The following is a 56,937-nucleotide window of genomic DNA, read 5'->3' as shown; positions in this document are numbered from 1 at the left end:
GTCGATGGTCAACGGCGCGCAGTTCACCCGGTTGTTCCAGATGACCGCGCTCGCCCTGATGTTCGCGACCGGGGGGTACCAGCTGATCATCGGCGGCCTCACGCGGTCGTTCGACGCCGTGCCGCTCGGGCTCGGCATGGACCTCTCCCGTCCGGTCGAGCTGCTGACGACCGGCGTCAGCCAGCTCTTCCTCTCGACCATCCAGATCGCCGGGCCGCTCTGCGTCGTGCTGTTCCTCGCCGACGTCGGCCTCGGGCTGCTCTCCCGCGTCGCGCCGGCCCTCAACGCCTACGCGATGGGCTTCCCGCTCAAGATCCTCATGACGGTCATGCTGGCCGGCGGCGTCTTCCTCGCCCTGCCCGGCGTCGTGGCCTCGTTGACCGGCGACGCCGCCGACATGCTGCTGGGGGTGGGCTGACATGGCGGACGACTCCGGCGAGCGCTCCGAGGCCGCGACCGAGAAGCGGATGAAAGAGGTCCACTCGAAGGGCCAGCTGTCCCGGTCGCAGGACCTCAGCGCCTGGGTGGGCGTCGGCGCCGCCGCCGTGATGATCCCCTCGACCATCGAGCGCGCCTCCTCGGCGGGCGTCGACCAGATGTTCTCGATCCGCCAGGCCATCACGCACCCCGACTCGGCGACCGTGGTCACCGAGCTGATGCAGGGCGCGGGTTCGATGGGGGCCACGATCGGGCCCATGCTGGCCGTCGTCGGCGTGGCCGTCCTCGCGACCGCGATCGTGCAGGGCGGCGTGCACATCAAGCGCATGACCGGCAACTACGAGCAGTTCAACCTGCTCAACGGCCTCAAGAACACCTTCGGCACGCAGGCGCTCTGGAACGGCGCGAAGGCGTTGATCAAGACGACCGTCGTCGGCCTCGTGCTCTGGTTCGCGATCCAGGGCCTGATGCCCGTGCTCATGAGCGGCGGCGGCCTCAGCGTCTCGGCCGTGCTCGAGGAGGCCAAGGCCGGCACCGGCATCCTGATCAAGGCCGCGATCGCGGCCGGCCTGCTGCTCGCCTTCGCCGACGTGTTCGTCGTCATGCGCCGCAACCGCAAGAAGACCCGCATGACCAAGAAAGAGGTCAAGGACGAGAACAAGTCGAGCGACGGCGACCCCCTGGTCAAGTCGCAGCGGCGTTCCCGTCAGCTCGCGATGAGCCGCAACCGCATGATCGGGGCCATCGCCGACGCCGACGTCGTCATGGTGAACCCGACCGACTACGCCGTGGCGGTCAAGTACGAACCCGGCAAGTCGGCTCCGCGCGTCGTCGCGAAGGGCGCCGGCACGGTCGCCGCCCGCATCCGCGAGCAGGCCACCGCCGACGGCGTCCCGCTCGTCGTCGACGTCCCGCTGACCCGAGCCCTCCACGCCGCCTGCGGCCTGGGCGAGGAGATCCCCGTCGACCTCTACACGCCGGTCGCCCGGGTGCTCACCTTCGTCATGGCGCTCAAGGCCCGCGGCACGCTGAAGGGCACGCACACGCCGCCCCGCGTCACCACGGCCGACGAGGTGGCCGGCGTCCTGGCTCCCGAGTCGCTCGAGGCCGACGCCGTGCCCCGCCGCCTCCGCATCGCCCGCGAGGCCGCGACCGGCACGACCGGCGCGACGGGCGCGACCGGCGCGACCTCCGCACCGTCCCGCACCGCGCCTCCTGCGCTCTCCCGCTCCGTCCGCCCCGCCACCCCTGGAGGCACCCGATGAAGTCCACCCTGCCCAAGCTCGCCGTCCCGGTCGGCATCGTCGGCATCGTGCTGCTGCTCGTCGTGCCGGTGCCCGCGCCGATGCTCGACGTGCTGATCATCCTCAACATCCTGTTGGCGCTGGTGATCCTGCTGACGACGCTGTTCGTCAAGAAGCCGCTCGACTTCTCGGTCTTCCCGTCGCTGCTGCTCGTGGCGACGCTCTTCCGCCTCGGGCTCAACGTGGCCTCGACGCGCCTCGTGCTCGGCGACGGCTTCGCCGGCGACGTCATCGCCGCGTTCGGGCACGTCGCCGTGAGCGGCTCGATCATCATCGGCTCGGTGATCTTCCTGATCCTCGTCGTGATCCAGTTCGTGGTCGTGACCAAGGGTGCCGAGCGCGTCGCCGAGGTGGGCGCCCGGTTCACCCTCGACGCCATGCCGGGCAAGCAGATGGCCATCGACGCCGACCTCAACGCGGGCCTCATCACCGACGAGGTCGCCAAGCAGCGTCGCGCCGACGTCAGCGCCGAGGCCGACTTCTACGGCGCCATGGACGGTGCGTCGAAGTTCGTCAAGGGTGACGCGATCGCCGGCATCATCATCATCATCATCAACCTGGTGGGCGGCATCGCGATCGGCGCGCTGCAGAACGGCATGGCCATCGGCGACGCCCTCTCGCACTACGGACTGCTCACCATCGGCGACGGCCTGACCACGCAGATCCCCGCCCTGCTGATGGCCGTCTCGACCGGCATGATCGTCACCCGCTCGGGCGCCGACACCGAGATGGGCGCGCAGGCCGCGTCGCAACTCGGCCAGTCGCGCATCGCGCTCGCCGTGGCCGGGACCGCCGCCATCGGCATGGGCTTCATCCCCGGCATGCCGATCGTCGCGTTCCTGCTGATCGGTGGGGCGCTGCTGCTCGTCGCCTACCGGCTCGGCGTGGCCGCCAAGGCCGAGGAGGCGCGCGCGGCCCTCGCGGAGCAGCAGGCGGCGGTCGTCGCCCCCACCGACACGACCGACGACCTGCTCGAGCAGATGCGGGTGCACGCGCTCGAGATCCTGCTCGCGCCCGACCTCGTCGACATGGTCGGGGGAGCGTCGGACGACCTGCTCGGCCGGGTCAAGGCCCTGCGTCGCAAGATCGCGGTCGACCTCGGCATCGTCGTGCCGCCCGTCCGCACACGGGACAGCGTCGACCTGCCGCCGGCCACCTACTCGATCCGCATCGCGGGCGTCGAGGCCGGTCGCGGACAGGCACCGGCCCGCTCCGTGCTGGCCCTCGGCGACGCGCTCGACGGCCTGCCCGGCACCGCCACGGTCGAGCCGGTCTTCGGCCTCGCCGGCAAGTGGGTGCCCGCCGAGATGCGCCACAGCGCCGAGATGACCGGCGCCACGGTGATCGACCGCGTCTCGGTGCTCGTGACGCACCTGTCGTCGATCATCGCCGACAACGCCGCCCGACTGCTCACCCGCGAGGACGTCCGCGTGCTGACCGAGGGCGTCAAGCAGGTCAACGCCCCGGCCGTCGACGACCTCGTGCCGAACATGCTGTCGCTCGCCGAGCTACAGCGCGTCCTCCAGGGCCTGCTGTCGGAGCGCATCCCGATCAACGACCTCGCGCGCATCTGCGAGGGGCTGACGCTGCGGGCGAAGGTGTCGACCGACCCGGAGGGACTCGTCGAGGCGGCCCGCGCCTCCCTGGGCCCCGCGCTCACGGCGCAGTACCTCGACGGCCGCGTGCTGCGGGTCATCATGATCGACCCGACCCTCGAGCAGTCGATGCTCGAGGGGCTGCGACCGAGCGACCAGGGGACGCAGATCCTGCTCGACGGGCACCGGGTCGAGCAGGTGCTCGGGTCGCTGCGCGAGGCCGTGCAGTCGGTCGAGGCGCAGGGTCTCAGCGCGGTGCTGGTCTGCGCCCCGGCGTTGCGACCGGCCATCCACCGACTCGTGTCGGCGCAGCAGAACGGCCTGCCGGTGCTGTCGTACCAGGAGGCCACCGCCGCCGGCTCGACCATCGAGACCGTCGGCGTCGTCCGCGCGACCGACTCGATCGTGGCCTGAGATGCCGACCACGATCGTCATGACCGGCGAGACGCTCGACGGGCTGCGCCGCGAGGTGCGGGCGACCCACGGTGCCTCGGCGCGCATCGTCGCGGCACAGAAGGTGACCGTCGGGGGAGTCGGCGGCTTCTTCGCCCGCAAGCACTACGAGGTCACCGTCGAGGTGCCCGACCCCGCGATCGACCTGCCCGTCGCCCGGGTGCGCATCACGACGCCGGTGCCGGCCGAGCGTGCGGGCATCGCGGCGTTGCTGGCGTCGGCCGACGAGGCCGAGGACGCCCTGCAGGCGGGGGCTCCGGCAGCCCGGGCCGCGTGGTCGGCATCGCTGGCCGCGGGGGACGCCGCCGCCACGGCGGCGACGCCCGCGCGCGACGGCTTCGACGACGTGCTGACCGGTTCGGCCGTGCCCGTGAGCCCGCGTCGGGCCGCTCGTGCCGCGGCGGCCGCCGCGACGGGTCCCGGCGGGGCCTCGGCCTCGCCGTCGAGCGCAGGAGGCGCGGTGCCGGTCGCGTCCCCGGCCGACGTCTCGACGCGCACCGACGCGTTCGCCTCGATCATGGACGACCTCACCTTCAACGGCATCGCTCCCGCCGCCGGTGCCGCCGCCGGCCTCGGAGCCGGTGTCGTGGCGACGGGCCCGGGCCCCACCGCCGTCGCCGACGGTGACGCCGCCGACCCCGACGCGCCGCACGGGGCCGCTCCCCGTCGGACGGCGGCGTCGCTCGCGGCCGCTGCCGACGCCCTCGCCGCGCAGGCCCGGGCCGTGGCCTCCCCGGGCGTGCCGCCCGCCCCCGACGTGTCGCGCGGGGCAGGCGACCTCGTCGTGGTCGTCGGCCGCCCCGGCGACGCCTTCCGCGTGGCCGCCCAGATGGCGTCGACCTTCGGGCTGCGCTCGGTCGACGTGTCGGATCGCCGGAGCGGCATCCTGGCCCGGGCCACCGGCGTGCACGAGAACTCGGCCGTCGTGACGGCCCTCGCCTGGGACGCGGCCGCACCCGCCGCCCTCGAGGCGATCGCCGCCGACCAGGTCTGGGTCGCGGTCGACGTCGGGCGCAAGCACGACGACACGGCCCGCTGGGTCGAGGCCGTCCGGGCGGTCGCGCCCGTGGTCGCGGCCGCCGTGGTCGGCGAGGACGACACGGCGACCCCGGGCACGGTGCACCTGCTCGGCGTGCCGGTGGGCTGGCGCGAAGGAGGCGCGACCCGCTGAGTCGCGCCTCCTCCGGTGGTCGTCCTCCCGCGGCCGCGCCTCGGGGCCGGTGTCGTCCCGCGATCGCCGACCCGCGCCTCCTGCCTGTCGTCGTGGCCGGTGCGCCCCGCGCTCGGTAAGCTGGTCCGATGCTGGTGCTGACACGCAAGGTCGGAGAACGCATCGTGATCGGCGACGACATCGTCATCACGGTGCTCGACTCCCGTGGCGACGGCGTGCGCATCGGGATCGACGCACCGCGCGGGGTCAAGATCCAGCGCGAAGAGGTCATCAAGGCCGTGACTGAGGCCAACGTCGAGGCGTCGAAGGCCCCCGACGACGCCGAGGCCCGCCTGCGTGCCGCCCTCGGCGCCCCCGCACCTCGCGCCGACCAGTAGTCCCGCCGCCCGGCCCCCTCCGCACCTGGCCCGGGCCGCTCTGGCCTTGTGCCGCGGCGCGCTCGTGCCGCCCCGCCGCCGTGCCCTCACGCCGCCACGAGATGGACACAGCGCCACCTTTTCGCCTGGCGTCGTGTCCACATCGTGGCGGGTTGCCGGAGAGAACCGCAGCCTCTGACGGTTCTGAGTAGTCGCGGCACTGTGGCTCGTGTTCTTCTCACCTGTCGCGCCCCTCGCCTCGGCCGCCGTCGTGGGCGCCACGGGGGCGGCCCACTGGCTCGACCGGGGCGTCGTCAGCGCGCCCCGAACACGCTCCGTGACGGCTCGGGCGAGGGCACGGCCGTCGCGTCGGTGACGACGGGCGCCCCGGCGACGAAGTCGCGCAGCTCACGGCCGTGGACGACCTTGGCCGGCAGCGGGTCCGACGAGTAGAGCCGGGGCATGCGGTCGGTGGGCAGCGGCGACGGCGAACCGATCAGCACGACGTTGCCGAAGCGACGGCCCTTGAGCGTCGCGGGGTCGGCCACGGCGACGACGTGCTCGAACACGGTCGCGAGGGTCGACGCCTGGCCGCGGGCGAAGGCCAGCCCCGCGCCGTCGGCCGAGTTGACGATCAGCATGCCGGTCGGCGACAGGAACTCGGCCGCCGCCGTGTAGAACTCGAGCGACGTGACGTGGGCGGGGATCTGCGAACCGCCGAACACGTCGACGATCAGCAGGTCGACCGTGCCGCGCAGCCCGGCGGGCAGCTTCACCATGACCTCGCGGGCGTCGCCGTAGCGCACCCGGATCGAGGCCCCCCGCGGCAGCGGCAGGGTCTCGCGCACCAGGGCCACGAGGTCGGCCTCGAGCTCGATCACCTGCTGGCGCGAACCCGGTCGGGTGGCCTCGACGTAGCGGGGCAGGGTCAGGGCGCCGGCGCCGAGGTGCAGTGCGGTGACCGGCCCCCCGGGCAGCAGGTCGACGGCGTGCCCGATGCGCCGGACGTACTCGAAGGCCAGGTGCGTCGGGTCGTCGAGGTCGACGTGCGACTGGGGTGTGCCGTCGACGACGAGGGTGTACGAACCGGGGCGGTGCCGGTCCTCGTCCACGCGGGCGAGACCCGCCCCGATCGAGATCTCGACGGGCGGGTCGTCGTGCTGTGCGGCCATGCCCCAAGCCTCCCATCCCGGGGACGAGGAGGCGCGCGCGGCCCTCGATCCCGTGGAATGCCTGTGCATGCGCCCGGGTTATACCGAAGCTCGGGCGAAAGGTCAACGACAGGGCTTGCCAGGCGTGTCCGGGGCGACCTAGTATGGACCTTTGCGCTCCCCGTGCGTCCTGTCGTCATATTGCGGTCGACAACGTCTCGAGACACCCACCCCCGAATATGACGGCGGGGTGGATGGTGTCCGCCGGGTAGGGCCGTTCACTCACTCACCACATACTGTCCGACAGTGATGACCCGACGGGGTCCACGGAGGTTACTTCCTTGGCTGCTGCGAACAACGCATCCACCAACTCACCCAAGAACGGTCGCAACGCATCGCGGCTCTCGTTCGCCAAGATCACCGACACGCTGACGGTCCCCGACCTGCTGGCACTCCAGACCGAGAGCTTCGACTGGCTCGTCGGCAACGACATCTGGAAGGACCGCCTCGCCGAGGCGACCGAGCAGGGTCGCACCGACCTGGCCCTCCACTCGGGCCTGGAAGAGATCTTCGAAGAGATCTCGCCGATCGAAGACCTCGGCGAGACCATGCAGCTCTCGTTCACGGCCCCCGAGCTCGAAGAGCCCAAGTACACGATCGACGAGTGCAAAGAGCGTGGCAAGACCTACGCCGCACCGCTCTACGTGAACGCCGAGTTCATGAACCACCTCACCGGTGAGATCAAGACCCAGACGGTCTTCATGGGCGACTTCCCGCTCATGACCGAGCGTGGCACGTTCATCATCAACGGCACCGAGCGTGTCGTCGTCTCGCAGCTCGTCCGCAGCCCGGGCGTCTACTTCGAGCGCGCCTCCGACAAGACCAGCGACAAGGACATCTACTCGGCTCGCGTCATCCCGAGCCGTGGTGCCTGGCTCGAGTTCGAGATCGACAAGCGCGACCAGGTCGGCGTGCGCATCGACCGCAAGCGCAAGCAGAGCGTGACCGTCTTCCTCAAGGCCCTCGGCCTGACGAGCGAAGAGATCATGGAGGAGTTCAAGGGCTTCGCCTCGATCGAGGCCACCCTCGAGAAGGACGCCATCCTCACCAAGGAAGAGGCGCTCAAGGACATCTACCGCAAGCTCCGTCCGGGCGAGCAGGTCGCTGCCGAGGCCGCGCGTGCGCTCCTCGACAACTTCTACTTCAACCACAAGCGCTACGACCTGGCCAAGGTGGGTCGCTACAAGATCAACCGCAAGCTCGGCATCGACGCGCCCCTGGGCGACTCGGTCCTGACCGTCGACGACATCGTCGCGACGATCAAGTACCTCGTGTCGCTGCACGCCGAAGAGAAGTCGATGAACGGCACGCGCGACGGCGAGCCCGTCCAGCTGCGCCTCGACGTCGACGACATCGACCACTTCGGCAACCGTCGCATCCGCGCGGTCGGCGAGCTGATCCAGAACCAGGTCCGCACCGGTCTGTCGCGCATGGAGCGCGTCGTCCGTGAGCGCATGACCACGCAGGACATCGAGGCGATCACGCCGCAGACCCTGATCAACGTGCGCCCCGTCGTCGCCGCGATCAAGGAGTTCTTCGGCACCTCGCAGCTCTCGCAGTTCATGGACCAGAACAACCCGCTCTCGGGACTGACGCACAAGCGTCGTCTGAGCGCGCTCGGCCCCGGCGGTCTGTCGCGTGAGCGCGCCGGCGTCGAGGTCCGCGACGTCCACCCCTCGCACTACGGCCGCATGTGCCCGATCGAGACCCCTGAAGGCCCGAACATCGGCCTGATCGGCTCGCTCGCGTCCTTCGCGCGCATCAACTCGTTCGGCTTCATCGAGACGCCCTACCGTCGCGTGGAGAAGGGCAACGTCACCACGACGATCGACTACCTCACCGCCTCCGAAGAGGACGACTACGTCGTCGCCCAGGCGAACGCGCCCCTCGACGACAAGTTCGACTTCGTCGACGACAAGGTGCTCGTCCGCAAGAAGGGCGGCGAGGTCGAGCTCGTCGACAAGGCCGAGGTCGACTACATGGACGTCTCGCCGCGCCAGATGGTGTCGGTGGCCACGTCGCTGATCCCGTTCCTCGAGCACGACGACGCGAACCGCGCCCTCATGGGTGCGAACATGCAGCGTCAGGCCGTCCCGCTCGTCCGCAGCGAGAGCCCCCTCGTCGGCACCGGCATGGAGGGCTACACCGCGATCGACGCCGGTGACGTCGTCACCGCCGACGCCGCGGGCGTGGTCTCCGAGGTGTCGGCCGACGTCGTCACCGTCCAGCTCGACGACGGCGGCACGCAGGACTACTACCTGCGCAAGTTCGACCGCTCGAACCAGGGCGCCAGCTACAACCACCGCGTGATCGTCGACGCCGGCCAGCGCGTCGAGGTCGGCGAGGTCATCGCCGACGGTCCCGCGACCGAGAACGGCGAGCTCGCGCTCGGCAAGAACCTGCTCGTCGCGTTCATGCCCTGGGAGGGCTACAACTACGAGGACGCGATGATCCTGTCGCAGAACCTCATCAAGGACGACACGCTCTCGTCGATCCACATCGAAGAGTACGAAGTCGACGCCCGCGACACGAAGCTCGGCAAGGAGGAGATCACCCGTGATCTCCCCAACGTCAGCCCCGACCTGCTGGCCGACCTCGACGAGCGCGGCATCATCCGCATCGGTGCCGAGGTGCGCCCCGGCGACATCCTCGTCGGCAAGGTCACGCCCAAGGGCGAGACCGAGCTCAGCGCCGAAGAGCGCCTGCTGCGCGCGATCTTCAACGAGAAGAGCCGTGAGGTCCGCGACACGTCCCTGAAGGTGCCCCACGGCGAGCAGGGAACGGTCATCGGCGTCAAGGTCTTCGACTCGCAAGACGGCGACGACGAACTCGGCTCGGGCGTCAACCAGCGCGTCGTCGTCTTCATCGCCCAGAAGCGCAAGATCACGGCGGGCGACAAGCTCGCCGGTCGTCACGGCAACAAGGGCGTCATCTCGACGATCCTGCCCGTCGAGGACATGCCGTTCCTCGCGGACGGCACGCCGGTCGACATCATCCTCAACCCGCTCGGCGTCCCCGGTCGGATGAACTTCGGCCAGGTGCTCGAGATCCACCTCGGGTGGATCGCGGCGCAGGGCTGGAACGTCGAGGGCGTCCAGGAGTGGGCGAAGAACCTGCCCGAAGAGGCGCTCAGCGCCGCTCCCGGCACGAAGGTCGCCACCCCGGTGTTCGACGGTGCCGCCGAGCGCGAGATCGAGGGTCTGCTCGACTCGACCCTGCCGACCCGCGACGGTGAGCGTCTGATCGGTTCGTCCGGCAAGGCGCGCCTGTTCGACGGTCGCTCGGGTGAGCCGTTCCCGAACCCGATCTCGGTCGGTTACATGTACATCCTGAAGCTGCACCACCTCGTCGACGACAAGATCCACGCGCGTTCGACGGGCCCGTACTCGATGATCACGCAGCAGCCGCTGGGTGGTAAGGCACAGTTCGGTGGCCAGCGCTTCGGTGAGATGGAGGTCTGGGCCCTCGAGGCCTACGGCGCCGCGTACGCGCTGCAAGAGCTCCTGACCATCAAGTCGGACGACATCCTCGGCCGCGTGAAGGTGTACGAAGCCATCGTCAAGGGCGAGAACATCCAGGAGCCCGGCATCCCCGAGAGCTTCAAGGTCCTCATCAAAGAGATGCAGTCGCTCTGCCTGAACGTCGAGGTCCTCTCGGCCGACGGCCAGACGGTCAGCCTGCGCGACACGGACGACGAGGTCTTCCGTGCCGCCGAAGAGCTCGGCATCAACATCTCCTCCCGCTTCGAATCGTCGAACGTCGACGAGATCTAAGCCCCCTTCCCACAACGACACGTCGATACATCTGACAAGGGATTAAATTTTGATCGAAGCAACAACTTTCGATGAGCTGCGGATCGGCCTCGCCACTGCCGAGAACATCCGCGCCTGGTCGCACGGTGAGGTCAAGAAGCCGGAGACCATCAACTACCGCACGCTGAAGCCCGAGAAGGACGGCCTCTTCGGAGAGCAGATCTTCGGGCCGTCGCGTGACTGGGAGTGCGCGTGCGGCAAGTACAAGCGCGTCCGCTTCAAGGGCATCGTCTGCGAGCGCTGCGGCGTCGAGGTCACGAAGTCGTCCGTGCGTCGTGAGCGCATGGGCCACATCGAGCTCGCCGCTCCCGTCACGCACATCTGGTACTTCAAGGGCGTCCCCTCGCGCTTGGGCTACCTGCTCGACATGGCACCGAAGGACCTCGAGAAGGTCATCTACTTCGCGGCCTACATGGTCATCTCGATCGACGAAGAGGGCCGTCACGCCGACATGCCCGGGCTCGAGAACGAGCTCCGCCTCGAGATCAAGCAGCTCGAGTCGCAGCGCGACACGCGCATCGCCGACCGCCTCCAGAAGCTCGAGGACGACCTGGCCGTCCTCGAGGAAGAAGGCGCGAAGAGCGACCAGAAGCGTCGTGCGAAGGACGGCGCCGAGAAAGAGATGTCGCAGACGCGCAAGTCGTTCGACGAGGACATCAACCGCCTCGAGCGCGTCTGGGAGGACTTCCGCAACCTCAAGGTCGGCGACCTCAAGCCCGAGGACGCCGTCTTCCACGAGCTGCAGGACCGCTTCGGCATCTACTTCGAGGCCCACATGGGCGCCGAGGCGATCAAGAAGCGCCTCGAGGGCTTCGACCTCACCACCGAGGCCGAGAACCTCCACCTGCAGATCTCCGAGGGCAAGGGTCAGAAGAAGATCCGCGCCATCAAGCGCCTGCGCGTCGTGAGCTCGTTCCTGGCCACCGGCAACTCGCCGGCCGCCATGGTCCTCGACGTCGTCCCGGTCATCCCGCCCGAGCTGCGCCCGATGGTGCAATTGGACGGTGGCCGCTTCGCGACCAGCGACCTGAACGACCTCTACCGTCGCGTGATCAACCGCAACAACCGCCTCCGTCGCCTGCTCGACCTCGGTGCTCCCGAGATCATCGTGAACAACGAGAAGCGCATGCTGCAAGAGGCCGTCGACGCCCTGTTCGACAACGGTCGTCGCGGTCGTCCCGTCACGGGTACCGGCAACCGCGCCCTGAAGTCCCTGAGCGACATGCTCAAGGGAAAGCAGGGTCGCTTCCGCCAGAACCTGCTCGGCAAGCGCGTCGACTACTCGGGTCGTTCGGTCATCATCGTCGGCCCGACGCTGAAGCTGCACCAGTGCGGTCTGCCCAAGCAGATGGCCCTCGAGCTGTTCAAGCCGTTCGTCATCAAGCGCCTGATCGACCTGAGCCACGCTCAGAACATCAAGTCGGCCAAGCGCATGGTCGAGCGTTCGCGCCCGCAGGTCTGGGACGTCCTCGAAGAGATCATCCGCGAGCGCCCCGTGCTGCTGAACCGTGCGCCCACGCTGCACCGTCTCGGCATCCAGGCGTTCGAGCCCCAGCTGGTCGAGGGCAAGGCCATCCAGCTGCACCCGCTCGTCTGCGCGGCGTTCAACGCCGACTTCGACGGTGACCAGATGGCCGTGCACCTGCCGCTGTCCGTCGAGGCCCAGGCCGAGGCGCGCATCCTGATGCTCGCGTCGAACAACATCCTGAAGCCGTCCGACGGCCGTCCGGTGACCCTGCCCGCACAGGACATGATCATCGGTCTGCACTACCTCACGACGGTCACCGAGGGTGCCGAGGGTGAAGGCCGAGCCTTCTCGTCGGTCGCCGAGGCGATCCTCGCGAAGGACCAGGGCACGCTCGACCTCAACGCGATGGTCAAGATCCGCATGAACGGCGTGCACTTCGCCGAGGGCGAGGCTCCCGAGGGCTACGAGGTCGGGCAGGACATCCTGCTCGAGACGACCCTCGGTCGCGCGCTCTTCAACGAGAACCTGCCGGCGGACTACCCGTTCGTCCAGCAGGTGACCGACAAGGGCATGCTCTCGACGATCGTCAACGACCTCGCCGAGCGCTACCCGAAGGTCGCCGTCGCGGCGGCACTCGACAACATCAAGGACGCGGGCTTCTACTGGGCCTCGCGTTCGGGTGTCACCGTCGCGCTGTCCGACGTGCTCACGCCTCCGCGCAAGCCCGAGATCGTCGCGGGTTACGAGAAGCAGGCCGCCGCCGTGCAGTCCGAGTTCGACAAGGGCTTGATCTCGGACGCCGAGCGTCGCGCCGACCTGATCAAGATCTGGACGGAGGCCACGAACGAGGTCGCCGCCGAGATGCGCGCGAACTTCCCGATCGACAACACCATCAACCGCATGGTGACGTCGGGTGCTCGTGGTAACTGGCTGCAGGTGCGCAACATCGCCGGCATGCGAGGCCTGGTGAACAACCCGAAGGGTGACATCATCCCCCGCCCGATCATCTCCTCGTACCGTGAGGGTCTGTCGGTGGCCGAGTACTTCATCGCGACGCACGGTGCCCGCAAGGGTCTGGCCGACACGGCCCTCCGTACGGCCGACTCGGGGTACCTGACCCGTCGTCTCGTCGACGTGTCGCAGGACGTCATCATCCGTGAGGACGACTGCGGCACCTCGCGTGGCCTCGAGATGCCGATCGCCGCACCCGACGCCAACGGCGTCATGGTGCGCGACGCGACCGTCGAGAACACCGTGTTCGCACGGTCGCTCGCGGCTGCCGCGGTGGACGCGAAGGGCACGGTGCTGGCCGAGGCCGGCGCCGACGTCGGAGACGTCCTGATCGACGAGCTCGTGGCGGCCGGTGTCGAGACCATCAAGGTCCGCTCCGTCCTCACCTGCGAGGCCGCCGTCGGTGTCTGCGCCCAGTGCTACGGCCGCTCGCTGGCCACCGGCAACCTGGTCGACATCGGTGAGGCCGTCGGCATCATCGCGGCCCAGTCGATCGGTGAGCCCGGCACGCAGCTGACCATGCGTACCTTCCACACCGGTGGTTCGGCCTCGGCCGACGACATCACGCAGGGTCTGCCCCGCGTGACCGAGCTGTTCGAGGCGCGTACCCCCAAGGGTGCGTCCCCGATCGCCGACTCGGCCGGTCGCATCACGATCGAGGACACCGACAAGGCTCGCCGCGTCATCCTGCAGCCCGACAACGGCGACGAAGAAGTGATCTACCCCGTGCTCAAGCGTTCGACCCTCCTCGTCGAGGACGGTCAGCACGTCGAGCTCGGTGAGCAGATCATCGCCGGTGCGGTGGACCCGAAAGAGGTCCTGCGCGTCAAGGGCGTCCGTGCGGTGCAGCAGCACCTCGTGGGTGGCGTCCAGGACGTCTACCGCTCGCAGGGCGTGCCGATCCACGACAAGCACATCGAGGTCATCGTCCGTCAGATGCTCCGCAAGGTCACCGTCGTCGACCACGCCGACACCGACCTGCTGCCCGGTGAGCTCGTCGACCGGTCGAAGTACAACGAGATCAACCGTGCGGCACTGACCGAGGGCAAGCGGACCGCGTCCGCTCGTCAAGAGGTCATGGGCATCACGAAGGCCTCGCTGGCGACCGAGTCGTGGCTGTCCGCCGCGTCCTTCCAGGAGACGACCCGCGTCCTGACGCAGGCCGCCATGGAAGGCAAGAGCGACCCGCTGGTCGGTCTGAAGGAGAACGTCATCATCGGAAAGCTCATCCCCGCGGGCACCGGCCTGTCGCGTTACCGCGACGTGTCGGTCGAGGCGACGGAAGAAGCGAAGGCGGAGCGGTACCCCAACCGCGTCTTCACCGACGACGCGTCGTTCAACGAAGCCGACCTGAGCTTCGTGGACTTCGACTCCTTCTCGTCGGACGACTTCACCCCCGGCACCTACAACTGAGAATCCCGTCAGGAGGCGCGGTGAGGGTCTGACCCCCACCGCGCCTCCTGAGGGCCTCACCTCGAAGGGCCCCGGCTCGCACTCCGTGCGGACCGGGGCCCTTCGTCGTCCCCTCCCGGTCCGAGCGGCGACGCGAGCGGGTGTTCCCCCGTCGGGCTGAGGCGACGGCGGGAGCCGACCCGGCAGGATGGAGGGATGCCTGACGACCAGCCCGACGAGACCGCCACCCTGACGACCGGCGTCGCCGCCACTGCCGCCGCCGTCGGAGCACCGGCCACACCGCCCCCGGTCGTCGTCGCCCGAGGCGAGGCCGCCGAGGGGGTCGGCATCGGCACGGCCGACCGCCCCGTCCGCGAGCGGGTGACGGCACCCGACGTCGTGGCGTCACCGGAGCCCGTCGCCGGTGTCACCTGGCGACCGCTCACCCTCGACGACCTCGTGCCCCTGCACGCGCTCTGTGCCCGCATGGGGTCGGTCGACCACCCCGACCGCGGCCATGCGCTCGAGGTCGTGCGTGACGACCTCACGTCGCCCGGCATCGACCTCGTGCGGGACAGCATCGTCGGGGTGGACGCCGACGGCCGCTTCGTCGCCTGGGGCCTCAGCCACCTCGGCCCGACGCGGGTCAGCCTCGTGCGGGTGGGGGTCCCCGGCGGTGTCGACCCCGGCCGACGCGGCGAGGGTCTCGGTCGCCGCCTCCTGGACTGGCAACGGGTCCGGGGCGAGCAGCACCTGGCCACCTGTGACGAGGTGCTGCCGGCCGGTCTCGTGACCGACGTCGAGGAGGACGCCCTCGCCACGCGGGCGGCGTTCCGTCGGGCGGGGTTCGACGAGTCGCGGTGGTGGACCGAGCTGCGGCGCGACCTGACGGAACCGGTCGAGCGCGTCGCGCTCGACCCGGCCGTCCGCCTGGTCACGATGACCGACGAGTGGGTCGAGGCGACGCGCCAGGCCCGCAACGACGCCTTCCGTGACCACTGGGGCAGCCAGCCGACGAGCGAGGAGCGATGGGGGCGGATGGTCGGTGCCGGCACGTTCCGGCAGGACCTCTCGCTGCTGGCCGTCGCCCGTCCCCTCGACGACCCCGAGGCCGCCGAGCAGGTCGTCGCGTTCGTGCTGAGCGACGTCGACCCCGAGGACTGGGCGGCCCTGGGGCGGCGGTGCGCCTACGTCGAGTACGTCGGCGTCCGGCGCTCCTGGCGGGGACGACACCTCGCGCAGTCCCTGCTCGCGTCGACGCTGGAGGCGCACGTCGCCGAGGGGCTCGAGGTCACCGTGCTCGACGTCGACTCCGTGAGCCCGACGGGCGCCCTGGGGCTCTACGACCGGGCCGGGTTCGTCGCCGCGAGGCGCTCCGCCACGGTGGTCCGCGCCTACTGAGTCCGACCGGGGGGCGACCGGCGCACCCCTTCGAGGGGCACCCGCTCTGGGACGTGCCGCCGACGGCGTCGCCACCGTAGCGTGAGGCAAGCTCGGACCCGACCCCGAGCGTCGAACGGCCTCGTCGTCCTACCCCCGAGGCCCTGTACTTCCGAGGAGGTACGCGTGGCTTCCATGACCGAGATCCTGATCTTGCACGGGCTGTTGCCGATCGAGCAGCTCGACGTGATCCCGCGCGGCCCTGCCGAGGAAGAGGCGTCCATCCGCGACCTCCTCTCGCGGGGCGTCGTCACCGAGATGCAGGTGGCGAGGGCCCGGGCCACCGCCGCCGACCTCGACTTCGTCGAGCTGATCGACTACCCGGTCGACCGCTCGGCCGTGACGATGGTGCCCGCGGCCGTGTGCCGACGGCACAAGGTCCTGCCGATCGGCGTGCGCGACGGTGCGTTGATCCTCGCCATGGAGGACCCGGGCGACGTCTTCGCCATCGACGACGTCCGCGCCGGCCTGCGCATGGGCGTCGACCCCGTCGTCGCCGAGAAGAACGACCTGCGCGCCGCCATCGACCGGTACCTGCGTGCCGACGACGAGCTGAACGACCTGACGTCGACCCTCGAAGAGGAGAGGGCACACGAGACGGCGGCCGACATCACGGACGGCCCCGACGACGACGTGCCGATCGTCCGGTTCGTCAACCTGCTCGTCAGCCAGGCGATCACCGACCACGCCTCCGACATCCACATCGAGCCGTCCGAGACCGACGTGCGCATCCGGTACCGCATCGACGGCGTGCTGCACGAGATGCAGCCGGCGCCCAAGGCGATCCAGAACGGCGTGATCTCGCGCCTCAAGATCATGAGCGAGATCGACATCGCCGAGCGCCGCAAGCCGCAGGACGGCCGCATGTCGGTCCGCCACGGCGGCCGGCAGATCGACCTGCGGGTGGCGACGCTGCCGACCGTCTGGGGCGAGAAGGTCGTGATGCGCATCCTCGACAACTCGAACACCTCGATGAGCCTGCGCGACCTCAACCTGCTCGAGCGCAACTTCGACGTCTACGCCGAGTCGTACTCGAAGCCCTACGGCATGATCCTCGTCACCGGCCCCACGGGTTCCGGCAAGTCGACGACGCTGTACACGACGCTGAACGCCGTCGCCCGTCCCGAGATCAACGTCATCACGGTCGAGGACCCGGTCGAGTACCGGATGAAGGGCATCAACCAGGTGCAGGTCAACCCCAAGGCGGGCCTGACCTTCGCGAGTGCGCTCCGCAGCATCCTGCGGTCCGACCCCGACGTCGTCCTGCTCGGCGAGATCCGCGACCACGAGACGGCGCAGATCGCGATCGAGGCGTCGCTGACCGGCCACCTCGTGTTGAGCACGTTGCACACGAACGACGCCCCGAGCGCGATCACCCGACTCACCGAGATGGGCATCGAGCCCTTCCTCGTCGGGTCGGCCATCGACTGCGTCGTCGCCCAGCGCCTCGCGCGCCGGCTCTGCGACCGGTGCAAGACGCCCACGGCCTACTCCCCGTTGCAGCTGGCGCACCTGAAGTTCCGGGTCGAGCCCGACGAGAACCCCACGGTGTACCAGCCGGTGGGCTGCCAGCAGTGCTCGAACACGGGCTACCGCGGCCGCATCGCGCTGCACGAGGTGATGAGCGTCTCCGAGGACATCGAGCGGCTCGCGGTGAGCCGTGCGTCCAGCGCCGAGATCGGCCGGGTCGCCCGCGAGCAGGGCATGTTGAGCCTGCGTCAGGACGGATGGGAGAAGGCCAAGCTCGGCCTCACCAGCGTCGAAGAGATCCTGCGGGTCGTCGCGTGACGCCCGCCTCCGGCCGAGCCCGGACCGACCACGAGGAGCCCCTCTCATGAGCGCTTCGATCTACGACATCCCCGACGACGCAGCCGCCGAGGACGCCGCCCTCGCGGGGTGGACGCCGGGCCGTCCGGGCAACGAGGTCCGGTCCGCCACCGCGACCGCGACCGGCTCCGCGACCGCGACCGGCTCCGCGACCGCGTCGTCGACGGCTCCGGCCGACGCGTCGCCGTTCCCGTCCGCTCCCGCGTCGCCCGGGGGTGCCGCGACGGGCCCCGTCTACAGCCTCGACGGAGGCCAGGACCCGGTCATGGGCTGGACGCCCACGCGTGCCCCCTCGAGCCGTCGTGCCGCGCGGCTGGCCGAGGCGCTGGTCGACAAGGCCGCGCTGGCCGACCAGGAGGCCCTGCTCGTCCCCGACACCGGCCCCTCGCCCGTCCTGCCCCGATCGGCCGTGGCCCCGTCGTCGGTCTCCGCGCCCTCCTCCGTGGTCACGTCGCCCGCGGCAGCCGCCCCGGCACCGCTCAGCCCGCCCCCCGCCGGCCACGTGCTCCCGTCGACGCCGCGACCCGGCTGGGTCGACCCGCGCTTCGAGGAGCCGATCCGCGCCTCCCGGGCTCAGGCGTCCCCCCTGCAGGAGGCGCGGGCCGGTTCCGCGACGGACCTCGCCGCCCCCGCCCCCGCCGTCGCGAACCCGGCCGCGGTCGGAGCCCCGGCCGGCACGACGGCCACGTCGGCGTCGCTCGCGTCGTCCTCGCCGTTCGCCGCTGAGGGCGTCGTCCTGCCGAGCCCTGCCGGCGCCTCGGCCGGCCCGACCGCGACGGCCCCCTGGGACGCGCCGGCTCCGCAGCACGTCGCCGCCGACGCGCCGACCGCCGTCCTCGCGACGGCCGAGGACGCGGCCGACTTCCACGGCATCGAGTTGCACCGCCACCCGCGCGACCACGCGCACGCCGGGCTCGTCTCGGCGCTGATCCAGGTCGTGCTGCAGAACGCCTCCGACCTGCACGTCACCACCGACGCCATGCCCACGATCCGCGTCGACGGCGACCTCCGACCCGCCCTCTCCGGAGGCACCGTCTGGGACGCGGCCATCGTCCGCACGGCGCTGGAGAGCCTGCTCACGCCCGAGCAGCAGCAGCGCTTCGACGAGGAGCTCGAGCTCGACTTCGCCTACTCGCTCTCGGACGAGTCGCGTTTCCGCGTGAACTTCTACCAGCAGCGCGGCTCGTTGGGGGCGGCTTTCCGGTTGATCCCCACCGAGATCAAGCAGCTCGGCGACCTGGGCGTGCCCGAGTCGGTGTCGACCTTCGCCAAGCTCCCGCGCGGTCTCGTGCTCGTCACGGGCCCCACGGGTTCGGGCAAGTCGACGACCCTCGCGGCGCTGATCGACCTCGTCAACCGCACGCGGGCCGACCACATCGTGACGGTCGAGGACCCGATCGAGTTCATGCACCAGCACAAGAAGTCGCTCGTGAACCAGCGAGAGGTCGGGCACGACACCCACAGCTTCGCGGCGGCGCTCAAGCACGTGCTGCGGCAGGACCCCGACGTCATCCTCATCGGCGAGCTCCGCGACCTCGAGACCATCTCGGTCGCGCTGACCGCCGCCGAGACCGGCCACCTCGTCTTCGCGACGCTGCACACGCAGAGCGCGGCGCAGACCATCGACCGCGTCATCGACGTGTTCCCGCCGTACCAGCAGGACCAGGTGCGCACCCAGCTCGCCTCGACGCTGCAGGGCGTCGTCTGCCAGACGCTGCTGCCCAAGGCCAGCGGCCGCGGCCGGGTCGTGGCGACCGAGATCATGATGATGACCCCGGCCATCGGCAACCTCGTGCGCGAGGGCAAGACGTACCAGATCGCGTCGTCGATGCAGGCGGGCCGCGACCTCGGCATGCACACGATGGACCAGAAGCTCGCCGACCTGGTGAACACCGGCGTCGTGACGCACAAGGCCGCGATGGAGAAGGTGCACGACCGTGAAGGGTTCGACCGCCTCGTGACGCGAGTGATCAACAAGTCCGAGAGCCAGGGGCTCGACAGCGGCATCGACTTCGGCGACTCGTTCTCGGGCGGGGCCGCCTGATGGCCGGGGCAGTCGCCTACGCCTACAAGGGGCGTGACGGGGCCGGCAAGGTCGTCAAGGGCAAGGTCGACGCGTCGAGCGAGGGCGCGGTCATCACCCGCCTCCGCACGATGGGCGTGCAGCCGATCTCGATCAGCGAGGCGGGTGCCGGCACCGGCCTGCAGCGCGAGGTGTCGATCCCCGGGCTCGGCGACCGTGCGGTCAAGATGAAGGACATCGCGGTCATGTCGCGCCAGATGGCGACCATGATCGGTTCGGGGCTGTCGCTGCTGCGCACCCTGACGATCCTCGCCGACCAGGTCGACAACAAGCGGCTGGCCAAGATCATGGCCGAGGTGCGCGACGACGTCGAGACCGGCGTCTCGTTCTCGGACGCGGTCGGCAAGCACGACAAGGACTTCCCTCCGCTGATGATCAACATGATCAAGGCGGGCGAGACCGGCGGGTTCCTCGACAAGGCGCTCGAGTCGACGGCCGAGAACTTCGAGAAGGAGGTGGCGCTGCGGTCGACGATCAAGTCGGCCATGACCTACCCCGTCGTCGTGCTCGTCATGTCGCTCGTCGCGGTCGTCATCATGCTGCTGTTCATCGTCCCGATCTTCCAGGACATGTTCACCAACCTCGGCGGTCAGCTGCCGTTGCCGACGATGATGCTCGTCTACGCGTCGCGGGCGATGCCGTACGTCGTGCCGGCCGGCATCGTCGTGGGGATCGCGTTCTCGATCTGGTGGCGGACGAACAAGAACTCGGTCAAGGTTCGGGCGTTCCTCGACCCGCTGAAGCTGAAGCTGCCCGTCTTCGGTGCACTGTTCCGGAAGATCGCGATCGCGCGGTTCAGCCGCAACTTCTCGAACATGATCGGCGCCGGCGTGCCCATCCTCACGGCCCTGCGCATCGTGGGCGAGGTGTCGGGCAACTACGTGCTCGAGGAGGCGCTGGTCAAGGTCGCCGAGTCGGTGCGGCAGGGCGAGTCCATCGCCGGCCCGCTGACCGAGTCGGGCGTCTTCCCGTCGATGGTCACGCAGATGATCTCGGTCGGCGAGGACTCGGGTTCGCTGCAGACGATGCTCGAGAAGGTCGCGGACTTCTACGACCAAGAGGTCAAGTCGACGACCGAGTCGCTGACGGCCCTGATCGAGCCCCTCCTGATCGCCTTCCTCGGCGTCGTCGTCGGCGGCATGATCGTGGCGCTGTACCTGCCCATCTTCCAGATCACCTCGCTGATCAAGTAACGCACCAGGCACCCCCGCAGGAGGCGCGGGCCGGCTCACGAGGCCGGCTCGCGCCTCCTTCTCGTCCCGGACGTCCGGCGACCGTGCGGTCTACCCCGCAAACGGGTGTTGACCAGCGATTTCCGGCCTTTCGGGGGATACCCGAACTGGGGCCGTGTCGCAGGCCAAAACCCCCCTTCCAAGGGATTCTGGGGCACTTTCCCAGGTGGCACCATCGATCTCGGCGGGAGCTCAGTGACCGCCTCACCCCCTCACCGGGCATCACTCCCGCACCCGATCGAACAGGACCAGCGACATGTACTTCACCCTCATGGGCAAGCTCAGCGCCCGCCGCCAGAACCTCACCGAAGACAAGGACAAGGGCTTCACCCTGATCGAGCTCCTCGTCGTCGTCATCATCATCGGCATCCTCGCCGCGATCGCCATCCCGGTGTACCTCGGCGTGCAGAACAACGCCAAGGACTCGTCGGTCAAGAGCGACCTGACCAATGCCAAGACTGCCGTCATCGCCTACCAGACCAACACGGGCGCGCTGCCGACTGCGGGCACCCTGGACCCGGCAGGAACGGGCCAGAACGCTGACCTGGCTAAGGCTGGCCTGACCAAGGGGTCGAACACGGGCGCCATCACGCTGGTGGTCTCGACCGACAAGACCGCTTTCTGTGTGTCGGCACCGCGGACGGGGACCGGTGGAGACACGTTCGCCGCCAGCGACCGATCTGGCGTGGACAAGGGAACCTGCACCTCTGCCGGTGCCTTCGCCGCTCCGAGCGCCGCTACCACGCCGTAGTACGGACTGGGCGGCGCGGGGGATCTGCCCCCGCGCCGCTCATCTCTGCAACCCACAAGAGTTCCACCCTCGACCCGACCGGGAGGTGACCACCATGTTCCAGAAGCTCAGCCAGCGCCTCCGTCCGTCCGAGGACGTCGACCGCGACGCGGGCCTGACCCTCGTCGAGGTGATGGTCGCCATGATGGTCTTCGCGATCATCTCGGTCGGTGTCGCCTACTCGATCACCAACGCGCTCGTCCTGACCCGCGAGTCGCGGGCGCGGGCGATCGCCACCAACCTCGCCGCGCAGCAGGTCGACCTGGTGCGGGCCACCCAGAACGTCTTCACGGTCGACGCCAAGGAGATCGACAGCAGGGTCTCGGGCATCGACTTCCGTCTGTCGCAGACCGTGCGCTGGGTCGACTCGACCTCGACCGTCACCGACTGCGGCACCGGTACCGGAACCCTGCAGTACAAAGCCGTCACGATCAGCGTCAGCTACACCGGCCAGCGGTCGATCACCGCACCCGTGACGACCGAGACCGTGCTCGCCCCGAGCGACCGCATCAACGACCCGGCCCTCGGCACGATCGTCGTCAAGGTCACCGGCGCCGGCGGCACCGGCAATCCGGGCGTCGCCGTCGCCATCGCGCCGGCGGCCGTGCCGAACGGCGCCTCGGCGCCCACGACCCCGGCCGTCACGAACACCCAGGGCTGCACGTACGCGCTCAAGGTGAAGCCGGGCAACTACTCCGTCGGCGTCGTCGAGTCGGGCAACCTCGACATCAAGCAGGTCGCCGCCCCGAAGACCACGCCCGTCGTCGTCAAGGCCGGCACCTCGTCGTCGGTCAGCTTCACCTACGACACGGCCGCCACGTACACGCTCAAGTACGCCTCGAACTACAGCAGCAGCGTCCTGTTGCCGACCGACCTCGAGACCACGTTCGTCAGCACCCTCGGCGGGGTCCAGACGGTCAAGTCCGCCGCGAACCCCGCGACCCTCTTCCCCGTGGCCTACACCGTCATGGCCGGGGGCTACGTCGCCCCGATCAAGGACGACAAGGGCGTCGTCACGAACACGCCGTGCGTCGACGTCGACCCGTCGGCCTGGGCCGCGACTCCCGGAAACGGTGCCGGCCAGCCGCTCACGGCAGTCGCCGCGCCACCCGGCGGCACCGCCACGGTCGACGTCCCGATGGGTGTCGTGCGCCTGCCGAAGATGAACGGCACGGCCACGGTCGTCGCCACCTCGGTCGGCACCAAGGCCAACGGTGACCCGGGCTGCAACACGAACAAGGCCTACACCTTCACCGTCAGTGGCCAGAAAGACGTGGCGCTGCCGTTCGGCACCTGGAAGTTCTCCGTCGTCGTGCTCGACCTCCTCGGCGTCGTGACGGCGCAGAGCCCGGTCACCCTCGACGCCGACGCGATCCGCACCCGCGGCACGATCGACAAGTCGACCGGTGCGGCCACCCTCGACCCCCGACCGGCCGGCTGATGACCATCGCCCTCGCCCGCCGCCTGCGCCGGCTCGTCGACCAGCCCGAACGGGGCATCTCGCTCGCCGAGATGCTCGTCGCGATGGCGCTCTTCGCCGTCCTCATGGCCCTCACCGGGGGCTTCGTCGTCACGGCGTACCGTGCCTCGGCCTCGAGCCGCACGATCGACGCCGCCACCCGTACGGCCACGGTCGGCATGACAGAGGTCACCCGCACCGTCCGGGCCGCGACGAACAACCCGGTCTCGACCTCGAACATCGCCGACGCCGCGTTCGTCACGGCGACCGACCAGAGCCTCAAGATCTACGCCTACGTCAACCTCGCGTCGTCCGAGGAGAAACCCGTGACCGTCGAGTTCAAGGTCGTCGACGGCAAGCTCGTCGAGACCACCTGGGCGTCGTACGACCTCGGCGGCGGCTACTGGGGGTTCCAGACCACCCCGAGCTCGGTCCGTACGATCGCCTCGCCCGTCGTGGGCACGGCGCAGGGTGCACCCGCGCTGTTCCGCTACGTCGACTCGGGGGGCTCGACGATCCCGCTGACCGCGGGAGCCGTGCCGATCGGCCTGGTCCGGGGCATCTCGGCCGTGCAGGTCTCGCTGCAGGTCGGCTCGTCCGCCGATCTGTCGAAGTCCACCGTCCTGACCAACACGGTCGGCCTGCCCAACCTGACGTCGTAGGAGTCGAGATGATCACGCTGCTGCACGCCCGGCTCGGTCGCCGCTGGGCCCGCGCTCGCCAGGACGGCGAACGGGGCGTCGCCCTCATCACCGTCATCGGATTGGGGGCAGTCCTGCTGCTCCTGAGCGCCACGATGGTCTCGGTCGCGATCAGTGGCGCGACAGCGTCACGCACCGACTCCGACTTCAACGCCGCGATCGCCGCCGCCTACGCCGGCGTCGAGGACTACCAGAGCAAACTCGCCAACGACAACACGTACCCGCAGTACGGCGTCAAGGGAACCGAGTTCAGCAAGACGAGCACCTTCACGGGCGCGGCCGGCAACCCGGCCTTCGGCGTGGGTGCGGCGGGCACCTGGATGCCCGTGGCGGGCAGCCCCACGTCGTCGTACCGGTACGAGGTCGACAACTCGGCCTACTCGAAGTCCGGCATCCTGCGCCTGCGCGCCACGGGCAAGGTGGGCACGACGACGCGTACCGTCGTGGCCGGCCTGAAGCAGAAGGGCTTCATCGACTTCCTGTACTTCACCGACTACGAGCTGTTCGACCCTCAGCTGTCGAACACCTCGTGCACCCCGGCCTACGAGTGGGCGGTCACCGACCGTCCCGCCTGCACGACCCTGCAGTTCGGTTCGGCCGACGTCATCGACGGCCCCCTCCACAGCAACGACACCCTGCTGATCTGCGGCGCCACCTTCAACGGAGCGGTGACGAGCGCCAATCCCGACAGTCCCCGGTACAGCACCCCGTCGGGCTGTGGCACACCCAAGTTCGTCAACCCGAACTACCCTCTCTTCGCCAAGCGCGTCGACATGCCCGCGACCAACCAGAGCCTGCGCCAAGAAGTGCGGTCCGACCTCACGAGCTCGACCGTGCCCCGCCCGGGCTGCCTCTTCACCGGTCCGACGACCATCACGTTCAACTCGGGCGGAACGATGAGCGTCTACTCGCCGTACACCGTGGCGACCAACGTCAGCGGCGAGCCCGCCACGGGTGGTTCCGTCGCGTCCGGCTGCGGCACGCCGGGCTTCAGCAGCTCAGGAGGCACGCTCGGCAGCCCGGGCGGCCAGACCATGCCCGTGATCGCCAACAACCTGATCTTCGTCCAGGACGTCCCCTCGTTGACTTCCGACCCGAACTTCCCGAAGAAGGCGCCCACGAGCTTCTCGTGCACCGGTGCGGATGGGACGACCCCGGGCAACGGCGTCGGATTCCCGGTCGTCGGCGAGACGCCCCCGGTGACCTCGGGCGACACGATCTCGTACGGCTGCACCAAGGGTGACGTCTTCGTCAAGGGTGCGCTCAAGGGCAACGTCACGGTCGCCGCGGCGAACTACGTGTACATCACGGGCAACCTCACCTACGTCGACCAGGCAGCAGACATGCTCGGTCTCGTCGGGCAGAACGCCGTCTTCGTGCACAACCCGGTCAAGACGACGACCACGACCGAGACCTACAACGCCACCTGCCGCAACGGCTTCTTCGTCTACACCTGCACCCAGACCCGCGACGTGACGACCTCCACCCTGCTCGACCGCAGCAAGACCGACCGCACCGTCAGCGCTGCCATCCTGTCGGTCGCGCACACCTTCACCGTGCAGAACTACAACCTCGACAACGGTTACCCCAAGGGCAAGTTGATCATCAACGGGGCCATCGCCCAGAAGTTCCGCGGGCCGGTCGCGACGACGTCGGGCGGCGCCGTCGTCACGGGCTACACGAAGGCCTACAAGTACGACACCCGCATGGAGTTCATGGCCCCGCCGAAGTTCCTGTCACCGGTGTCGACCAGCTACGGCATCAGCCAGCTCGTCGAGAGCAAGACCGCCTTCACCGCCGCGGGGGTCGAGATCAAGTGATCGCCCTCGTCTTCCCCCTGTCGCTCACCGCGGCGCTCGGCCTCGCCATCGGATCGTTCCTCAACGTCGTCGTGTACCGCGTCCCCGCCGGCCTCTCGGTCGCGCGACCCGCGAGCGCCTGCCCGGGCTGCGGGACCCCGATCCGTCGACGCGACAACGTCCCCGTGGTCAGCTGGCTCGCCCTCGGCGGCAAGTGCCGTGACTGCCGCACGTCCATCTCGGCCCGGTACCCGATCGTCGAGCTGGCCACCGGCCTGTTCTTCGTGCTCGTCGCCGCCCGCCTGTGGCCGCTCGTCGGCGTGCCGACCGAGGCGCTGCCGCTCGTGGCGCGCCTCCTGTCCCTCGTCGCCTTCCTCTGGCTGGCCGGTGTGAGCGTCGCGCTCGCCGTCATCGACCTCGAACACCACCGGCTGCCGGACGCGATCGTCCTGCCGTCCTACGCGGTCGGGGGCGTCCTCCTCGCGGCGTCGAGCATCCTCGTGGGGGACTGGCCGGCGCTCGTCCGCGCCGCCATCGGCCTGGCCTCCCTCTTCGCCTTCTACCTGATCGCCGCCCTGTCGTACCCGGGTGGCATGGGCTTCGGCGACGTCAAGCTCGCCGGCGTGCTCGGCCTGTACCTCGCCTGGCTCGGCTGGGGCGAGTTCGCCGTGGGTGCCTTCGCGGCGTTCCTGCTCGGCGGCCTGTTCGCCGTCGTCCTCCTGGTCACCCGACGCGTCGAACGCACCGGTGGCATCCCCTTCGGCCCCTGGATGCTCGCGGGCGCCTGGGTCGGCGTCTTCGCCGGCGGCACCGTCGCCACGGCGTACCTCACCCTCCTCGGCCTGGCATGACCGGGCGAGCTGACAGAGAGCAGAACTGATGGGCAAGAACATCGTGGGCATCGACATCGGCAGCCGCTTCGTGCGGGCGGTCGAGGTCGCCGACGTCGACAAGGCCAAGCCGACCATCGTCCGGTTCAGCGAGGTGTCCCTGCCCGACGGTGCGGCGAGCCGCGGAGAGGTGATCGAGTCGCAGACCATGGCCGGCACGCTCAAGCAGCTGTGGTCGGCCGGGGGCTTCAAGAGCAAGCGCGTCGTGCTGGGCATGGGCAACCAGCGGGTGCTCGCGCGCGACATGACCGTGCCCAAGGCGTCGCACAAGCGCATCCGCGAGATGCTGCCGTTCCAGGTGCAGGACATGCTGCCCGTCCCGGTCGCCGACGCCCTCCTCGACTTCTACCCGTACGCCGAGGGGCTCGGCGAGAACGGTCCCGTCGTCCACGGGCTGCTGATCGCGGCGGTCAAGGACGCCGTCCTCGGCAACGTCCAGGCGAGCAAGCTCGCCGGCCTGACCACGCTGGGGGTCGACCTGATCCCGTTCTCGAACACGCGCCTCCTCGTCACCCGCCCGCGCATCGCGGGCACGGTCGCGCTCGTCGAGATCGGTCACAGCACGACCTCCGTGATCATGATCGCCGACGGGGTCCCGCAGTTCGTCCGCATCATCCCCTCGGGGGGCGACGACGTCACGCAGGCCGTCGCGTCGAAGCTCGAGGTCTCGACCCAGGTCGCCGAGGGCATCAAGTTCGGCCGTGGCCTCGCCACGACCGTCACGACGCCCGACGAGCAGGCCGCGTCGTCCGCCATCTTCGAGTCCGTCAACGAGTTGCTCGGCAGCCTGCGCAACACGATCCAGTACTACGTCAACACCCGCCCGACCGAGACCGTCGCGGGCATCATGATCGCCGGCGGGGGAGCGGCCCTGCCGGGCCTGCCCGAGGCGCTCAGCGAGGTCACCCGCCTGCCGGTGGCCCTCGCCGACCCGTTCGCGACGGTGGGCTTCGCGAAGAACCTCGACGAGGCCGCCCTGCGGTCGCGGTCGACCGACCTGACCGTGGCCCTCGGCCTGGCCCTGGGGAGCGCAGCATGAGAACCCGCGGAAAAGACACCGGCATCACCGTGGGAGGCGCGCCCCGCGTCGACCTGCTGCCTCCCGAGGTCCGCGCGGAGCGTCGCGCCGCCGCCCTGACCCGTCGGGTCTGGGCCGGCGTCGTCGTGGTCGCCGTCGTGGTCGGGATCGGATCGGGTGCGGCCTTCCTCGAGCGGATGAACGCCGAGGACGACCTCATGGTCGCCCAGGGCGAGACGCAGACCCTGCTGATGGAGCAGGGCGCCTTCGCCGACGTCCGCTCGACGCAGGCGCAGGTGAGCCTGGCCGCCGCGGCCCAGACCGTCGGCGGAAGCACGGACATCGATTGGCCGGCCTACCTCGAGAAGGTGCAGGCCACCCTGCCCGTGGGCGTCACCATCGTCGGCGTCTCGCTCGACCAGGCCTCGCCGCTCGTGCAGTACGCCCAGCCGACGGCTCCGCTCCAGGGCTCCCGCGTCGCCACCCTCACCTTCCAGGCGACCAGCCCGACGCTGCCGTCGGTGCCCGACTGGCTCAACGGCCTCGCCACCCTGCCGGGCTTCGCCGACGCCCAACCCGGTTCGGTCACCCTCGAAGAAGGCACCTACAAAGCCGACGTCACCATGCACATCACCGCCGACGCGTTCTCGGGACGCTTCGCCGCTTCGAAGGACGAATGACCATGGACCGCAACCGCTTGAAGATGATCATCGCCGTCCTGACCGGCGTGGTCGTCCTGGCCCTGGGGTTCGTGCTCGGGGTCCAGCCGCAGCTCACCGCCGCCTCCACGGCGTCCCAGCAGACCGCCTCGGTCGACGAGCAGAACGCCACCCTCCGTGCCGGCCTCGCCACCCTGAAGGCCGACAACGAGAAGCTGCCCGCGTTGCAGTCCGAGCTCGCCGCACTGCAGACCTCGGTGCCGTCCCAGGCGACCCTCCCGGCGTTCCTCACCGAGATCAGCCAGCTGGCCTCTGAGACCGGGACGACCGTGACAGCCTTCACGACGTCCGACGCCGTGGCGTACGCTCCGGCGGCACCTGCTGCGGACGCCACCGCCACCGACTCGGCGGCGACGGACTCGACGGCCGCCGACGGTGCCACGGCCGAGGCAACGGCCCCGATCGCCGCGGCGCCCGACCTCGTCACCGATCCGCAGATCACCGCGGCGAACTTCTCGTCGATCCCGATCACGGTGACCGTCAAGGGCAGCTACCAGCAGGCCCGCGACTTCCTCGGCCGACTGCAGCAGGGTTCGCGGCTGTTCCTCGTGACGAACTTCGCCAGCTCGGGTTCGTCCGAGGGTGGTTCGACGAACGCCGTCCCCGACCAGTGGACCGTCGGCGGCCTCGTCTACGTCCTCCAGGACGCCGCCGCCACCCAGGCCGACCAGGCCGCCGAGACCCCCGCCACCACGGCCGAGGGCGCCGACGACGCGAGCTCGGACACGGCCGCGGGCGAGTAGGCGCGCGCCCCCGCACCCCCGCGGGCGCGTAGCCTCGGAGGATGTCCCGAGCCGTCTACGCCGTCATGGGCACCGTCCTCTTCGGTGCGCTCGTCATCATGGTGGCGGGGTTCGAGGCGCTGCTCCTCGACCGCGACCCCATCGACGAACCCGACGCCGGCACCCTGCTCGGCCCGTTGATGGTCGCCGCCGCCGTGCTCGTCGTGCTGCTGTCGCTGCTGCGGTCGGCGGCGCTCTCCGACGCCCGCGACGACAGGGCTCCGGAGGTGCGGGGCACGTTCCCCGCCCAGCCCGTCGTGTTCGCCCGCCCGGCCGGCGCGGGTGGGTCCCGCTCCGTCACCGGTGACGAGGTGGCCGGCCCTCGCGGGCCCGCACCGCACCTCCTCGTCGCCGCGCTCCTCACGGCCGCGCTCGTCTACGTGTCGATGCTCGCCGTCGGGGGAGTCGTCTACGGCCTCGTGCGAGAAGAGCTCGTCTGGGTGCTGCTCTTCGCCGCCCGGTACGCCGTGTCGCCGTTCGTGATCGGTTCGGCTGTCTGCGCCGGACTCGTGGTCGGGGGCACGCTGGCGGTGTCGCGCATCGACCCGGGGCGTTCCGACCCTCGACCATTTGATTAAGGCCCTACCTCAAGATAAGCTCTTTCGGGTGTGCGCCTGACCGCGCGCCCGAATAAAAAGCCCCCTCGACCTCGCGGCCGAGACGGGCAGACCGTCTCGATCACCGAGACGAGGATGCCGGCTGATCAGCCGGACAGAGCAGAGCGATGCGAGAGCAGCGCGACTCGGCGTGTTCGCAAGGGCAGCGTCGAGATCCGATGAGGAGAACCAGTGCCAACTATTCAGCAGCTGGTCCGCAAGGGACGCACGCCGAAGGTCGTCAAGACCAAGGCCCCCGCCCTGAAGGCCAACCCCCAGCAGCGTGGCGTGTGCACCCGTGTGTACACCACCACCCCCAAGAAGCCGAACTCGGCGCTCCGCAAGGTCGCCCGCGTCAAGCTCTCCAACGGCACCGAGGTCACCGCCTACATCCCCGGCGAGGGCCACAACCTGCAGGAGCACTCGATGGTGCTCGTCCGCGGCGGTCGTGTGAAAGACCTCCCCGGCGTGCGCTACAAGATCGTCCGTGGCGCGCTCGACACCCAGGCCGTCAAGAACCGCAAGCAGGCCCGCAGCCGCTACGGAGCGAAAGCAGAGAAGAAGTAATGCCTCGTAAAGGACCCGCTCCCAAGCGCCCTGTCGTCGCCGACCCGGTCTACGGTGCGCCGATCGTCAGCCAGCTCGTCAACAAGATCCTCCTCGACGGCAAGAAGGGCCTGGCCGAGCGCATCGTCTACGGTGCTCTCGCCGGCGTCACCGCCAAGAACGACCAAGATGCAGTGGCCACGCTGAAGAAGGCGCTCGACAACGTGCGCCCCACGCTCGAGGTCCGCTCGCGTCGCGTCGGCGGTTCGACCTACCAGGTCCCCGTCGAGGTCAAGCCCCACCGCGCCAACACCCTGGCCCTCCGCTGGCTCACCAGCTACGCCAAGGCCCGTCGCGAGAAGACGATGACCGAGCGTCTCATGAACGAGATCCTCGACGCGTCGAACGGTCTGGGCGCCGCTGTCAAGCGTCGCGAAGACACTCACAAGATGGCCGAGTCGAACAAGGCCTTCGCGCACTACCGCTGGTAACCGGCACGAGGAGGCGCGGTGTGCGCACGACGCGCACCGCACCTCCTCGTCCCCCCAACTTCCCCACCTACCCCTTCGGAGGAACCTGTGGCACAGGACGTGCTCACCGACCTGAACAAGGTCCGCAACATCGGCATCATGGCGCACATCGATGCTGGCAAGACGACGACCACCGAGCGCATCCTGTACTACACGGGCATCACCCACAAGATCGGTGAGGTGCACGACGGTGCGGCCACCATGGACTGGATGGCGCAAGAGCAAGAGCGTGGCATCACGATCACCTCGGCGGCGACGACCTGCTTCTGGAACAAGAACCAGATCAACATCATCGACACCCCGGGACACGTCGACTTCACGGTCGAGGTCGAGCGTTCGCTCCGCGTGCTCGACGGTGCCGTCGCCGTCTTCGACGGAAAAGAGGGCGTCGAGCCCCAGTCCGAGACCGTGTGGCGTCAGGCCGACAAGTACGACGTGCCGCGCATCTGCTTCGTCAACAAGATGGACAAGCTCGGTGCCGACTTCTACTTCACGGTCGACACGATCATCAACCGCCTCGGCGCCAAGCCGCTGGTGATGCAGCTCCCGATCGGTGCCGAGAGCTCCTTCGAGGGCGTCGTCGACCTGGTCGAGATGCGTGCCCTCACGTGGCGTGGTGACGCCAAGGGTGACGTCGAGCTGGGTGCGAAGTACGAGATCGAAGAGATCCCCGAAGACCTCAAGGAGAAGGCGGCGGAGTACCGCGCCAAGCTCCTCGAGACCGTCGCCGAGTCCGACGACGTGCTGCTCGAGAAGTACTTCGGTGGCGAAGAGCTCACGATCGCCGAGATCAAGGGCGCCGTCCGCAAGATGACGGTCAACTCCGAGCTCTACCCGATCTTCTGTGGTTCGGCCTTCAAGAACCGCGGCGTGCAGCCCATGCTCGACGCGGTCATCGACTACCTGCCCTCGCCGCTCGACGTGCCTCCCATGGAGGGTCACGACGTCCGCGACGCCGAGAAGATCATCATCCGCAAGCCCGAGTCGACCGAGCCCTTCTCGGCTCTCGCCTTCAAGGTCGCGGTGCACCCCTTCTTCGGTCGTCTCACCTACGTCCGCGTCTACTCGGGCTCCATCGAGTCCGGCGCCCAGGTCATCAACTCGACCAAGGACAAGAAAGAGCGCATCGGCAAGATCTTCCAGATGCACTCGAACAAGGAGAACCCCGTCGACAGCGTGACCGCCGGTCACATCTACGCCGTCATCGGGCTCAAGTTCACCACCACGGGTGACACCCTCTGCGACCCGTCCGAGCAGATCGTCCTCGAGTCGATGACGTTCCCCGAGCCCGTCATCGAGGTCGCGATCGAGCCGAAGACCAAGGCCGACCAAGAGAAGCTGTCGCTGGCCATCCAGAAGCTCGCCGAAGAAGACCCGACGTTCCGCGTCGAGCTCAACGCCGAGACGGGCCAGACGGTCATCAAGGGCATGGGCGAGCTCCACCTCGACATCCTGGTCGACCGCATGAAGCGCGAGTTCAACGTCGAGGCCAACGTGGGCAAGCCCCAGGTCGCGTACCGCGAGACCCTCAAGAAGGGCATCGAGCGCTACGACTACACCCACAAGAAGCAGACCGGTGGTTCGGGTCAGTTCGCCAAGGTGCAGATCGCTCTCGAGCCCTTCGAGGTCACGGCCGAGTCGACCTACGAGTTCGTCAACAAGGTCACCGGTGGCCGCATCCCCCGCGAGTACATCCCCTCGGTCGATGCCGGCATCCAGGACGCCATGCAGGTCGGCGTGCTCGCCGGCTACCCGACGGTGGGCGTCCGCGCGCTGCTGCTCGACGGTGCGGCGCACGACGTCGACTCGTCCGAGATGGCGTTCAAGATCGCTGGGTCGATCGCCTACAAAGAGGCGGCTCGCAAGGCCCAGCCCGTTCTCCTCGAGCCGCTCATGGCGGTCGAGGTCCGTACGCCCGAGGAATACATGGGCGACGTCATCGGCGACCTCAGCTCGCGACGCGGGCAGATCTCGTCGATGGAAGACGCCAGTGGTGTGAAGGTCGTTCGGGCCAGCGTGCCGCTGTCGGAGATGTTCGGTTACGTCGGAGACCTGCGGTCGAAGACCTCGGGCCGGGCCGTCTACTCGATGACGTTCGAGTCGTACCAAGAGGTGCCCTCGGCCGTCGCCGAAGAGATCATCCAGAAGAACAAGGGCGAATAGTCCTGAACCGCGTGGTCGTCCGACGACCGCGTAACATGTACACACACCAATCCGCAGGGCGACCGGTAGGCCGGGTCATCGACCCGGCCCCCGGGCCGCACTGCAACCGAGTCCTGAGGAGGACCCACAGTGGCTAAGGCCAAGTTCGAGCGGACCAAGCCGCACGTCAACATCGGAACCATCGGTCACGTCGACCACGGCAAGACCACGCTCACCGCGGCGATCACCAAGGTCCTGCACGACAAGTACCCCACCCTCAACACGGCGTCGGCGTTCGACCAGATCGACAACTCGCCTGAAGAGAAGCAGCGCGGCATCACGATCAACATCTCGCACGTCGAGTACCAGACCGAGAAGCGCCACTACGCTCACGTCGACGCTCCCGGCCACGCCGACTACGTCAAGAACATGATCACCGGTGCGGCTCAGATGGACGGCGCGATCCTCGTCGTCGCCGCCACCGACGGTCCCATGCCCCAGACGCGTGAGCACGTCCTGCTCGCCCGCCAGGTCGGCGTGCCCTACATCGTCGTCGCGCTGAACAAGGCCGACATGGTCGATGACGAAGAGATCATGGAGCTCGTCGAGCTCGAGGTCCGCGAGCTCCTCTCGAGCCAGGAGTTCGACGGCGACAACGCCCCGATCGTCCAGGTCTCCGCTCTCAAGGCCCTCGAGGGTGACGAGAAGTGGGCCGAGACGGTCGCCGAGCTGATGAACGCCGTCGACGAGAACGTGCCCGAGCCCGTTCGCGCCACCGACCAGCCCTTCCTCATGCCCATCGAGGACGTCTTCACGATCACCGGTCGTGGCACCGTCGTCACCGGTCGTGTCGAGCGCGGTCAGCTCAACGTCAACGAAGAGGTCGAGATCGTCGGCATCCGCCCGACCGTCAAGACCACCGTCACCGGCATCGAGATGTTCCGCAAGCTGCTCGACTCGGCTCAGGCCGGCGACAACACCGGTCTCCTCCTCCGCGGCACCAAGCGCGAGGACGTCGAGCGCGGCCAGGTCGTCGTCAAGCCCGGTTCGGTCACGCCGCACACCGAGTTCGAGGCGAACGTCTACATCCTGTCGAAGGACGAGGGTGGGCGTCACAACCCGTTCTACGCGAACTACCGTCCGCAGTTCTACTTCCGCACCACCGACGTCACGGGTGTCATCACGCTGCCCGAGGGCACCGAGATGGTCATGCCCGGCGACACGACCGAGATCAGCGTCCAGCTGATCCAGCCGATCGCCATGGAAGCCGGTCTGCGCTTCGCCATCCGTGAGGGTGGTCGCACGGTCGGTGCCGGTACGGTCACCAAGATCAACAAGTAAGTCCTGTTCACGCAGAACTGCTGATCTGACGAGAGAGGTCAGGCCCTTCGGGGCCTGGCCTCTTTCGCGTCGGCAGGGCACGATGGGGGAGACGTCGGACGGACCGGCGCCGACGGGAGGACGTCATGGCAGGTTTCGACGACATCACCAAGAAGGCCCAGGCCTTCCTCAAGGACGGAAAGGTCCAGGAGGCGCTCAAGAGCGAGAAGGCCGAGGGCGTCAGCGACAACATCCTCGACGCGGTCGCCTCCGCGGCCGACAAGGCCACCGGCGGCAAGCACGCCGACAAGATCCAGCAGGCCAAGGAGCAGGCCGACAAGAAGCTGGGCAACCAGTAGGGCGTGAGCGATGCCCCCGCCGTCGAGCGGGGGCTTCGCTGTACCCCGCCCAGGCCCCTCGACGACGCGCGGTGTTCACTCGACCGATGCCGCGCCTCCGGAGGACCGATTCGAGCCGACCCGGGCTGACGCGGGTCCGGGCAGGACGAGGGTTCTCGTACCGGACGGCCGACGGGACCGCCGTCGCCGACGCCGAGCTGCGGGCCCGCATCGAGCACCTCGCCATCCCACCGGCTTGGACCGACGTCTGGATCTCCCCTTACGAGAACGGCCACATCCAGGCCACGGGAGTGGACGCTGCAGGTCGGCGTCAGTACATCTACCACCCGACGTGGCGTGAGCAGAAGGACCGCATCAAGTTCGACCGGGCACTCGCCCTCGCGGAGTCGCTGCCGACCGCCCGCCGATTCGTGACGCACGACCTGCGCGTCCAGGGGGCCGGCCGTGAGCGGGTCCTGGCCGCCGCCTTCCGCATGCTCGACACGGGCTCCCTCCGGGTGGGCTCCGAGCGCTACGCCCAGGAGCACGGCAGCCACGGCTTGTCGACCCTGCTTTGCGCGCACGCGACCGTCTCCGGCGACACGGTCTCGCTGGCGTTCCCCGGCAAGAGCGGTCAGGACTGGGACTCCGAGATCCACGACGCCGACCTCGCGGCCGTCGTCCGCAGCCTCAAGCGGCGGGGCGGGCGGGCCCGGTTGCTCGCCTGGAAGGCCGACGGCGGGGGAGCGGGGGAGGCGCGCGCGGCCTGGCACCCGCTACGAGCGACCGAGATCAACGACTACGTCAAGGAGAGGGCCGGCGACGAGTTCACCGCCAAGGACTTCCGCACCCTGCACGGCACCGTCGCCGCCGCCGTCAGCCTGGCCCGCTCCGGGCCGCAGGCGGCGGCCTCCCGGCAGTCGAAGTCCCTCGCCCAGGCGATGCGGGACGCCGCCGCCGTGCTCGGCAACACCCCGGCCATCGCGAAGTCGTCGTACGTCGATCCCCGACTGGTCGATGCGTACCGGCACGGGGAGACCATCGATCCGGCCCGCCTGCACGCGGCCGAATCCGAGGTCCGGGCATTGCTGTTCCGCTGAGCCGTCGCACACCCGAGGTGGTCCGCGGTCTGCGAACGGTGCGCGTCGTGACGTAACCTAGAGGGTCGCGTCCCGTTCGGGTCGCCCGAGAGGAACAACTGCAGTGACTGACGAGTGCATCCACGGATTCGAGCGAGAGTTGTGCGACATCTGCGCTCCCCGCAAGCGCGAGGGCGTCGCCGACGGCATGCCCTCGACCGCCGCACGGTCGGTCACCACCCGCCGCCGCCCCTCCAACCGCAAGCCCGAGTCGCTGCGCAGCACGCCCGCACTCGCCCGTGACTCGGCCGCTGTCGCCGTGGCCGCGCAGGCGGCCGCCACCCCCGTCCCCGAGTTCTCGACCCAGCGTGCCTACCACTGGACGCACGTGTCCAACCTGCCCGGCATCCTCGAGGCCGGCGCGCTGCAGGCCGGCGCGACTCCCGTGCTCGACGTCAGCTCCGAGGCGACGCGGGCCCTCCGCGCCTCCGTCACGACCGCGTCGGGTCAGCCCGTCGCCGCGCACGTGCCGTTCTCGTTGTCGCCTCATGCGACCGCCTGGGACGCCGTCCGTACCGGAGCCGAGGGCTACGAGTGGTCGGATGCGGCACGTGAGGCCCGTGCCATCGACTTCGTCATGCTCGTGGTTCCCGTCGCCTCGCTCGGCGACGACTTCGTCGTGACCGAGGGGGACGCGGCCGTCGAGGGCGTGCGTGCGGCCGCAGGGCTCGACGACGCATCGTCGATGGTCCGCCGGTTCAGCCTCAAGGACCCCGACCTGCTCGCTCCAGAAGTGCTCGTGCCCGGTTCCGTGCCCTTCTCCTCGGTGACGCTCGTCGGCGTCCCGAACGACAAGGTCCGCGACGCCGTGAAGGAGACGCTCGCCGAGCTGGGAGCCGAGGCGCCGCGCGTCGCCGTCTACCCGCCGTGGTTCCGGCCCGCACCGGTCGTCGAAGCCGTCTGACATCCGCGACACGCCCGGGTTGCAGCAAATGCAGGCGTGTGGCAAAATCGTCTAGTTCAACATTTCGAGCCTGGCCTCTGCGCCGGGTGTCGGATCACTGCCAGGCAGTGCACAGACGCAAGGCGTCTGGGCCGCGGGTAGCAGGACGCATCTCACAACGAAACCACCGCCGTGACCATTGGTCGCGGTGTGCCGGGGCGAAGCCCCGGGTGCGGGTGGCGGTGGCGAAGATGGCCCTCCCCGGGTCCTTCCTCGCGGGCACCGGCCGGTTTCGGCAGATGGATTGACACAAGAACAGCGGTACGCGAGAGACACGTAGTGCCAACAGATGTTCGCCCAGCGAACAGCGTCAGGCGGCCCCCGAGGTGCGCGACGTCCGAACGAGAGAGAGTCACACATGGCGGGACAGAAGATCCGCATCCGACTTAAGTCGTACGACCACGAGGTCATCGACACTTCCGCGCGCAAGATCGTCGACACGGTCACCCGCGCGGGCGCTACGGTCGTCGGCCCCGTGCCGCTCCCGACCGAGAAGAACGTGGTCGTCGTGATCCGTTCGCCCCACAAGTACAAGGACTCGCGCGAGCACTTCGAGAAGCGCACGCACAAGCGCCTCATCGACATCGTCGACCCGACGCCGAAGGCCGTCGACTCGCTCATGCGTCTCGACCTGCCTGCCGACGTCAACATCGAGATCAAGCTGTAGGGGGGGCGACCATGACCATCAGCACCACCAAGAACGTCAAGGGCCTGCTCGGCAAGAAGCTCGGCATGACCCAGGTCTGGGACGAGAACAACAAGCTCGTCCCCGTCACCGTCGTCGAGATCGCCCCGAACGTCGTGACCCAGGTCCGCTCGCTCGAGAAGGACGGCTACACCGCCGTCCAGATCGCGGCCGGCCAGATCGACCCCCGCAAGTCGAACAAGCCCTCCACGGGTCACTTCGACGCCGCGGGCGTCACCCCCCGTCGCCACCTCACCGAGGTCCGCACCGCCGACGCCGCCGAGTACGCACTCGGCCAGGAGCTCACGGTCGACACCTTCGAAGCCGGCCAGAAGGTCGACGTCGTCGGAACGTCCAAGGGCAAGGGCTTCGCCGGTGTCATGAAGCGTCACAACTTCAAGGGCGTCAGCGCCTCGCACGGTGCGCACCGCAACCACCGCAAGCCCGGTTCGATCGGTGCCTCCTCGACCCCCAGCCGTGTCTTCAAGGGCATGCGCATGGCCGGTCGCATGGGTGGCGAGCGCGTCACCATCCTCAACCTCACGGTGCACGCCGTCGACGCCGAGAAGGGTCTGCTGCTCGTCAAGGGCGCCGTCCCCGGTGCTCGTGGCCGCATCGTTTTCGTCCGCACCGCCGTGAAGGGGAAGTAGCTCATGGCCACCACTACCGCATCGGCCGCTTCGGTCGACGTCGTCGACGCCAAGGGCCAGAAGACCAGCACGGTCGAGCTCCCCGTCGAGCTCTTCGACGTCGTCACGAACGTCCCGCTCATCCACCAGGTCGTCGTCGCCCAGCAGGCCGCCGCACGTCAGGGCACGCACAAGACCAAGCGTCGCGGCGAGGTCTCCGGCGCCGGCCGCAAGCCGTTCAAGCAGAAGGGCACCGGCCGCGCCCGTCAGGGTTCGATCCGCGCTCCTCAGATGACCGGCGGTGGCATCGTCCACGGTCCGCAGCCCCGCGACTACGCCCAGCGCACCCCCAAGAAGATGATCGCCGCAGCCCTGCTCGGTGCTTTGTCCGACCGCGCTCGTGGCGCCCGCGTCCACGTCGTCGAGAGCTTCGTCGCCGACTCGATCTCGACCAAGGTCGCTCTCGAGCTGCTCGCGTCGATCGCCTCGAGCAAGCACGTCCTGATCGTCACCGACCGCGACGACACGCTGACCCTCAAGAGCGTCCGCAACGTGCCCACGGTCCACGTGATCACGTTCGACCAGCTGAATGCCTACGACGTCCTCGTCAGCGACGACATCGTCTTCACGAAGAGCGCCTTCGACGGCTTCGTCGCCTCGAAGACCAAGAAGGAGGCCACCGCATGAGCGGCTACGGAAAAGACCCCCGCGACGTCATCATCGCGCCCGTCGTCTCCGAGAAGAGCTACTCCCTGATCGACCAGGGCAAGTACACCTTCCTCGTGGACCCGCGTTCGAACAAGACCGAGATCAAGCTCGCCATCGAGAAGATCTTCGACGTCAAGGTCGACAGCATCAACACGCTCAACCGAACGGGCAAGACCCGTCGCACCCGCTTCGGCACCGGCAAGCGCAAGGACACCAAGCGCGCCATCGTCACGCTGAAGTCCGGTTCCATCGACATCTTCACGGCTGTCGGCTAGGGAGCAGAGGCATAAATCATGGCAATTCGTAACTACAAGCCCACGACCCCGGGTCGCCGCGGTTCGTCGGTCGCCGACTTCGCGGAGATCACGCGTTCGACGCCCGAGAAGTCGCTGCTGCGCCCGCTCTCGAAGTCCGGTGGCCGTAACAACGCCGGCCGCATCACGACCCGTCACATCGGTGGTGGCCACAAGCGCCAGTACCGCGTCATCGACTTCCGTCGCAACGACAAGGACGGCGTCAACGCCAAGGTCGCTCACATCGAGTACGACCCCAACCGCACGGCTCGCATCGCGCTCCTGCACTTCGTGGACGGCACCAAGCGGTACATCATCGCGCCGAACAAGCTGAAGCAGGGCGACGTCGTCGAGTCGGGTGCCGGCGCCGACATCAAGCCCGGAAACAACCTGCCGCTCAAGAACATCCCGGTCGGTACCGTCATCCACGCCATCGAGCTCAAGCCCGGTGGAGGCGCGAAGATGGCCCGCTCGGCCGGTGCCTCGGTGCGTCTCGTCGCCAAGGACGGCCCCTACGCGCAGCTCCGTCTGCCGTCGGGCGAGGTCCGCAACGTCGACGCCCGCTGCCGCGCCACGATCGGCGAGGTCGGCAACGCCGAGCAGTCGAACATCAACTGGGGCAAGGCCGGCCGCATGCGCTGGAAGGGCGTCCGCCCGACCGTGCGTGGTGTCGCCATGAACCCCGTCGACCACCCGCACGGTGGTGGTGAGGGCAAGACCTCCGGTGGACGCCACCCGGTCAGCCCGTGGGGCCAGAAAGAGGGCCGCACGCGTCACCCCAACAAAGAGAGCGACAAGCTCATCGTCCGTCGTCGTAACGCTGGCAAGAAGCGTAAGTAGGAGTTGTAGAAGATGCCACGCAGTCTTAAGAAGGGCCCCTTCGTTGACGACCACCTGCTTCGCAAGGTCGTCTCGCAGAACGAGGCCAGCACCAAGAACGTCATCAAGACCTGGTCGCGCCGTTCGATGATCGTCCCCAACATGCTTGGGCACACCATCGCCGTGCACGACGGACGCAAGCACATCCCGGTGTTCGTGACCGAGAGCATGATCGGCCACAAGCTCGGTGAGTTCGCGCCCACCCGCACCTTCCGTGGTCACGTGAAGGACGACAAGAAGGGTCGTCGCCGCTAACGCGGCGACGTGAAGGAGGAGAGAAATGGTGGAGTCGATCGCACGCGTGCGTCACATCCGCGTCACCCCCATGAAGGCCCGTCGTGTCGTCAACCTGATCCGCGGCAAGCAGGCCGCCGAGGCTCTGGCGATTCTGAAGTTCGCACCTCAGGGCGCCAGCGAGCCCGTCTACAAGCTCGTCGCGTCGGCCATGGCCAACGCCCGGGTGAAGGCGGACGCCTCGAACAGCTACCTCGACGAGCAGGACCTGTACATCAGTCGTGCATTCGTCGACCAGGGCGCCACCCTCAAGCGGTTCCAGCCGCGTGCACAGGGCCGCGCCTTCAAGATCCTGAAGCGCACCAGCCACATCACGATCGTCCTCTCGACGCCTGATGAGGTCGAGGCTGCCGACGCTACGAAGAAGGCGAGCAAGTAATGGGCCAGAAAGTCAACCCGTACGGCTTCCGTCTGGGCATCACCACCGACCACGTGTCGCGGTGGTTCACCGACAGCACGAAGCCGGGACAGCGTTACAGCGACTACGTCGCCGAGGACGTCAAGATCCGCACCCTGCTGAAGACCTCGCTCGACCGCGCCGGCGTGGCGAAGATCGAGATCGAGCGCACCCGTGACCGCGTCCGCGTCGACATCCACACGGCCCGTCCGGGCATCGTGATCGGTCGTCGTGGCGCCGAGGCCGAGCGCATCCGCGGCGACCTCGAGAAGCTCACGAGCAAGCAGATCCAGCTCAACATCCTCGAGGTGAAGAACCCCGAGGCCGAGGCCCAGCTCGTCGCCCAGGGCATCGCCGAGCAGCTCGCTGCTCGCGTGGCGTTCCGTCGTGCGATGCGCAAGGGGCTCCAGGGCGCCCAGCGTGCCGGTGCCAAGGGTGTCCGCATCCAGGTGTCGGGCCGTCTCGGCGGCGCCGAGATGAGCCGCTCGGAGTTCTACCGCGAGGGCCGCGTGCCCCTGCACACGCTCCGCGCCAACATCGACTACGGCTTCTACGAGGCCAAGACCACCTTCGGTCGCATCGGTGTCAAGGTCTGGATCTACAAGGGCGACATCACCAACAAGGAGCTCGCGCGCGAGCAGGCGAACCAGAAGTCGTCTCGCCCCGAGCGCCGCAACGACCGTGACGGCGCCCGCCGCGGCGGGGGCGACCGCGCTCCCCGCGAGCAGAAGGCACCCGCCACCACAGGAGCTGAGGCGTAACCATGCTTATCCCCCGTCGTGTCAAGCACCGCAAGCAGCACCACCCCGGCCGTAGCGGCCAGGCCACTGGTGGCACCAAGGTCAGCTTCGGTGAGTACGGCATCCAGGCCCTCACGCCCGCTTACGTGACCAACCGTCAGATCGAGTCCGCTCGTATCGCCATGACGCGTCACATCAAGCGTGGCGGAAAGGTGTGGATCAACATCTACCCCGACCGTCCCCTCACGAAGAAGCCCGCCGAGACCCGCATGGGTTCCGGTAAGGGCTCGCCCGAGTGGTGGGTCGCGAACGTCAAGCCGGGTCGCGTGCTCTTCGAGCTCAGCGGCGTGAGCGAGGAGATCGCCAAAGAGGCACTCACTCGCGCAATCCACAAGCTGCCCCTCAAGGCACGCATCATCAAGCGCGAGGAGGGCGACGCATAATGGCGATCGGTTCCAAGGAGCTCCGTCCTGTCGAGCTCGACACATTCGAAGACGAGCGTCTCGTCGATGAGCTGAAGAAGGCGAAGGAAGAACTCTTCAACCTCCGCTTCCAGTCGGCCACCGGCCAGCTCGAGAGCCACGGCCGCCTGCGTGCCGTGAAACGCGACATCGCTCGCATCTACACGGTCCTGCGTGAGCGCGAGCTCGGCATCCGTGCCACCCCCGCCCCGGTCGAGGCGGCCCCCAAGGCCGCCAAGAAGTCGACCAAGAAGGCTGACAAGCCGGCCGAGACGGCTGACGAGACCGCCGAGGAGAGCAAGTAATGGCCACCGAGAACAAGACCGAGGTCGACTCGGCTGCCGTCGAGGTCCGCGGCTACCGCAAGACGCGTCGCGGCTACGTGACCAGCGACAAGATGGAGAAGACCATCGTCGTCGAGGTCGAGGACCGCGTGAAGCACCCCCTGTACGGCAAGGTCATCCGCCGCACGTCCAAGGTCAAGGTCCACGACGAGGCCAACTCGGCCGGCGTCGGCGACCTCGTCGTGATCAGCGAGACCCGTCCGCTCAGCGCCTCCAAGCGCTGGCGCCTGGTCGAGATCCTCGAGAAGGCGAAGTAGGCCTCGCGGCCTGCTTGCGTAGAAGGAGACACAAGTGATTCAGCAAGAATCCCGCCTCAAGATCGCCGACAACACCGGGGCAAAAGAGATCCTCACCATCCGCGTGCTCGGTGGCTCCGGCCGTCGTTACGCCGGCCTGGGTGACGTCATCGTCGCCACGGTGAAGGACGCCATCCCCGGTGGCAACGTGAAGAAGGGTGACGTCGTCAAGGCCGTCATCGTTCGCACCAAGAAAGAGGTCCGTCGTCCGGACGGCTCTTACATCAAGTTCGACGAGAACGCCGCAGTGATCCTGAAGGCCGACGGAGACCCCCGCGGAACCCGCATCTTCGGACCGGTCGGTCGCGAACTCCGTGACAAGAAGTTCATGAAGATCATCTCGCTGGCGCCGGAGGTTATCTAAGTCATGGCAAACATCAAGAAGGGTGACCTCGTGCAGGTCATCACCGGTGCCTCGCAGGCCCGCGGCGGAGACCGCGGCAAGCAGGGCAAGGTCCTCGAGGTGCTCGTCGAGCGCAACCGCGTGGTCGTCGAAGGCGTCAACTTCGTGACCAAGCACGTGCGCGTCGGCCAGACCCAGCGTGGTTCCAAGACCGGTGGCATCGAGACGCACGAGGCTCCGATCCACGTGTCGAACGTCGCCGTCGTCGACCCCAAGACCAAGAAGCCCACCCGCGTCGGCTTCCGCGAAGAGACGGTCACCAAGGACGGCGTGTCCAAGACCGTTCGCGTCCGTTACGCCAAGAAGTCTGGTGAGAACCTCTGATGACCGACACCACCACGCAGGCCGCCACGGCCCTCCCGCGGCTGAAGGCCAAGTACCGCGCCGAGATCATCGAGCAGCTGAAGTCCGACTTCGGCTTCACGAACGTGCACCAGGTGCCCGGGCTCGTGAAGATCGTCGTCAACACCGGTGTCGGTGAGGCCGCTCGCGACAGCAAGATCATCGACGGTGCCATCAAGGACCTGACGGCCATCACGGGCCAGAAGCCCCAGGTCACCAAGGCACGCAAGTCCATCGCGCAGTTCAAGCTGCGCGAGGGCCAGCCGATCGGTGCCCACGTCACGCTCCGCGGTGACCGCGCCTGGGAGTTCCTCGACCGACTGCTGTCGCTGGCGCTGCCCCGCATCCGTGACTTCCGTGGTCTGAGCGACCGCCAGTTCGACGGAAACGGCAACTACACCTTCGGTCTCAACGAGCAGAGCATGTTCCACGAGATCGACCAGGACCGCATCGACCGCGTCCGTGGCTTCGACATCACCGTCGTCACGACCGCCAAGAACGACGACGAGGGTCGCGCGCTGCTCAAGGCGCTCGGGTTCCCGTTCCGTTCGGCCGACTCGGCCAACTAAGATCGTCCGGTCGGCAACTCTCTCGTAGAGTTGCCGGCCGTTCCCCTGAGGTCGACGAGAACCGCTCGTCGACCAATCGATCGCCCAGGTCGGCACCCGGTGTACCGGATGTCGAAACCGGACGAGAAAGTGACAAACCGCATGACGATGACAGATCCGGTCGCAGACCTGCTGACCAGACTGCGCAACGCGAACTCGGCTTTCCACGAGACCGTGTCGCTCCCGAGCAGCAAGCTCAAGTCCCACATCGCCGAGATCCTCAAGCGCGAGGGTTTCATCGAGTCGTGGAAGGTCGAAGACGCCCGCGTCGGCCAGACCCTCACGATCGACCTCAAGTACGGCCCCGCCCGTGAGCGCTCCATCAAGGGCATCAAGCGCGTGTCGAAGCCCGGCCTCCGCGTCTACGCCAAGTCGACCGAGATCCCCCAGGTGCTCGGTGGCCTCGGTGTCGCCATCCTGTCGACTTCCTCCGGTCTGTTGACCGACCGTGAGGCCCAGAAGAAGGGCGTAGGCGGAGAAGTCCTCGCCTACGTGTGGTAACTCGTCATGTCTCGAATCGGAAGACTCCCCATCTCGATCCCTGCCGGGGTCGACGTGAAGATCGACGGCCAGGCCGTCAGCGTCAAGGGCCCCAAGGGTGAGCTGTCGCTCGTCGTCAAGAGCCCCATCGAAGCCAGGATCGAAGAAGGCACGGTCGTCGTGACCCGTCCGGACGACGAGCGCGAGTCGCGTTCGCTCCACGGCCTCACGCGCACCCTGATCGCCAACCAGATCATCGGCGTCACCGAGGGCTACACCAAGGGCCTCGAAGTCGTCGGAACCGGTTACCGCGTCCAGGCCAAGGGCTCGAACGTCGAGTTCGCCCTGGGCTACTCGCACCCCATCACCGTCGAGCCGCCCGCGGGCATCAGCTTCACGGTCGAGGGCAACAACAAGCTCACCGTCGTCGGGATCGACAAGCAGGCCGTCGGCGAGATGGCTGCCAACATCCGCAAGCTGCGCAAGCCCGAGCCCTACAAGGGCAAGGGTGTCCGCTACGCCGGCGAGGTCGTCCGCCGCAAGGCCGGAAAGTCAGGTAAGTAATCATGGGTCTCGGTACACGAGGAAAAAGCAAGTCGGCTGCCACCAAGCGCCGTCACACCCGCCTGCGCAAGAAGGTCGTGGGCACCGAAGAGCGTCCCCGTCTCGTCGTCACCCGTTCGGCCCGGCACGTGTTCGTGCAGGTCGTCGACGACAGCAAGGGCTTCACCGTCGCCAGCGCATCGACCCTCGAGGCCGACCTGCGCACGTTCGACGGTGACAAGACCGCGAAGTCCCGCAAGGTCGGCGAGCTCGTCGCCGAGCGTGCGAAGGCTGCGGGCATCGAGGCCGTCGTGTTCGATCGCGGCGGCAACAAGTACGCCGGACGCGTCGCGGCCATCGCCGAAGGCGCCCGAGAGGCTGGTTTGAACCTGTGAGCGACGCTACGAACACCACTCCCCCCGCAGAGACCGAAGCGACCAAGGCACCGGCTGAGGCCGTCGTCGAGCGTCCCGTCGAGACCGCTGCCGGCTCGGAGTCGAACAACCGCGAGGGTGGTCGCACCGACCGCCGTGGCGGCCAGGGTCGCGGTGACCGCAACCAGGGTGGCCGCGGACGCGGCGACCGTGACGACAAGAGCCAGTTCCTGGAGCGCGTCGTCACGATCAACCGCGTGTCGAAGGTCGTCAAGGGCGGTCGTCGCTTCAGCTTCACCGCACTCGTCGTCGTCGGTGACGGCAACGGACTGGTCGGTGTCGGCTACGGCAAGGCCCGAGAGGTCCCCACGGCCATCAGCAAGGGCGTCGAAGAGGCAAAGAAGAACTTCTTCCGCGTCCCGCGCATCGGCAACACGATCCCGCACCCCGTGCAGGGTGAAGCCGCTGCAGGCGTCGTCATGCTGCGTCCGGCCTCGGCCGGTACCGGTGTCATCGCCGGTGGTCCCGTCCGCGCCGTGCTCGAGTGCGCCGGCGTGCACGACGTCCTGAGCAAGTCGCTCGGTTCGTCGAACACGATCAACATCGTCCACGCCACGGTCGAGGCGTTGCAGCAGCTCGAAGAGCCGCGTGCCGTCGCCGCCCGTCGTGGACTCGACATCGACGCTGTCATGCCGGCCTTCATGGTCCGTGCCGAGCAGGCAGCTCGTACCGCCGCGACCGAGAAGGCAGGTGCCTGATGGCCGCCAACCTCAAGGTGACCCAGATCAAGTCCGTAATCAGCGAGAAGCAGAACCAGCGTGACACGCTGCGGAGCCTGGGCCTCAAGCGCATCGGCCAGTCGGTCGTTCGCGAGGACACCAAGCAGAACCGCGGCTACGTCAACACGGTCGCCCACCTCGTGAAGGTCGAGGAGATTGACTAATGGCTGACGAGAAGAACGAGGCCGCCGCGAAGGCCGCCCCGAAGAAGGCCGCCGCCCCCAAGGCGACGACCACCAAGGCAGCAGCTCCCAAGGCTGCCGCCAAGAAGCCCGCAGCCGACAAGGCCGCTGCTTCGACGGGTTCGACCACCAAGGCCGCTCCCGCCTCGACGACGTCCTCCGACGACGTCGCGCGTCCCCAGGTGCTCAAGGTGCACCACCTTCGTCCGGCTCCCGGTGCCAAGAAGGCGAAGACGCGCGTCGGCCGTGGTGAGGGTTCGAAGGGTAAGACGGCCGGTCGTGGCACCAAGGGTCAGAAGGCCCGGTACCAGGTCAAGGTCGGATTCGAGGGTGGCCAGATGCCGCTCCACATGCGTACTCCGAAGCTGCGCGGGTTCAAGAACCCGTTCCGCGTCGAGTACCAGGTGGTCAACCTCGAGAAGCTGAACGAGCTCTACCCGCAGGGTGGTGACGTCACCGTCGGTGACCTCGTCGCCAAGGGTGCCGTTCGGAAGAACGAGAAGGTCAAGGTCCTCGGACAGGGCGACCTGAGCGTCAAGCTCACCGTCGCGGTCGACAAGGTCTCCGGCTCCGCCGAGGACAAGATCGTCGCCGCCGGCGGGTCCGTCAGCAAGTAAAAATCACCTGAGGGGGTGGTCCGCCAGGGCCACCCCCATCAGTCGTCTATCCTTCATACCGGGAGGCCCCACGTGTTCAGAGCTGTCGCGCGCATCATGCGCACCCCCGACCTGCGTCGCAAGATCGGGTTCACGCTCGGCATCATCGCGCTCTTCCGGTTGGGGAGCTTCATCCCCGCGCCGTTCGTCGACTACCAGAACGTGCAGGCCTGTCTCGCGGGCAACCAGGGCACCTCGGGTCTCTACGAGCTCGTCAACCTGTTCAGCGGCGGCGCTCTGCTGCAGCTGTCCGTGTTCGCGTTGGGCATCATGCCCTACATCACCTCGTCGATCATCGTGCAGTTGCTGCGCGTGGTCATCCCCCACTTCGACACCCTCTACAAAGAGGGCCAGTCCGGGCAGGCGAAGCTCACGCAGTACACGCGGTACCTCACCATCGCTCTCGGCGTCCTCCAGTCGACGACGCTCATCACCGTGGCCCGCTCGGGTGCCCTGTTCGGTTCGTCCGGCATCGCGGAGTGCAGCCAGCTGATCACGAACGACGCCTGGTACGCCGTCATGCTCATGGTCGTCACGATGACCGCCGGTACCGGCCTCATCATGTGGATGGGCGAACTCATCACCGAGCGCGGCATCGGCAACGGCATGTCGCTGCTGATCTTCACCTCGATCGCCGCCCGCTTCCCGACGGCCCTCTGGAGCATCGCGCAGTCGCGCAGCTTCGAGATCTTCCTGCTCGTCATCGCGGTCGGACTGATCATCATGGCGCTTGTGGTCTTCGTCGAGCAGTCCCAACGGCGGATCCCCGTCCAGTACGCCAAACGCATGGTCGGTCGGCGCACGTACGGTGGCAACAACACGTACATCCCGATCAAGGTCAACATGGCCGGCGTCGTGCCGGTCATCTTCGCCTCGTCGCTGCTCTACCTCCCGGCCCTCGTCGCCCAGTTCAACCAACCCTCCGACGGAACGGCTCCGCCCGCCTGGGTCAGCTGGGTGCAGGCCAACCTCACCTCGGGCGACAACCCGCTCTACATGGTGCTGTACTTCGCCCTCATCGTCGGGTTCACCTACTTCTACGTCGCGATCACCTTCAACCCCGAAGAGGTCGCCGACAACATGAAGAAGTACGGCGGGTTCATCCCGGGCATCCGGGCCGGTCGCCCCACGGCCGAGTACCTCGACTACGTGCTGACGCGTGTGACGCTGCCCGGTGCCCTGTACCTCGGCATCATCGCGCTCATCCCGCTGATCGCGTTGGCCACGGTCGGTGCGAACCAGAACTTCCCCTTCGGAGGCGCCAGCATCCTGATCATCGTGGGCGTCGGCCTCGAGACGGTCAAGCAGATCGACTCCCAGCTGCAGCAGCGTCACTACGAGGGCCTGCTCCGATGAGCGCCGCTGAGACCCGACTCAGCCCGCGCCTCCTCATCGTCGGTCCCCCCGGGGCCGGCAAGGGCACCCAGGCGGTCGCGATCGCCGAGTCGTTGGGCATCCCCGCGATCTCGACCGGCGACATCTTCCGCGCCAACGTCAAGAACGAGACCGAGCTCGGTCTCAAGGTCAAGGCGATCCTCGACGCGGGCGACTACGTACCGGACAGCCTCACCAACGAGCTCATCTCCGACCGGCTGTCGCAGGCCGATGCGAGCGAGGGCTTCCTCCTCGACGGGTACCCACGCACGCTGCAGCAGGTCGAATTCCTCGACGAGCACCTCGCCGCGCAAGGGCAGTCCTTGACCACCGTCGTCCAGCTGGTCGCCGAGCGGGACGAGATCGTCGAGCGACTGCGCCGGCGTGCCGTCGACCAGGGGCGTTCCGACGACACCGAGGACGCCATCCGCCACCGCCAGGACGTCTACCTCCGCGAGACCGCACCCCTGATCGACACGTACCGAGATCGAGGCATCCTCGTCGAGGTCGACGGTCTGGGCGGCATCGACGAGGTCGCCGGGCGCATCGAGTCGGCCTTGGCCGCTCGCGGTTTCACGTCCGTCGCCTCGGCTTCCTGACCTCGTGGCGTTCCGCCGCTCCGGCATCTACAAGACGGCCGACGAACTCCGACGTCTGATCGCGCCGGGGATCTTGACGGCCGCGTCGCTCGACGCCGTCCAGTCCGCCGTTCGTCCCGGCGTGTCCACGCTCGAACTCGACGCCGTCGCCGAAGCGGTCATCCGAGACGGTGGGGGAGAACCCAACTTCATGTTGGTGCCCGGCTACCGTCACACGGTGTGTGCGTCGGTCGGTGACGAGGTCGTGCACGGCATCCCCGGTTCGCGCGTGCTGGCGGCGGGGGACCTCGTCTCCGTCGACAGCGGAGCGCAACTCGACGGCTGGAACGGCGACAGCGCACGGAGCTTCGTCCTGGACGATGCCGACCGCCCTGACGTGGTGGCCGAGCGTCGTCGGTTGAACGAGGTCACCGAGCAGTCCCTCTGGCACGGCATCGCCGCGCTGGCGTCGGCCTCGCACCTCAACGAGGTGGGGGGCGCCATCGAGGACTACATCGACGGGCAGGGCGACTTCGGCATCATCGAGGACTACACCGGCCACGGCATCGGTCGTTCGATGCACGAGGACCCGCCGGTGTTCAACTACCGCGTCCGCGGACGTGGCCCCGCCGTCCGGCCCGGCCTCGTGATCGCCATCGAGCCCATGGTCACGTCGGGCGGAATCGACACCGTGACCCACGACGACGGGTGGACCGTCAGCACGCGCGACGGCTCGATGGCCGCGCACTGGGAGCACTCGATCGCGGTGCACGACGGCGGCATCTGGGTGCTCACGGCACAGGACGGCGGCGCCGCGGGTCTGTCTCCGCTGGGAGTGACACCCGTCCCGATCGCCTGACCCGCGCCTCCTCGGCTCACGCCGACGACGCGAGGAGGCGCGGTGCGGCTCAGCGGGACGAGCCGACGCTGCAGGTGGCCTCGGCCGCCGATTGGCCCGTGATGGTCGAGGGCAGAGTGGTCGTCGGCGCCTCCGTCGCAGCCGGGGCGGCTGGCACGGAGGACTCCGACGTCGTGTCGGACGGCGTCGACGTCTCGCTCGGTGCGGCGGGGGGCGTGGTCGCGACCGGGGCCGTTCCGTCCGAGACGGAGCCACGTCCGGCGCTGTCGTCACCGAGGGTGAACTTCTGGTCGGCGTTCAGGGCGGCGTTCAGGGCCGCGGCGTCGGTCGTGGACTGCACCACCCTGTTCGGGTCCCGCGGATCGTCGACGACCGGGTACTGGACGAAGACGATCCCCGCGGGCTGGATGTCCTTGAGCGCGAGGGCCAGGCGCACGAGCGTGTCGGGGGAGTCGAGGGTGGACGACAACGTCATGTTGCTCAGGGCGGCCGAGGCGAGTTTGTAGAGCGTCGTCACGTCGCCGAGGGTGCCGCCCGAGATGATCTTGCGCATCATCGACGACAGGAAGACCTGCTGCGAGCTGATGCGCGCGATGTCGCTCCCGTCGCCGACGCCGTGTCGGGTCCGCAGGAAGGCGAGGGCCTCGGCGCCCTGCAGGGTGTGGGTGCCCGCGGTCAGGTCGATGCCCGAGTCGGTGTCCCGGATCGTCCGCGTGACGCAGACGTCGACCCCACCGATGGCGTTCGACATCTCGATGACGCCGTCGAAGGTGATCTTGCCGGCGTAGGGGATCGCCAGTCCGGTCATGCCCTCGACCGTCTTGACGGTGCACGAGAGGCCACCGCGTCCGAGGGTCGTGTTGAACTGCACGTAGTCCTCGGCCGGGTACACCTGGCCGTCGTCGCCGACGCATTCGGGCACGTCGATCATCAGGTCGCGGGGGAAGCTCACGGCCGTCAGCTGGGTGTGGTCCGCCGAGAGGTGGGCCAGGATCGTCACGTCGTTGCGGATGCCGTCGACCTCGCCGGCGTCGACCTGGCTGCCGTCGTCGCGTTCGTCGCTGCCCACCAGCAGGATGTTGGCGCCGCCCTGGATGGCCGAGATGTCGACCCCGGCGACCTCGTCCTCGTTGCCGAGAGAGACCGTCTGCACGCCCGAGGTCGCGGAGCGGACCGCGATGGCCGCGACGGACACGCCGCTCACGAGCACGACGGCCATCGTCCCGGCGACGAGCCCCAGGAGCATGCGGACGGGGCCGCGGCGGCGGAGTCGGCCGTGACGAGCGACCCCCCGAGGGGAGGAGGGGGTGGTCGAGCGGTCAGGCATGGTGCTCCCGGCAGTCGTGACGCGTACCCGACGAGACGACGGCCGAGGTGGGCGGCAGAGGTCGGCGGGTGCTCCGGCGTGTCGGGTTGACCAGCCGGGTTGCTGAACTATACCGGCATCACCTAGGATCGACCTTTGGTGTTCCGTGTGCGTTTCTGCGCGCCTGGGCATCGCATCCCCGCACGACCAACACCCCTATTCTTAGCGACAGTGAGGCTATGGCCAAAAAAGACGGTGTCATCGAAATCGAAGGCGCAGTGATCGAAGCTCTGCCCAACGCGATGTTCCGCGTTGAGTTGACCAACGGACACAGGGTCCTCGCGCACATCTCCGGCAAGATGCGGCAGCACTACATCCGCATCCTGCCCGAAGACCGTGTGATCGTGGAGCTCAGCCCCTACGACCTGACCCGCGGCCGGATCGTCTACCGCTACAAGTAGGGCGTGCTGGAAAGGAACGGCCCCACGCACCCGTGGGGCACGAAGCCAGCGAGATCAAGGAATCAGCAATGAAGGTCAACCCCAGCGTCAAGCCCATCTGCGAGCACTGCAAGGTCATCCGCCGCAAGGGCAACGTCATGGTCATCTGCAAGAGCAACCCGCGCCACAAGCAGCGTCAGGGCTGACTCGTCCGTCGCTCCGGCGACGTGCCGATGCCGACCCGGCCGAGCCGGGTCACACAGCAACACCCTCCCAGCAGCACCAGAACTCGTCACGGAAGCCCGACAGGGTGGACGGAGGCGGGGGACACCCCGGGTCGGAGGCCCGGGCACCGGTGCTGTGACAGACCTCCACCATCTCTGAAAAGAGGCCATCATGGCACGTCTAGCAGGCGTTGACATCCCGCGCGACAAGCGCGTTGAAGTCGCACTGACCTACATCTACGGAGTCGGCCGCACCAGCGCGCTCAAGACTCTCGCCGAGACCGAGATCGACGGCAACATCCGCGTCAAGGACCTCACGGACGACCAGCTCGTCCTGCTCCGCGACTACATCGAGGGCAACTACAAGGTCGAGGGTGACCTCCGCCGCGAGGTGGCCGCCGACATCCGCCGCAAGGTCGAGATCGGTAGCTACGAGGGCATCCGCCACCGCCGCGGCCTCCCTGTCCGCGGCCAGCGCACCAAGACGAACGCTCGTACCCGCAAGGGCCCGAAGCGCACCGTCGCCGGCAAGAAGAAGGCTCGATAGGCCTCGGCTCCCGCCGTACGCCCCTCAAGGTTGTAGGAGAAAAAATTGGCAGCACCGAAGACGGCCGCGCGTAAGCCCCGCCGCAAAGAGAAGAAGAACGTCGCCGTGGGCCAGGCCCACATCAAGAGCACGTTCAACAACACGATCGTCTCGATCACCGACCCCTCGGGCGCCGTCCTGAGCTGGGCCTCGTCCGGCGCCGTCGGCTTCAAGGGCTCGCGCAAGTCGACCCCGTTCGCCGCGCAGCTCGCCGCCGAGTCCGCCGCCCGCCAGGCGCAGGAGCACGGTGTCAAGAAGGTCGACGTCTTCGTCAAGGGCCCGGGTTCGGGTCGCGAGACGGCGATCCGCTCGCTCCAGGCCGCAGGCCTCGAGGTCGGTTCGATCAACGACGTCACCCCCCAGGCGCACAACGGCTGCCGCCCGCCGAAGCGTCGTCGCGTCTANAAGCGTCGTCGCGTCTAACTGAGTTCCCGCCCGCCGTGCCCGACGGGCCCCGTCACCGGGGTCCGTCGGGTACGGCGGGCTCCCCCGCGTCAGCACCGCCTCCCGCGTGTTCGCCCGAGGTGCCCACAACTCAACAGACCCGACGGGCCAGCCACCTGTCGTACCGCCAAGAGTCATATAGCGGACTCTTCGCCGAAAGGATTAAACAGTGCTCATTGCACAGCGCCCCACCCTCACCGAGGAGAACATCTCGGAGTTCCGCTCCCGCTTCGTGATCGAGCCCCTCGAGCCAGGCTTCGGTTACACCCTCGGCAACTCGCTGCGCCGCACGCTTCTCTCGTCGATCCCCGGCGCTGCTGTCACCAGCATCCGCATCGACGGTGTGCTGCACGAGTTCACGACCGTCCCCGGAGTGAAAGAGGACGTCACCGAGGTCATCCTCAACATCAAGCAGCTGGTCGTCGCCAGCGAGCACGACGAGCCCATCACGGCCTACCTGCGCAAGCAGGGTGCGGGTCAGGTCACGGCCGCCGACATCTCGGCTCCGGCCGGCGTCGAGATCCACAACCCCGAGCTCGTCATCGCCACGCTGAACGACAAGGCGAAGTTCGAGCTCGAGCTCACGATCGAGCGTGGCCGTGGTTACGTGTCGGCCGTGCAGAACCGCAGCGAGTTCAGCGAAGCCGGTCAGATCCCGATCGACTCGATCTACTCGCCCGTGCTCAAGGTCACCTACCGCGTCGAGGCGACGCGTGCCGGTGAGCGCACCGACTTCGACCGCCTGGTCGTCGACGTCGAGTCGAAGCCGTCGATCTCGCCCCGTGACGCCATCGCCTCGGCCGGTCGCACGCTGACCGAGCTGTTCGGCCTCGCCCGCGAGCTGAACACCGCCGCCGAGGGCATCGAGATCGGCCCCGCGCCGGTCGACGCCGTCCTGTCGAGCGAGCTGCAGACCCCGATCGAGGACCTCGACCTGTCGGTCCGCAGCTACAACTGCCTGAAGCGCGAGGGCATCAACACGGTGTCCGAGCTGGTCGCCCTGTCCGAGACCCAGTTGATGAACATCCGCAACTTCGGTCAGAAGTCGGTCGACGAGGTGAAGGACAAGCTCGTCGAGCTCGGCCTCTCGCTCAAGGACACGGTCCCCGGGTTCGACGGAGCCCACTTCTACAGCGGTTACGACGAAGAAGAGACCACCAACTAGGTCTCTCCGCCCGACGCCCTCCACTCTCGACTCACTTAGGAACAGACAATGCCCAAGCCCACCAAGGGACCCCGCCTCGGAGGCGGCCCGGCGCACGAGCGCCTCATGCTGGCCAACCTGGCCGCCTCGCTCTTCGAGCACAAGACGATCAAGACGACCGAGACCAAGGCCAAGCGCCTCCGTCCCGTCGCCGAGCGTCTCGTGACCTTCGCGAAGCGTGGCGACCTGCACTCGCGTCGTCGCGCCATGCAGACCCTGCGCAACAACAAAGAGGCCGCCCACATCCTCTTCACCGAGATCGCCCCGCTGGTCGAGAACCGTGACGGCGGCTACACCCGCATCACGAAGCTCGGCTTCCGCAAGGGTGACAACGCGTCGATGGTGTCGATCGAGCTCGTCCTCGAGCCCGTGAGCCCCAAGGTCAAGAACTCGAAGACCACCGCCGCGGCGGCTCCGGTCGCCGAGCCCGTCGCCGAGGAGCCCACCGAGGCTCCCGTCGACGAGACCGAGACCGTCGAGGAGTCGGCTCCCGTCGAGACCGAGACCGAGACGGCTGCCGCCGACGAGGTCGAGGCCGACGCCGCTGCGAAGTCGGACGACGAAGCAGCCAAGTAGTCCCACCAGCACCACCCGGAGGGCCCGTCACCGCGAGGTGACGGGCCCTTCGTCGTGCAGGGAGCAGGAGGGGTCCGCACAAGTGAGGACTGGCCCCCCGGGCGGGGGTCGTTTACCTTGGCGATTGTTCTGCGACACCTGTGGTGCACCTGTGCCGCCTACGGTGACCGGAGCCCGACCCGATCACGAAGGACGTCATGTCGCCACGCCCCCGCCCACTCAAGGCCCTCGCCCTCACGACGGGCATGGCCCTCGCGCTCGGGCTCGCCCCTCTCGCGACCGCCGCGCCCGCCCTCGCCGCGCCCGACGGTTCGTCGGTGGTCATCAACGAGGCCTACCTCAAGGGAGGCAGCGCCAACGCTCCCTTCAACCGCAAGTTCGTCGAGCTGTACAACCCCACGACGGCGTCGGTGTCGCTGGCCGGCTGGTCCCTGCAGTACCGCTCGGCGACGGGCGCCGGGCAGTTCTCCGCCGCCGAACTCGCCGGCACCATCGCGGCCGGTGGCTACTTCCTCGTGGCGATCCCGGGCAACGGCACCACGGGCGCCGACCTGCCCGCCCCCGACGCGACTGCCTCGCTCAACCCGAGCGGCACCACGGGAACGGTCCTGTTGTCGAACGGCGCCGTTCCGTTGACGCTCGCACCCGGTTCGGTCCCCGCCGGGACGCCGGGCGTGGTCGACCTGCTCGGCTACGGCGCCTCGAACACCTTCGAGACGACCGTCGCTCCCGTGACGGGAACGAACCCGACGCCCAATTCGTTGGCCCGCACCGCTGGTGTCGACACCGACGTCAACGCGGCCGACTTCTCGACGCAGACCACCGTCACCCCGCAGAACTCCGGCGGCACGGGCACCGAGCCCGGTCCGGAGCCCGAGCCGCAGCCCGAGCCGACCCCCGAGGCCGACGTGACGGTCGCCCAGATCCAGGGTGCGACCGGCACGAGCCCTCTCGTCGGTCGCACGGTGACCACGCGGGGCGTCGTCACGGCCACCTACCCCACGGGTGGTCTCGACGGCTACGTCATCCAGACCCCGGGCACCGGAGGCGCACTCGACCTGGCGACGCACGTCGCGTCGGACGCGCTGTTCGTGTACTCCGCGAGCACCGCCTCCTCGGTCGCCGTCGGCGACTACGTCGAGGTCGACGGGACCGTCACCGAGTTCTTCGGCCTGACGCAGATCACCGTCACCGGTGCGGCGTCGCTCCGGGCGCTCGACGCCTCGACCGTCGCGGCACCCCAGGCGGCGACCGTCGGCCTGCCCGCCACCGACGCCCAGCGTGAGACGCTCGAGAGCATGCTCGTGCTGCCCCAGGGCGAGTTCACCATCGCGGACACGTACACGACGAACCAGTACGGCGAGGTCAAGCTCGCCTCGGGCGACCGTCCCCTGATCCAGCCCACCGAGGTCGCGCGCCCGGGCTCCCCGGGCTACGCGGCGGTGGTCGCCGACAACGCGGCCCGAGCCGTGACCCTCGACGACGGCGCCACGACGAACTTCTTCACCGCGGCCAACCAGTCGATCCCCGTCCCCTATCTCTCGAACGAGGACCCGGTCACGGTGGGCGCCTCCGTGGCGTTCACGAAGCCGGTCGTCTTCGACTTCCGCAACTCGGCCTGGAAGTACCAGCCGACCGCCCGCCTCACGGGTGACACGGCCTACGGCGACCTGCCCGTCACGTTCGAGGACATCCGGACCGACGCCCCGCGCGAGGTGGGAGGCGACCTGAAGCTCGCCAGCTTCAACGTGCTCAACTACTTCACGACGACGGGCGACCAGCTGCGCGGCTGCACGTTCTACACGGACCGCGCGGGTGCGCCGGTGACGGTGAACAGCGGCTGCGACGCCCGTGGTGCCGCGAACGCCGAGAACCTCGCCCGCCAGCAGGTGAAGATCGTCACGGCGATCACCGCCCTGGGCGCCGACGTCGTGTCGCTCGAGGAGATCGAGAACTCGGCCCGCTTCGGCGAGGACCGCGACTCCGCACTCGCGACCCTGGTCGGGGCGCTCAACGCCGCGGCCGGCAGCGAGGTCTGGGACTACGCGCGCTCACCGGAGGCGTTGCCCGCCAACGAGGACGTCATCCGTCTGGCCTTCATCTACAAGAAGGCCGTCGCCGAGCCCGTCGGAGGGTCGACGATCCTGACCGGATCGGCCGCGTTCAGCAACGCCCGGCAGCCGCTCGCGCAGGCCTTCCGGCCCGTCGGCGGTGACGCCGGCTCGACCTTCGTCGCGATCGCGAACCACTTCAAGTCGAAGGGCAGCGGTTCGGGCCCGGACGCCGACCAGGGTGACGGTCAGGGCGGTTCGAACGGCTCGCGCGTCAACCAGGCGAACGCCCTGGTCGCCTTCGCCGCCGAGCGTGAGGCCGCTGCGGGGACCGACAAGGTGTTCCTGCTCGGCGACTTCAACGCCTACAGTCAGGAGGACCCGATCGAGGTGCTCCGCCAGGCCGGCTACGTCGACCTCGGCTCGACCGGGACCGACGAGTACAGCTACGTCTTCAGCGGTCTCAGCGGGTCCCTCGACCACGTGCTCGCCTCGCCCGCCGCGGCCGAGGCCGTCACGGGCGTGGACATCTGGAACATCAACTCGGGTGAGGGCATCGGCCTCGAGTACAGCCGCTTCAACTACAACGCCGAGCAGCTGTACCAGCCCGACCAGTTCCGCTCGAGCGACCACGACCCGGTCGTCGTCGGGGTGTCGCTGCTCGCCGCTCCCGTCGACCCCGCGCCGCCGGTGACCG

The 56,937-nt window shown here is 68.5% G+C and carries 58 protein-coding genes and 1 pseudogene (2 of these 59 running past the window's edge); 57 read left to right on the top strand and 2 right to left on the bottom strand.

Going from position 1 to position 56,937, the window contains the following annotated elements; genetic code table 11:
* From ASL10_RS01590 to csrA, 5 genes are all read left to right on the top strand, one after another.
* A protein-coding gene (locus ASL10_RS01590; RefSeq protein ID WP_255350769.1) for a flagellar biosynthetic protein FliR crosses the window boundary here: on the top strand, positions 1–418 show its 3' portion. Its footprint begins 335 nt before the window's first position; 418 of the gene's 753 nt are visible here — the last part of the coding sequence; the start codon falls outside the window, past its left edge; the stop codon is at positions 416–418.
* 1 nt (position 419) lies between these two features.
* A complete protein-coding gene (locus tag ASL10_RS01585; RefSeq protein WP_082460062.1) occupies positions 420–1,703 on the top strand; it encodes an EscU/YscU/HrcU family type III secretion system export apparatus switch protein in 1,284 nt (427 codons plus the stop codon).
* Positions 1,700–3,751 (top strand): flagellar biosynthesis protein FlhA, encoded by a 2,052-nt coding sequence (locus ASL10_RS01580; RefSeq protein WP_056043626.1) that lies wholly within the window; start codon positions 1,700–1,702, stop codon positions 3,749–3,751. Before ASL10_RS01585 ends, ASL10_RS01580 begins: the two co-directional genes overlap by 4 nt.
* 1 nt (position 3,752) lies before the next feature.
* The gene (locus ASL10_RS01575) at positions 3,753–4,961 is read left to right on the top strand and encodes a hypothetical protein (protein ID WP_056043623.1); all 1,209 of its coding nucleotides are present in this window, start codon (positions 3,753–3,755) and stop codon (positions 4,959–4,961) included.
* A gap of 128 nt (positions 4,962–5,089) precedes the next feature.
* The gene (gene csrA / locus ASL10_RS01570; RefSeq protein ID WP_056043620.1) at positions 5,090–5,338 is read left to right on the top strand and encodes a carbon storage regulator CsrA; all 249 of its coding nucleotides are present in this window, start codon (positions 5,090–5,092) and stop codon (positions 5,336–5,338) included.
* Between the two features lie 293 nt (positions 5,339–5,631).
* Here csrA and ASL10_RS01565 read toward each other — a convergent pair whose 3' ends face one another.
* Positions 5,632–6,489 carry a spermidine synthase gene (locus ASL10_RS01565; protein ID WP_056043617.1) on the bottom strand — a complete coding sequence of 286 codons (858 nt, stop codon included), beginning with the start codon at positions 6,487–6,489 and terminating at the stop codon, positions 5,632–5,634.
* Between the two features lie 320 nt (positions 6,490–6,809).
* Here ASL10_RS01565 and rpoB point away from each other — a divergent pair, with 320 nt between their 5' ends.
* From rpoB to map, 45 genes are all read left to right on the top strand, one after another.
* On the top strand, positions 6,810–10,301 hold the full coding sequence (gene rpoB / locus ASL10_RS01560) for a DNA-directed RNA polymerase subunit beta (RefSeq protein ID WP_056043614.1): 3,492 nt from the start codon (positions 6,810–6,812) through the stop codon (positions 10,299–10,301).
* A gap of 49 nt (positions 10,302–10,350) precedes the next feature.
* Positions 10,351–14,232 carry a DNA-directed RNA polymerase subunit beta' gene (locus tag ASL10_RS01555; RefSeq protein WP_056043611.1) on the top strand — a complete coding sequence of 1,294 codons (3,882 nt, stop codon included), beginning with the start codon at positions 10,351–10,353 and terminating at the stop codon, positions 14,230–14,232.
* A gap of 195 nt (positions 14,233–14,427) precedes the next feature.
* Entirely contained in the window at positions 14,428–15,612 is a 1,185-nt protein-coding gene (locus ASL10_RS01550; protein WP_056043608.1) for an N-acetyltransferase, read from the top strand.
* 165 nt (positions 15,613–15,777) lie between these two features.
* Complete coding sequence (locus tag ASL10_RS01545; RefSeq protein ID WP_056043605.1) at positions 15,778–17,439, top strand: GspE/PulE family protein; 1,662 nt, start codon at positions 15,778–15,780, stop codon at positions 17,437–17,439.
* 46 nt (positions 17,440–17,485) lie between these two features.
* The gene (locus ASL10_RS16665; protein ID WP_304437898.1) at positions 17,486–19,522 is read left to right on the top strand and encodes a type IV pilus twitching motility protein PilT; all 2,037 of its coding nucleotides are present in this window, start codon (positions 17,486–17,488) and stop codon (positions 19,520–19,522) included.
* Positions 19,522–20,754, top strand: coding sequence for a type II secretion system F family protein (locus ASL10_RS01535; protein ID WP_056043602.1), 1,233 nt, complete (start codon positions 19,522–19,524; stop codon positions 20,752–20,754). Before ASL10_RS16665 ends, ASL10_RS01535 begins: the two co-directional genes overlap by 1 nt.
* A 295-nt stretch (positions 20,755–21,049) precedes the next feature.
* Entirely contained in the window at positions 21,050–21,544 is a 495-nt protein-coding gene (locus ASL10_RS16685) for a prepilin-type N-terminal cleavage/methylation domain-containing protein (RefSeq protein WP_082460061.1), read from the top strand.
* Between the two features lie 94 nt (positions 21,545–21,638).
* Positions 21,639–23,024 carry a prepilin-type N-terminal cleavage/methylation domain-containing protein gene (locus ASL10_RS01525; RefSeq protein ID WP_157485178.1) on the top strand — a complete coding sequence of 462 codons (1,386 nt, stop codon included), beginning with the start codon at positions 21,639–21,641 and terminating at the stop codon, positions 23,022–23,024.
* Positions 23,024–23,704 (top strand): type II secretion system protein J, encoded by a 681-nt coding sequence (locus ASL10_RS01520; RefSeq protein WP_056043596.1) that lies wholly within the window; start codon positions 23,024–23,026, stop codon positions 23,702–23,704. The genes ASL10_RS01525 and ASL10_RS01520 overlap by 1 nt, the downstream gene beginning before the upstream one ends.
* An 8-nt stretch (positions 23,705–23,712) precedes the next feature.
* Positions 23,713–25,563, top strand: coding sequence for a hypothetical protein (locus ASL10_RS01515; protein WP_056043593.1), 1,851 nt, complete (start codon positions 23,713–23,715; stop codon positions 25,561–25,563).
* Complete coding sequence (locus ASL10_RS01510; RefSeq protein ID WP_056043591.1) at positions 25,560–26,393, top strand: A24 family peptidase; 834 nt, start codon at positions 25,560–25,562, stop codon at positions 26,391–26,393. The genes ASL10_RS01515 and ASL10_RS01510 overlap by 4 nt, the downstream gene beginning before the upstream one ends.
* A 28-nt stretch (positions 26,394–26,421) precedes the next feature.
* Positions 26,422–27,471 (top strand): type IV pilus assembly protein PilM, encoded by a 1,050-nt coding sequence (gene pilM, locus ASL10_RS01505; protein WP_056043589.1) that lies wholly within the window; start codon positions 26,422–26,424, stop codon positions 27,469–27,471.
* Positions 27,468–28,130 (top strand): hypothetical protein, encoded by a 663-nt coding sequence (locus tag ASL10_RS01500; RefSeq protein WP_123571292.1) that lies wholly within the window; start codon positions 27,468–27,470, stop codon positions 28,128–28,130. Before pilM ends, ASL10_RS01500 begins: the two co-directional genes overlap by 4 nt.
* 2 nt (positions 28,131–28,132) lie before the next feature.
* Positions 28,133–28,912, top strand: a complete 780-nt coding sequence (gene pilO, locus ASL10_RS01495) for a type 4a pilus biogenesis protein PilO (RefSeq protein ID WP_056043584.1) — start codon at positions 28,133–28,135, stop codon at positions 28,910–28,912.
* Positions 28,913–28,953: 41 nt separating this feature from the next.
* Entirely contained in the window at positions 28,954–29,529 is a 576-nt protein-coding gene (locus ASL10_RS01490) for a DUF6121 family protein (RefSeq protein WP_056043581.1), read from the top strand.
* Positions 29,530–29,739: 210 nt separating this feature from the next.
* A complete protein-coding gene (gene rpsL, locus ASL10_RS01485) occupies positions 29,740–30,114 on the top strand; it encodes a 30S ribosomal protein S12 (RefSeq protein ID WP_056043579.1) in 375 nt (124 codons plus the stop codon).
* On the top strand, positions 30,114–30,584 hold the full coding sequence (rpsG, locus tag ASL10_RS01480; RefSeq protein ID WP_043593378.1) for a 30S ribosomal protein S7: 471 nt from the start codon (positions 30,114–30,116) through the stop codon (positions 30,582–30,584). The genes rpsL and rpsG overlap by 1 nt, the downstream gene beginning before the upstream one ends.
* Positions 30,585–30,671: 87 nt before the next feature.
* Positions 30,672–32,786: an elongation factor G gene (gene fusA / locus ASL10_RS01475; RefSeq protein ID WP_056043577.1), complete on the top strand. Its 2,115-nt coding sequence runs from the start codon at positions 30,672–30,674 to the stop codon at positions 32,784–32,786.
* A gap of 129 nt (positions 32,787–32,915) precedes the next feature.
* A complete protein-coding gene (gene tuf / locus ASL10_RS01470; RefSeq protein WP_043593375.1) occupies positions 32,916–34,106 on the top strand; it encodes an elongation factor Tu in 1,191 nt (396 codons plus the stop codon).
* 125 nt (positions 34,107–34,231) lie between these two features.
* Complete coding sequence (locus ASL10_RS01465; protein WP_056043574.1) at positions 34,232–34,444, top strand: Rv0909 family putative TA system antitoxin; 213 nt, start codon at positions 34,232–34,234, stop codon at positions 34,442–34,444.
* A gap of 86 nt (positions 34,445–34,530) precedes the next feature.
* Positions 34,531–35,523, top strand: a complete 993-nt coding sequence (locus ASL10_RS01460) for a DNA topoisomerase IB (protein ID WP_056043571.1) — start codon at positions 34,531–34,533, stop codon at positions 35,521–35,523.
* A 103-nt stretch (positions 35,524–35,626) separates the two neighbouring features.
* Entirely contained in the window at positions 35,627–36,466 is an 840-nt protein-coding gene (locus ASL10_RS01455) for a DarT ssDNA thymidine ADP-ribosyltransferase family protein (protein ID WP_056043568.1), read from the top strand.
* A 397-nt stretch (positions 36,467–36,863) separates the two neighbouring features.
* Positions 36,864–37,172: a 30S ribosomal protein S10 gene (rpsJ, locus tag ASL10_RS01450; protein ID WP_043593369.1), complete on the top strand. Its 309-nt coding sequence runs from the start codon at positions 36,864–36,866 to the stop codon at positions 37,170–37,172.
* A gap of 17 nt (positions 37,173–37,189) precedes the next feature.
* On the top strand, positions 37,190–37,840 hold the full coding sequence (gene rplC / locus ASL10_RS01445; RefSeq protein WP_173154863.1) for a 50S ribosomal protein L3: 651 nt from the start codon (positions 37,190–37,192) through the stop codon (positions 37,838–37,840).
* 3 nt (positions 37,841–37,843) lie between these two features.
* Entirely contained in the window at positions 37,844–38,506 is a 663-nt protein-coding gene (gene rplD / locus ASL10_RS01440) for a 50S ribosomal protein L4 (RefSeq protein WP_043593365.1), read from the top strand.
* On the top strand, positions 38,503–38,802 hold the full coding sequence (rplW, locus tag ASL10_RS01435; protein WP_043593363.1) for a 50S ribosomal protein L23: 300 nt from the start codon (positions 38,503–38,505) through the stop codon (positions 38,800–38,802). Before rplD ends, rplW begins: the two co-directional genes overlap by 4 nt.
* An 18-nt stretch (positions 38,803–38,820) precedes the next feature.
* Complete coding sequence (gene rplB / locus ASL10_RS01430) at positions 38,821–39,660, top strand: 50S ribosomal protein L2 (protein ID WP_056043560.1); 840 nt, start codon at positions 38,821–38,823, stop codon at positions 39,658–39,660.
* A 12-nt stretch (positions 39,661–39,672) separates the two neighbouring features.
* Entirely contained in the window at positions 39,673–39,954 is a 282-nt protein-coding gene (rpsS, locus tag ASL10_RS01425) for a 30S ribosomal protein S19 (RefSeq protein ID WP_043593360.1), read from the top strand.
* A 25-nt stretch (positions 39,955–39,979) separates the two neighbouring features.
* Positions 39,980–40,372: a 50S ribosomal protein L22 gene (gene rplV, locus ASL10_RS01420; RefSeq protein WP_043593358.1), complete on the top strand. Its 393-nt coding sequence runs from the start codon at positions 39,980–39,982 to the stop codon at positions 40,370–40,372.
* Entirely contained in the window at positions 40,372–41,151 is a 780-nt protein-coding gene (rpsC, locus tag ASL10_RS01415; protein WP_043593357.1) for a 30S ribosomal protein S3, read from the top strand. Before rplV ends, rpsC begins: the two co-directional genes overlap by 1 nt.
* 2 nt (positions 41,152–41,153) lie before the next feature.
* Entirely contained in the window at positions 41,154–41,573 is a 420-nt protein-coding gene (rplP, locus tag ASL10_RS01410) for a 50S ribosomal protein L16 (protein ID WP_043593355.1), read from the top strand.
* The gene (gene rpmC, locus ASL10_RS01405) at positions 41,573–41,896 is read left to right on the top strand and encodes a 50S ribosomal protein L29 (RefSeq protein WP_054145424.1); all 324 of its coding nucleotides are present in this window, start codon (positions 41,573–41,575) and stop codon (positions 41,894–41,896) included. Before rplP ends, rpmC begins: the two co-directional genes overlap by 1 nt.
* Positions 41,896–42,192 (top strand): 30S ribosomal protein S17, encoded by a 297-nt coding sequence (rpsQ, locus tag ASL10_RS01400; RefSeq protein ID WP_056043557.1) that lies wholly within the window; start codon positions 41,896–41,898, stop codon positions 42,190–42,192. Before rpmC ends, rpsQ begins: the two co-directional genes overlap by 1 nt.
* Positions 42,193–42,226: 34 nt before the next feature.
* Complete coding sequence (rplN, locus tag ASL10_RS01395; protein ID WP_043593350.1) at positions 42,227–42,595, top strand: 50S ribosomal protein L14; 369 nt, start codon at positions 42,227–42,229, stop codon at positions 42,593–42,595.
* Positions 42,596–42,598: 3 nt separating this feature from the next.
* A complete protein-coding gene (gene rplX / locus ASL10_RS01390) occupies positions 42,599–42,958 on the top strand; it encodes a 50S ribosomal protein L24 (protein WP_043593348.1) in 360 nt (119 codons plus the stop codon).
* Positions 42,958–43,545, top strand: coding sequence for a 50S ribosomal protein L5 (gene rplE / locus ASL10_RS01385; RefSeq protein WP_043593346.1), 588 nt, complete (start codon positions 42,958–42,960; stop codon positions 43,543–43,545). The genes rplX and rplE overlap by 1 nt, the downstream gene beginning before the upstream one ends.
* A 141-nt stretch (positions 43,546–43,686) precedes the next feature.
* Positions 43,687–44,085 (top strand): 30S ribosomal protein S8, encoded by a 399-nt coding sequence (rpsH, locus tag ASL10_RS01380; RefSeq protein WP_043593344.1) that lies wholly within the window; start codon positions 43,687–43,689, stop codon positions 44,083–44,085.
* A 6-nt stretch (positions 44,086–44,091) separates the two neighbouring features.
* Complete coding sequence (gene rplF / locus ASL10_RS01375) at positions 44,092–44,628, top strand: 50S ribosomal protein L6 (protein WP_056043554.1); 537 nt, start codon at positions 44,092–44,094, stop codon at positions 44,626–44,628.
* 2 nt (positions 44,629–44,630) lie between these two features.
* Positions 44,631–45,002 carry a 50S ribosomal protein L18 gene (gene rplR / locus ASL10_RS01370; protein ID WP_043593341.1) on the top strand — a complete coding sequence of 124 codons (372 nt, stop codon included), beginning with the start codon at positions 44,631–44,633 and terminating at the stop codon, positions 45,000–45,002.
* On the top strand, positions 44,999–45,739 hold the full coding sequence (gene rpsE / locus ASL10_RS01365; RefSeq protein WP_043593339.1) for a 30S ribosomal protein S5: 741 nt from the start codon (positions 44,999–45,001) through the stop codon (positions 45,737–45,739). The genes rplR and rpsE overlap by 4 nt, the downstream gene beginning before the upstream one ends.
* Positions 45,739–45,924 (top strand): 50S ribosomal protein L30, encoded by a 186-nt coding sequence (gene rpmD / locus ASL10_RS01360; protein WP_043593338.1) that lies wholly within the window; start codon positions 45,739–45,741, stop codon positions 45,922–45,924. Before rpsE ends, rpmD begins: the two co-directional genes overlap by 1 nt.
* Complete coding sequence (gene rplO, locus ASL10_RS01355; protein ID WP_082460060.1) at positions 45,924–46,559, top strand: 50S ribosomal protein L15; 636 nt, start codon at positions 45,924–45,926, stop codon at positions 46,557–46,559. The genes rpmD and rplO overlap by 1 nt, the downstream gene beginning before the upstream one ends.
* 72 nt (positions 46,560–46,631) lie before the next feature.
* Positions 46,632–47,954 (top strand): preprotein translocase subunit SecY, encoded by a 1,323-nt coding sequence (gene secY, locus ASL10_RS01350; RefSeq protein WP_043593336.1) that lies wholly within the window; start codon positions 46,632–46,634, stop codon positions 47,952–47,954.
* Positions 47,951–48,571, top strand: coding sequence for an adenylate kinase (locus tag ASL10_RS01345; protein WP_056043551.1), 621 nt, complete (start codon positions 47,951–47,953; stop codon positions 48,569–48,571). Before secY ends, ASL10_RS01345 begins: the two co-directional genes overlap by 4 nt.
* Positions 48,572–48,575: 4 nt before the next feature.
* A complete protein-coding gene (gene map, locus ASL10_RS01340) occupies positions 48,576–49,409 on the top strand; it encodes a type I methionyl aminopeptidase (protein WP_056043549.1) in 834 nt (277 codons plus the stop codon).
* 49 nt (positions 49,410–49,458) lie between these two features.
* Here map and ASL10_RS01335 read toward each other — a convergent pair whose 3' ends face one another.
* Positions 49,459–50,736 carry an LCP family protein gene (locus ASL10_RS01335; RefSeq protein WP_082460059.1) on the bottom strand — a complete coding sequence of 426 codons (1,278 nt, stop codon included), beginning with the start codon at positions 50,734–50,736 and terminating at the stop codon, positions 49,459–49,461.
* Between the two features lie 218 nt (positions 50,737–50,954).
* Here ASL10_RS01335 and infA point away from each other — a divergent pair, with 218 nt between their 5' ends.
* The 7 genes and pseudogenes from infA to ASL10_RS01300 form a co-directional block, all read left to right on the top strand.
* On the top strand, positions 50,955–51,176 hold the full coding sequence (gene infA / locus ASL10_RS01330) for a translation initiation factor IF-1 (protein ID WP_043593329.1): 222 nt from the start codon (positions 50,955–50,957) through the stop codon (positions 51,174–51,176).
* Between the two features lie 68 nt (positions 51,177–51,244).
* Positions 51,245–51,361 carry a 50S ribosomal protein L36 gene (gene rpmJ / locus ASL10_RS01325; RefSeq protein ID WP_043593327.1) on the top strand — a complete coding sequence of 39 codons (117 nt, stop codon included), beginning with the start codon at positions 51,245–51,247 and terminating at the stop codon, positions 51,359–51,361.
* Between the two features lie 190 nt (positions 51,362–51,551).
* Complete coding sequence (gene rpsM, locus ASL10_RS01320; protein ID WP_043593325.1) at positions 51,552–51,926, top strand: 30S ribosomal protein S13; 375 nt, start codon at positions 51,552–51,554, stop codon at positions 51,924–51,926.
* A gap of 45 nt (positions 51,927–51,971) precedes the next feature.
* A pseudogene (gene rpsK, locus ASL10_RS01315) lies at positions 51,972–52,369 on the top strand (30S ribosomal protein S11); the annotation flags it as partial.
* A gap of 209 nt (positions 52,370–52,578) precedes the next feature.
* Positions 52,579–53,574 (top strand): DNA-directed RNA polymerase subunit alpha, encoded by a 996-nt coding sequence (locus tag ASL10_RS01310; protein ID WP_043593322.1) that lies wholly within the window; start codon positions 52,579–52,581, stop codon positions 53,572–53,574.
* Positions 53,575–53,622: 48 nt separating this feature from the next.
* Positions 53,623–54,189, top strand: a complete 567-nt coding sequence (rplQ, locus tag ASL10_RS01305) for a 50S ribosomal protein L17 (protein ID WP_043593320.1) — start codon at positions 53,623–53,625, stop codon at positions 54,187–54,189.
* A 197-nt stretch (positions 54,190–54,386) separates the two neighbouring features.
* Positions 54,387–56,937, top strand: partial view of an ExeM/NucH family extracellular endonuclease gene (locus ASL10_RS01300; RefSeq protein ID WP_056043540.1) — the 5' portion only. Its footprint extends 209 nt past the window's final position; only the first 2,551 of its 2,760 coding nucleotides appear in the window; it begins with the start codon at positions 54,387–54,389; its stop codon lies off the right edge, out of view.

Source organism: Frigoribacterium sp. Leaf8, from assembly GCF_001421165.1.
GTDB lineage: Bacteria > Actinomycetota > Actinomycetes > Actinomycetales > Microbacteriaceae > Frigoribacterium.
The sequence above is the reverse complement of the archived record's forward strand: the minus strand, read 5'-3'. Positions and strand labels throughout refer to the sequence as shown.

Bases quoted from the DNA above. Each gene is read 5' to 3' on its own strand.
- ASL10_RS01345 (WP_056043551.1), top strand. From the start codon at position 47,951: ATGAGCGCCGCTGAGACCCGACTCAGCCCGCGCCTCCTCATCGTCGGT.
- rplE (WP_043593346.1), top strand. From the start codon at position 42,958: ATGACCGACACCACCACGCAGGCCGCCACGGCCCTCCCGCGGCTGAAG.
- ASL10_RS01535 (WP_056043602.1), top strand. From the start codon at position 19,522: ATGGCCGGGGCAGTCGCCTACGCCTACAAGGGGCGTGACGGGGCCGGC.
- ASL10_RS16665 (WP_304437898.1), top strand. From the start codon at position 17,486: ATGAGCGCTTCGATCTACGACATCCCCGACGACGCAGCCGCCGAGGAC.
- rpsM (WP_043593325.1), top strand. From the start codon at position 51,552: ATGGCACGTCTAGCAGGCGTTGACATCCCGCGCGACAAGCGCGTTGAA.
- rpmD (WP_043593338.1), top strand. From the start codon at position 45,739: ATGGCCGCCAACCTCAAGGTGACCCAGATCAAGTCCGTAATCAGCGAG.
- rplQ (WP_043593320.1), top strand. From the start codon at position 53,623: ATGCCCAAGCCCACCAAGGGACCCCGCCTCGGAGGCGGCCCGGCGCAC.
- ASL10_RS01575 (WP_056043623.1), top strand. From the start codon at position 3,753: ATGCCGACCACGATCGTCATGACCGGCGAGACGCTCGACGGGCTGCGC.
- ASL10_RS01550 (WP_056043608.1), top strand. From the start codon at position 14,428: ATGCCTGACGACCAGCCCGACGAGACCGCCACCCTGACGACCGGCGTC.
- ASL10_RS01490 (WP_056043581.1), top strand. From the start codon at position 28,954: ATGTCCCGAGCCGTCTACGCCGTCATGGGCACCGTCCTCTTCGGTGCG.
- rpsQ (WP_056043557.1), top strand. From the start codon at position 41,896: ATGGCCACCGAGAACAAGACCGAGGTCGACTCGGCTGCCGTCGAGGTC.
- ASL10_RS16685 (WP_082460061.1), top strand. From the start codon at position 21,050: ATGTACTTCACCCTCATGGGCAAGCTCAGCGCCCGCCGCCAGAACCTC.
- pilM (WP_056043589.1), top strand. From the start codon at position 26,422: ATGGGCAAGAACATCGTGGGCATCGACATCGGCAGCCGCTTCGTGCGG.
- rplB (WP_056043560.1), top strand. From the start codon at position 38,821: ATGGCAATTCGTAACTACAAGCCCACGACCCCGGGTCGCCGCGGTTCG.
- rpsH (WP_043593344.1), top strand. From the start codon at position 43,687: ATGACGATGACAGATCCGGTCGCAGACCTGCTGACCAGACTGCGCAAC.
- pilO (WP_056043584.1), top strand. From the start codon at position 28,133: ATGGACCGCAACCGCTTGAAGATGATCATCGCCGTCCTGACCGGCGTG.
- rpsC (WP_043593357.1), top strand. From the start codon at position 40,372: ATGGGCCAGAAAGTCAACCCGTACGGCTTCCGTCTGGGCATCACCACC.
- rplV (WP_043593358.1), top strand. From the start codon at position 39,980: ATGGTGGAGTCGATCGCACGCGTGCGTCACATCCGCGTCACCCCCATG.
- ASL10_RS01580 (WP_056043626.1), top strand. From the start codon at position 1,700: ATGAAGTCCACCCTGCCCAAGCTCGCCGTCCCGGTCGGCATCGTCGGC.
- rpsJ (WP_043593369.1), top strand. From the start codon at position 36,864: ATGGCGGGACAGAAGATCCGCATCCGACTTAAGTCGTACGACCACGAG.
- ASL10_RS01460 (WP_056043571.1), top strand. From the start codon at position 34,531: ATGCCGCGCCTCCGGAGGACCGATTCGAGCCGACCCGGGCTGACGCGG.
- rplO (WP_082460060.1), top strand. From the start codon at position 45,924: ATGGCTGACGAGAAGAACGAGGCCGCCGCGAAGGCCGCCCCGAAGAAG.
- rpsG (WP_043593378.1), top strand. From the start codon at position 30,114: ATGCCTCGTAAAGGACCCGCTCCCAAGCGCCCTGTCGTCGCCGACCCG.
- rplD (WP_043593365.1), top strand. From the start codon at position 37,844: ATGGCCACCACTACCGCATCGGCCGCTTCGGTCGACGTCGTCGACGCC.
- rplW (WP_043593363.1), top strand. From the start codon at position 38,503: ATGAGCGGCTACGGAAAAGACCCCCGCGACGTCATCATCGCGCCCGTC.
- ASL10_RS01500 (WP_123571292.1), top strand. From the start codon at position 27,468: ATGAGAACCCGCGGAAAAGACACCGGCATCACCGTGGGAGGCGCGCCC.
- ASL10_RS01515 (WP_056043593.1), top strand. From the start codon at position 23,713: ATGATCACGCTGCTGCACGCCCGGCTCGGTCGCCGCTGGGCCCGCGCT.
- rpmJ (WP_043593327.1), top strand. From the start codon at position 51,245: ATGAAGGTCAACCCCAGCGTCAAGCCCATCTGCGAGCACTGCAAGGTC.
- ASL10_RS01525 (WP_157485178.1), top strand. From the start codon at position 21,639: ATGTTCCAGAAGCTCAGCCAGCGCCTCCGTCCGTCCGAGGACGTCGAC.
- rplP (WP_043593355.1), top strand. From the start codon at position 41,154: ATGCTTATCCCCCGTCGTGTCAAGCACCGCAAGCAGCACCACCCCGGC.
- ASL10_RS01335 (WP_082460059.1), bottom strand. From the start codon at position 50,736: ATGCCTGACCGCTCGACCACCCCCTCCTCCCCTCGGGGGGTCGCTCGT.
- ASL10_RS01465 (WP_056043574.1), top strand. From the start codon at position 34,232: ATGGCAGGTTTCGACGACATCACCAAGAAGGCCCAGGCCTTCCTCAAG.
- rpsS (WP_043593360.1), top strand. From the start codon at position 39,673: ATGCCACGCAGTCTTAAGAAGGGCCCCTTCGTTGACGACCACCTGCTT.
- rpmC (WP_054145424.1), top strand. From the start codon at position 41,573: ATGGCGATCGGTTCCAAGGAGCTCCGTCCTGTCGAGCTCGACACATTC.
- rplF (WP_056043554.1), top strand. From the start codon at position 44,092: ATGTCTCGAATCGGAAGACTCCCCATCTCGATCCCTGCCGGGGTCGAC.
- ASL10_RS01565 (WP_056043617.1), bottom strand. From the start codon at position 6,489: ATGGCCGCACAGCACGACGACCCGCCCGTCGAGATCTCGATCGGGGCG.
- csrA (WP_056043620.1), top strand. From the start codon at position 5,090: ATGCTGGTGCTGACACGCAAGGTCGGAGAACGCATCGTGATCGGCGAC.
- rplR (WP_043593341.1), top strand. From the start codon at position 44,631: ATGGGTCTCGGTACACGAGGAAAAAGCAAGTCGGCTGCCACCAAGCGC.
- infA (WP_043593329.1), top strand. From the start codon at position 50,955: ATGGCCAAAAAAGACGGTGTCATCGAAATCGAAGGCGCAGTGATCGAA.
- ASL10_RS01520 (WP_056043596.1), top strand. From the start codon at position 23,024: ATGACCATCGCCCTCGCCCGCCGCCTGCGCCGGCTCGTCGACCAGCCC.
- rplX (WP_043593348.1), top strand. From the start codon at position 42,599: ATGGCAAACATCAAGAAGGGTGACCTCGTGCAGGTCATCACCGGTGCC.
- ASL10_RS01585 (WP_082460062.1), top strand. From the start codon at position 420: ATGGCGGACGACTCCGGCGAGCGCTCCGAGGCCGCGACCGAGAAGCGG.